The sequence below is a fragment of the Nonomuraea sp. NPDC049607 genome (assembly GCF_040675375.1).
Classification (GTDB): domain Bacteria; phylum Actinomycetota; class Actinomycetes; order Streptosporangiales; family Streptosporangiaceae; genus Nonomuraea.
This window is the reverse complement of record NZ_JBFAOV010000021.1, coordinates 54,586-107,564: the sequence shown is the minus strand read 5'-3', so window position 1 is coordinate 107,564 and position 52,979 is coordinate 54,586. Positions and strand designations below refer to the sequence as shown.

General features: G+C 70.3%; 61 protein-coding genes, 1 tRNA gene and 1 pseudogene (2 of these 63 only partly in view). 35 read left to right on the top strand and 28 right to left on the bottom strand.

Annotated elements, in window-relative coordinates:
• Positions 1 to 336: the end of a hypothetical protein gene (locus AB0J97_RS33330; protein WP_364096072.1), read on the top strand. Its footprint begins 1,614 nt before the window's first position; the window shows 336 of its 1,950 coding nt (coding positions 1,615-1,950); the start codon falls outside the window, past its left edge; its stop codon occupies positions 334 to 336.
• A gap of 74 nt (positions 337 to 410) precedes the next feature.
• Positions 411 to 3,380 (top strand): ATP-binding protein, encoded by a 2,970-nt coding sequence (locus tag AB0J97_RS33325; RefSeq protein ID WP_357706212.1) that lies wholly within the window; start codon positions 411 to 413, stop codon positions 3,378 to 3,380.
• 18 nt (positions 3,381 to 3,398) lie between these two features.
• Here AB0J97_RS33325 and AB0J97_RS33320 read toward each other — a convergent pair whose 3' ends face one another.
• Positions 3,399 to 3,818, bottom strand: a complete 420-nt coding sequence (locus AB0J97_RS33320) for a DUF2992 family protein (protein ID WP_364096069.1) — start codon at positions 3,816 to 3,818, stop codon at positions 3,399 to 3,401.
• Between the two features lie 173 nt (positions 3,819 to 3,991).
• Here AB0J97_RS33320 and AB0J97_RS33315 point away from each other — a divergent pair, with 173 nt between their 5' ends.
• Together AB0J97_RS33315 and AB0J97_RS33310 are read left to right on the top strand one after the other, a co-directional pair.
• The gene (locus tag AB0J97_RS33315) at positions 3,992 to 5,221 is read left to right on the top strand and encodes a MurT ligase domain-containing protein (protein WP_357706214.1); all 1,230 of its coding nucleotides are present in this window, start codon (positions 3,992 to 3,994) and stop codon (positions 5,219 to 5,221) included.
• The gene (locus AB0J97_RS33310) at positions 5,211 to 5,924 is read left to right on the top strand and encodes a glutamine amidotransferase (protein WP_364096065.1); all 714 of its coding nucleotides are present in this window, start codon (positions 5,211 to 5,213) and stop codon (positions 5,922 to 5,924) included. The genes AB0J97_RS33315 and AB0J97_RS33310 overlap by 11 nt, the downstream gene beginning before the upstream one ends.
• A 4-nt stretch (positions 5,925 to 5,928) precedes the next feature.
• On the opposite strand, the gene AB0J97_RS33305 is transcribed toward AB0J97_RS33310, so the two are convergent.
• On the bottom strand, positions 5,929 to 6,291 hold the full coding sequence (locus tag AB0J97_RS33305; protein WP_364096062.1) for a DsrE family protein: 363 nt from the start codon (positions 6,289 to 6,291) through the stop codon (positions 5,929 to 5,931).
• A 9-nt stretch (positions 6,292 to 6,300) separates the two neighbouring features.
• Complete coding sequence (locus AB0J97_RS33300) at positions 6,301 to 7,794, bottom strand: sugar-binding protein (protein WP_364096059.1); 1,494 nt, start codon at positions 7,792 to 7,794, stop codon at positions 6,301 to 6,303.
• Positions 7,795 to 7,862: 68 nt separating this feature from the next.
• On the opposite strand from AB0J97_RS33300, the gene AB0J97_RS33295 reads away from it, so the two are divergent.
• From AB0J97_RS33295 to AB0J97_RS33280, 4 genes are all read left to right on the top strand, one after another.
• Positions 7,863 to 8,351, top strand: coding sequence for an FABP family protein (locus AB0J97_RS33295; protein ID WP_357706218.1), 489 nt, complete (start codon positions 7,863 to 7,865; stop codon positions 8,349 to 8,351).
• A gap of 2 nt (positions 8,352 to 8,353) precedes the next feature.
• Positions 8,354 to 8,650, top strand: a complete 297-nt coding sequence (locus AB0J97_RS33290) for a DUF2470 domain-containing protein (protein WP_364096056.1) — start codon at positions 8,354 to 8,356, stop codon at positions 8,648 to 8,650.
• A gap of 322 nt (positions 8,651 to 8,972) precedes the next feature.
• Positions 8,973 to 9,386 (top strand): Fur family transcriptional regulator, encoded by a 414-nt coding sequence (locus tag AB0J97_RS33285; protein ID WP_352319736.1) that lies wholly within the window; start codon positions 8,973 to 8,975, stop codon positions 9,384 to 9,386.
• A gap of 51 nt (positions 9,387 to 9,437) precedes the next feature.
• Positions 9,438 to 10,376, top strand: a complete 939-nt coding sequence (locus tag AB0J97_RS33280) for a folate-binding protein (protein ID WP_357706220.1) — start codon at positions 9,438 to 9,440, stop codon at positions 10,374 to 10,376.
• 4 nt (positions 10,377 to 10,380) lie between these two features.
• Here AB0J97_RS33280 and dtd read toward each other — a convergent pair whose 3' ends face one another.
• Positions 10,381 to 10,812 (bottom strand): D-aminoacyl-tRNA deacylase, encoded by a 432-nt coding sequence (gene dtd, locus AB0J97_RS33275; protein ID WP_357967172.1) that lies wholly within the window; start codon positions 10,810 to 10,812, stop codon positions 10,381 to 10,383.
• A gap of 60 nt (positions 10,813 to 10,872) precedes the next feature.
• On the opposite strand from dtd, the gene AB0J97_RS33270 reads away from it, so the two are divergent.
• Positions 10,873 to 11,781 carry an asparaginase gene (locus AB0J97_RS33270; RefSeq protein WP_364096052.1) on the top strand — a complete coding sequence of 303 codons (909 nt, stop codon included), beginning with the start codon at positions 10,873 to 10,875 and terminating at the stop codon, positions 11,779 to 11,781.
• Here AB0J97_RS33270 and AB0J97_RS33265 read toward each other — a convergent pair.
• Both AB0J97_RS33265 and AB0J97_RS33260 read right to left on the bottom strand, forming a co-directional pair.
• Positions 11,778 to 13,382 carry a DUF2207 domain-containing protein gene (locus AB0J97_RS33265; protein ID WP_364096049.1) on the bottom strand — a complete coding sequence of 535 codons (1,605 nt, stop codon included), beginning with the start codon at positions 13,380 to 13,382 and terminating at the stop codon, positions 11,778 to 11,780. The two genes, AB0J97_RS33270 and AB0J97_RS33265, sit on opposite strands and share 4 nt — an antisense overlap.
• A 27-nt stretch (positions 13,383 to 13,409) precedes the next feature.
• On the bottom strand, positions 13,410 to 14,498 hold the full coding sequence (locus AB0J97_RS33260) for an FAD-dependent monooxygenase (RefSeq protein ID WP_364096046.1): 1,089 nt from the start codon (positions 14,496 to 14,498) through the stop codon (positions 13,410 to 13,412).
• Positions 14,499 to 14,609: 111 nt separating this feature from the next.
• Here AB0J97_RS33260 and AB0J97_RS33255 point away from each other — a divergent pair, with 111 nt between their 5' ends.
• Positions 14,610 to 15,527 carry a TetR/AcrR family transcriptional regulator C-terminal domain-containing protein gene (locus AB0J97_RS33255; RefSeq protein WP_364096043.1) on the top strand — a complete coding sequence of 306 codons (918 nt, stop codon included), beginning with the start codon at positions 14,610 to 14,612 and terminating at the stop codon, positions 15,525 to 15,527.
• Here AB0J97_RS33255 and AB0J97_RS33250 read toward each other — a convergent pair.
• On the bottom strand, positions 15,524 to 16,258 hold the full coding sequence (locus AB0J97_RS33250; RefSeq protein WP_357706226.1) for an alanyl-tRNA editing protein: 735 nt from the start codon (positions 16,256 to 16,258) through the stop codon (positions 15,524 to 15,526). The genes AB0J97_RS33255 and AB0J97_RS33250 overlap by 4 nt on opposite strands.
• 115 nt (positions 16,259 to 16,373) lie before the next feature.
• Here AB0J97_RS33250 and AB0J97_RS33245 point away from each other — a divergent pair, with 115 nt between their 5' ends.
• The gene (locus AB0J97_RS33245) at positions 16,374 to 16,982 is read left to right on the top strand and encodes an SGNH/GDSL hydrolase family protein (protein WP_357706227.1); all 609 of its coding nucleotides are present in this window, start codon (positions 16,374 to 16,376) and stop codon (positions 16,980 to 16,982) included.
• Position 16,983: 1 nt separating this feature from the next.
• On the opposite strand, the gene AB0J97_RS33240 is transcribed toward AB0J97_RS33245, so the two are convergent.
• From AB0J97_RS33240 to AB0J97_RS33220, 5 genes are all read right to left on the bottom strand, one after another.
• Positions 16,984 to 17,349, bottom strand: coding sequence for a DUF2516 family protein (locus AB0J97_RS33240; RefSeq protein ID WP_364096039.1), 366 nt, complete (start codon positions 17,347 to 17,349; stop codon positions 16,984 to 16,986).
• 118 nt (positions 17,350 to 17,467) lie between these two features.
• Positions 17,468 to 17,878, bottom strand: a complete 411-nt coding sequence (locus AB0J97_RS33235) for a hypothetical protein (protein WP_357706229.1) — start codon at positions 17,876 to 17,878, stop codon at positions 17,468 to 17,470.
• Positions 17,879 to 17,881: 3 nt separating this feature from the next.
• Entirely contained in the window at positions 17,882 to 18,376 is a 495-nt protein-coding gene (locus AB0J97_RS33230) for a helix-turn-helix transcriptional regulator (RefSeq protein WP_357706230.1), read from the bottom strand.
• A gap of 61 nt (positions 18,377 to 18,437) precedes the next feature.
• Positions 18,438 to 19,343 (bottom strand): M56 family metallopeptidase, encoded by a 906-nt coding sequence (locus tag AB0J97_RS33225; protein ID WP_364096035.1) that lies wholly within the window; start codon positions 19,341 to 19,343, stop codon positions 18,438 to 18,440.
• Positions 19,340 to 19,696, bottom strand: coding sequence for a BlaI/MecI/CopY family transcriptional regulator (locus AB0J97_RS33220; RefSeq protein WP_357706232.1), 357 nt, complete (start codon positions 19,694 to 19,696; stop codon positions 19,340 to 19,342). The genes AB0J97_RS33225 and AB0J97_RS33220 overlap by 4 nt, the downstream gene beginning before the upstream one ends.
• Before the next feature lie 88 nt (positions 19,697 to 19,784).
• Here AB0J97_RS33220 and AB0J97_RS33215 point away from each other — a divergent pair, with 88 nt between their 5' ends.
• Positions 19,785 to 20,294, top strand: a complete 510-nt coding sequence (locus tag AB0J97_RS33215) for an O-acetyl-ADP-ribose deacetylase (RefSeq protein WP_364096031.1) — start codon at positions 19,785 to 19,787, stop codon at positions 20,292 to 20,294.
• A gap of 28 nt (positions 20,295 to 20,322) precedes the next feature.
• On the opposite strand, the gene AB0J97_RS33210 is transcribed toward AB0J97_RS33215, so the two are convergent.
• On the bottom strand, positions 20,323 to 21,114 hold the full coding sequence (locus AB0J97_RS33210) for a class I SAM-dependent methyltransferase (RefSeq protein WP_357706234.1): 792 nt from the start codon (positions 21,112 to 21,114) through the stop codon (positions 20,323 to 20,325).
• Positions 21,115 to 21,119: 5 nt separating this feature from the next.
• A complete protein-coding gene (locus AB0J97_RS33205; RefSeq protein ID WP_357706235.1) occupies positions 21,120 to 21,866 on the bottom strand; it encodes an SDR family NAD(P)-dependent oxidoreductase in 747 nt (248 codons plus the stop codon).
• Positions 21,867 to 21,959: 93 nt separating this feature from the next.
• Here AB0J97_RS33205 and mshA point away from each other — a divergent pair, with 93 nt between their 5' ends.
• Genes mshA through AB0J97_RS33190 form a run of 3 tightly spaced genes read left to right on the top strand, consistent with a single transcriptional unit; the run spans position 21,960 to position 24,542 of the window.
• Positions 21,960 to 23,237, top strand: coding sequence for a D-inositol-3-phosphate glycosyltransferase (gene mshA / locus AB0J97_RS33200; protein WP_357706236.1), 1,278 nt, complete (start codon positions 21,960 to 21,962; stop codon positions 23,235 to 23,237).
• A 43-nt stretch (positions 23,238 to 23,280) separates the two neighbouring features.
• On the top strand, positions 23,281 to 23,760 hold the full coding sequence (locus tag AB0J97_RS33195; protein WP_357706237.1) for a YbjN domain-containing protein: 480 nt from the start codon (positions 23,281 to 23,283) through the stop codon (positions 23,758 to 23,760).
• 38 nt (positions 23,761 to 23,798) lie between these two features.
• Positions 23,799 to 24,542, top strand: coding sequence for a phosphoglyceromutase (locus AB0J97_RS33190; protein ID WP_357706238.1), 744 nt, complete (start codon positions 23,799 to 23,801; stop codon positions 24,540 to 24,542).
• A gap of 686 nt (positions 24,543 to 25,228) precedes the next feature.
• Here the strand turns inward: AB0J97_RS33190 and AB0J97_RS33185 are convergent.
• Complete coding sequence (locus tag AB0J97_RS33185) at positions 25,229 to 25,963, bottom strand: class I SAM-dependent methyltransferase (protein ID WP_364096025.1); 735 nt, start codon at positions 25,961 to 25,963, stop codon at positions 25,229 to 25,231.
• Positions 25,964 to 26,154: 191 nt separating this feature from the next.
• Complete coding sequence (phoU, locus tag AB0J97_RS33180; protein ID WP_357706240.1) at positions 26,155 to 26,799, bottom strand: phosphate signaling complex protein PhoU; 645 nt, start codon at positions 26,797 to 26,799, stop codon at positions 26,155 to 26,157.
• A 123-nt stretch (positions 26,800 to 26,922) separates the two neighbouring features.
• On the opposite strand from phoU, the gene AB0J97_RS33175 reads away from it, so the two are divergent.
• Positions 26,923 to 28,104, top strand: coding sequence for an ATP-binding protein (locus AB0J97_RS33175; RefSeq protein ID WP_364096021.1), 1,182 nt, complete (start codon positions 26,923 to 26,925; stop codon positions 28,102 to 28,104).
• Positions 28,101 to 28,793 (top strand): response regulator transcription factor, encoded by a 693-nt coding sequence (locus tag AB0J97_RS33170; protein ID WP_357706242.1) that lies wholly within the window; start codon positions 28,101 to 28,103, stop codon positions 28,791 to 28,793. The genes AB0J97_RS33175 and AB0J97_RS33170 overlap by 4 nt, the downstream gene beginning before the upstream one ends.
• 55 nt (positions 28,794 to 28,848) lie before the next feature.
• Here the strand turns inward: AB0J97_RS33170 and AB0J97_RS33165 are convergent, their stop codons facing one another.
• The gene (locus AB0J97_RS33165; protein ID WP_357706243.1) at positions 28,849 to 29,430 is read right to left on the bottom strand and encodes a copper chaperone PCu(A)C; all 582 of its coding nucleotides are present in this window, start codon (positions 29,428 to 29,430) and stop codon (positions 28,849 to 28,851) included.
• A 250-nt stretch (positions 29,431 to 29,680) separates the two neighbouring features.
• On the opposite strand from AB0J97_RS33165, the gene AB0J97_RS33160 reads away from it, so the two are divergent.
• The 4 genes from AB0J97_RS33160 to AB0J97_RS33145 all read left to right on the top strand — a co-directional run bounded on the left by AB0J97_RS33160 (position 29,681) and on the right by AB0J97_RS33145 (position 31,491).
• Positions 29,681 to 30,163 (top strand): CarD family transcriptional regulator, encoded by a 483-nt coding sequence (locus AB0J97_RS33160; protein ID WP_020544658.1) that lies wholly within the window; start codon positions 29,681 to 29,683, stop codon positions 30,161 to 30,163.
• 17 nt (positions 30,164 to 30,180) lie between these two features.
• Positions 30,181 to 30,651 carry a 2-C-methyl-D-erythritol 2,4-cyclodiphosphate synthase gene (gene ispF / locus AB0J97_RS33155; protein WP_357706244.1) on the top strand — a complete coding sequence of 157 codons (471 nt, stop codon included), beginning with the start codon at positions 30,181 to 30,183 and terminating at the stop codon, positions 30,649 to 30,651.
• A gap of 184 nt (positions 30,652 to 30,835) precedes the next feature.
• Entirely contained in the window at positions 30,836 to 31,123 is a 288-nt protein-coding gene (locus tag AB0J97_RS33150) for a GlsB/YeaQ/YmgE family stress response membrane protein (RefSeq protein WP_364096016.1), read from the top strand.
• A 98-nt stretch (positions 31,124 to 31,221) separates the two neighbouring features.
• Positions 31,222 to 31,491 (top strand): GlsB/YeaQ/YmgE family stress response membrane protein, encoded by a 270-nt coding sequence (locus tag AB0J97_RS33145; protein ID WP_352355438.1) that lies wholly within the window; start codon positions 31,222 to 31,224, stop codon positions 31,489 to 31,491.
• Between the two features lie 101 nt (positions 31,492 to 31,592).
• Here the strand turns inward: AB0J97_RS33145 and AB0J97_RS33140 are convergent, their stop codons facing one another.
• A complete protein-coding gene (locus tag AB0J97_RS33140; protein ID WP_364096013.1) occupies positions 31,593 to 32,573 on the bottom strand; it encodes a DUF2637 domain-containing protein in 981 nt (326 codons plus the stop codon).
• 29 nt (positions 32,574 to 32,602) lie between these two features.
• Between AB0J97_RS33140 and AB0J97_RS33135 the strand changes: the two genes are divergently transcribed.
• Both AB0J97_RS33135 and cysS read left to right on the top strand, forming a co-directional pair.
• Positions 32,603 to 33,019 (top strand): PPOX class F420-dependent oxidoreductase, encoded by a 417-nt coding sequence (locus AB0J97_RS33135; protein WP_364096010.1) that lies wholly within the window; start codon positions 32,603 to 32,605, stop codon positions 33,017 to 33,019.
• 43 nt (positions 33,020 to 33,062) lie between these two features.
• Positions 33,063 to 34,454, top strand: a complete 1,392-nt coding sequence (cysS, locus tag AB0J97_RS33130) for a cysteine--tRNA ligase (protein WP_364096007.1) — start codon at positions 33,063 to 33,065, stop codon at positions 34,452 to 34,454.
• Between the two features lie 57 nt (positions 34,455 to 34,511).
• On the opposite strand, the gene AB0J97_RS33125 is transcribed toward cysS, so the two are convergent.
• Both AB0J97_RS33125 and AB0J97_RS33120 read right to left on the bottom strand, forming a co-directional pair.
• Entirely contained in the window at positions 34,512 to 34,844 is a 333-nt protein-coding gene (locus tag AB0J97_RS33125) for an NIPSNAP family protein (protein ID WP_364096004.1), read from the bottom strand.
• A 115-nt stretch (positions 34,845 to 34,959) separates the two neighbouring features.
• Positions 34,960 to 35,658 carry a class I SAM-dependent methyltransferase gene (locus tag AB0J97_RS33120; protein WP_364096001.1) on the bottom strand — a complete coding sequence of 233 codons (699 nt, stop codon included), beginning with the start codon at positions 35,656 to 35,658 and terminating at the stop codon, positions 34,960 to 34,962.
• Positions 35,659 to 35,808: 150 nt separating this feature from the next.
• Between AB0J97_RS33120 and rlmB the strand changes: the two genes are divergently transcribed.
• From rlmB to AB0J97_RS33105, 3 genes are all read left to right on the top strand, one after another.
• On the top strand, positions 35,809 to 36,777 hold the full coding sequence (gene rlmB / locus AB0J97_RS33115) for a 23S rRNA (guanosine(2251)-2'-O)-methyltransferase RlmB (protein WP_364095998.1): 969 nt from the start codon (positions 35,809 to 35,811) through the stop codon (positions 36,775 to 36,777).
• A 20-nt stretch (positions 36,778 to 36,797) separates the two neighbouring features.
• Positions 36,798 to 36,870: transfer RNA gene (locus tag AB0J97_RS33110), tRNA-Thr, on the top strand.
• Between the two features lie 139 nt (positions 36,871 to 37,009).
• On the top strand, positions 37,010 to 37,627 hold the full coding sequence (locus AB0J97_RS33105) for a DUF6461 domain-containing protein (protein WP_364095995.1): 618 nt from the start codon (positions 37,010 to 37,012) through the stop codon (positions 37,625 to 37,627).
• Positions 37,628 to 37,972: 345 nt separating this feature from the next.
• On the opposite strand, the gene AB0J97_RS33100 is transcribed toward AB0J97_RS33105, so the two are convergent.
• The gene (locus tag AB0J97_RS33100) at positions 37,973 to 38,437 is read right to left on the bottom strand and encodes a hypothetical protein (protein ID WP_364095992.1); all 465 of its coding nucleotides are present in this window, start codon (positions 38,435 to 38,437) and stop codon (positions 37,973 to 37,975) included.
• 232 nt (positions 38,438 to 38,669) lie between these two features.
• Between AB0J97_RS33100 and AB0J97_RS33095 the strand changes: the two genes are divergently transcribed.
• From AB0J97_RS33095 to AB0J97_RS33085, 3 genes and pseudogenes are all read left to right on the top strand, one after another.
• Entirely contained in the window at positions 38,670 to 39,134 is a 465-nt protein-coding gene (locus tag AB0J97_RS33095; protein ID WP_364096209.1) for an RNA polymerase sigma factor, read from the top strand.
• Positions 39,127 to 40,047: a hypothetical protein gene (locus tag AB0J97_RS33090; protein WP_364095989.1), complete on the top strand. Its 921-nt coding sequence runs from the start codon at positions 39,127 to 39,129 to the stop codon at positions 40,045 to 40,047. Before AB0J97_RS33095 ends, AB0J97_RS33090 begins: the two co-directional genes overlap by 8 nt.
• 543 nt (positions 40,048 to 40,590) lie before the next feature.
• A pseudogene (locus tag AB0J97_RS33085) lies at positions 40,591 to 40,797 on the top strand (hypothetical protein); the annotation flags it as partial.
• 128 nt (positions 40,798 to 40,925) lie between these two features.
• On the opposite strand, the gene AB0J97_RS33080 reads toward AB0J97_RS33085, so the two are convergent.
• From AB0J97_RS33080 to AB0J97_RS33070, 3 genes are all read right to left on the bottom strand, one after another.
• On the bottom strand, positions 40,926 to 41,660 hold the full coding sequence (locus AB0J97_RS33080; protein ID WP_364095986.1) for a peptidase E: 735 nt from the start codon (positions 41,658 to 41,660) through the stop codon (positions 40,926 to 40,928).
• A gap of 422 nt (positions 41,661 to 42,082) precedes the next feature.
• Positions 42,083 to 42,904 (bottom strand): hypothetical protein, encoded by an 822-nt coding sequence (locus AB0J97_RS33075; protein ID WP_364095984.1) that lies wholly within the window; start codon positions 42,902 to 42,904, stop codon positions 42,083 to 42,085.
• Positions 42,905 to 43,107: 203 nt separating this feature from the next.
• Complete coding sequence (locus tag AB0J97_RS33070) at positions 43,108 to 43,812, bottom strand: class I SAM-dependent methyltransferase (protein ID WP_364095981.1); 705 nt, start codon at positions 43,810 to 43,812, stop codon at positions 43,108 to 43,110.
• A 55-nt stretch (positions 43,813 to 43,867) separates the two neighbouring features.
• Between AB0J97_RS33070 and AB0J97_RS33065 the strand changes: the two genes are divergently transcribed.
• A complete protein-coding gene (locus AB0J97_RS33065; protein WP_364095978.1) occupies positions 43,868 to 44,710 on the top strand; it encodes a hypothetical protein in 843 nt (280 codons plus the stop codon).
• Between the two features lie 154 nt (positions 44,711 to 44,864).
• Here AB0J97_RS33065 and AB0J97_RS33060 read toward each other — a convergent pair whose 3' ends face one another.
• Both AB0J97_RS33060 and AB0J97_RS33055 read right to left on the bottom strand, forming a co-directional pair.
• Positions 44,865 to 45,635: an arylamine N-acetyltransferase gene (locus AB0J97_RS33060; RefSeq protein WP_364095975.1), complete on the bottom strand. Its 771-nt coding sequence runs from the start codon at positions 45,633 to 45,635 to the stop codon at positions 44,865 to 44,867.
• Between the two features lie 54 nt (positions 45,636 to 45,689).
• Positions 45,690 to 46,439: a class I SAM-dependent methyltransferase gene (locus AB0J97_RS33055; protein WP_364095972.1), complete on the bottom strand. Its 750-nt coding sequence runs from the start codon at positions 46,437 to 46,439 to the stop codon at positions 45,690 to 45,692.
• A gap of 72 nt (positions 46,440 to 46,511) precedes the next feature.
• Between AB0J97_RS33055 and AB0J97_RS33050 the strand changes: the two genes are divergently transcribed.
• On the top strand, positions 46,512 to 47,081 hold the full coding sequence (locus tag AB0J97_RS33050; protein ID WP_364095969.1) for a CGNR zinc finger domain-containing protein: 570 nt from the start codon (positions 46,512 to 46,514) through the stop codon (positions 47,079 to 47,081).
• 27 nt (positions 47,082 to 47,108) lie between these two features.
• Here the strand turns inward: AB0J97_RS33050 and AB0J97_RS33045 are convergent, their stop codons facing one another.
• Positions 47,109 to 48,050, bottom strand: a complete 942-nt coding sequence (locus tag AB0J97_RS33045; protein WP_357708195.1) for a D-2-hydroxyacid dehydrogenase family protein — start codon at positions 48,048 to 48,050, stop codon at positions 47,109 to 47,111.
• 314 nt (positions 48,051 to 48,364) lie between these two features.
• Positions 48,365 to 48,736: a hypothetical protein gene (locus AB0J97_RS33040; RefSeq protein WP_357708196.1), complete on the bottom strand. Its 372-nt coding sequence runs from the start codon at positions 48,734 to 48,736 to the stop codon at positions 48,365 to 48,367.
• Positions 48,737 to 49,028: 292 nt separating this feature from the next.
• Between AB0J97_RS33040 and AB0J97_RS33035 the strand changes: the two genes are divergently transcribed.
• The 4 genes from AB0J97_RS33035 to AB0J97_RS33020 form a co-directional block, all read left to right on the top strand.
• Positions 49,029 to 50,885, top strand: coding sequence for a glycosyltransferase family 2 protein (locus AB0J97_RS33035; protein ID WP_364095965.1), 1,857 nt, complete (start codon positions 49,029 to 49,031; stop codon positions 50,883 to 50,885).
• 74 nt (positions 50,886 to 50,959) lie between these two features.
• Positions 50,960 to 51,973, top strand: coding sequence for an energy-coupling factor ABC transporter permease (locus tag AB0J97_RS33030; protein ID WP_364095962.1), 1,014 nt, complete (start codon positions 50,960 to 50,962; stop codon positions 51,971 to 51,973).
• A 23-nt stretch (positions 51,974 to 51,996) separates the two neighbouring features.
• Positions 51,997 to 52,752 (top strand): cobalt ECF transporter T component CbiQ, encoded by a 756-nt coding sequence (gene cbiQ, locus AB0J97_RS33025; protein WP_357708199.1) that lies wholly within the window; start codon positions 51,997 to 51,999, stop codon positions 52,750 to 52,752.
• Positions 52,749 to 52,979 carry the 5' end (the start) of an ABC transporter ATP-binding protein gene (locus tag AB0J97_RS33020; RefSeq protein ID WP_364096206.1) on the top strand. Its footprint extends 504 nt past the window's final position, so 231 of the gene's 735 nt are visible here — the first part of the coding sequence; its start codon is at positions 52,749 to 52,751; the stop codon falls past the right edge of the window. The genes cbiQ and AB0J97_RS33020 overlap by 4 nt, the downstream gene beginning before the upstream one ends.

Sequence of the window (52,979 nt, the reverse complement as noted above, 5' to 3'; positions counted from 1 at the left end):
GAGTCCACCGAGTGGGGCAGGACCGCGGACAAGATCTCCGAGACCGAGCGCGTGCTGCACCGTTCGCGCGAGTTCCTGGTCGAGCCGCACCAGCTCCAGCAGCTCCCCACGACGTCCGTGATCGTCACCGACGCGACCGCCGAGGGCCGGCGGGTGCGGCTGGCCGACGCCAACCCGGCCATCCTGACCTTCCCCAAGACCACGCTGGGCGATCTGGAGGAGGTGCGCGAGGCCGTGCTGGCCCTTGAGGCGGGCGACGAGGGCGCCGACGGAGAGCCGCCACCCAACCTCGGGCCACCACCGCCACGCCTTGACTGGCGCAAGGGCAGGCAATGACCTGGTCAAGGGCGTGGTGAGGAGCTGACGATCGGCGGGACTTTACTGAGAACCGACTGTGGGGGAATTGAAAGATGCAGCCGAGTGTCTCGCTGAGCGGGCCCTGGTATCGGATCCAGTCGATCGCCGCACCCTCGCGAAGCTCGTCGGCGGAATGGGATTTCGTCACGGTGCTGCCCGCCGTGCTGTCGGCGGCGCAGCGTGACCGGCCGTTCGTCATCGGGTGGCTGTCGCGAGGTTCCGGCGCGCCGCTCGAACTGATCACCAACGCCGGCCCGCTCTCGCCGCCGCGCCAGCCACGCCGGGCGACCGACGTGCCCGGCCTGCCGACCGGGCCGCAGCCACTGCTGTTCCCCGGCGGCGCGCGGGGCATCGAGCTGGACGAGGAGTACCTGGCCGACCTGGCCGACCTGGTCTGGACGCCGTGCCCCGGCCGCCAGGCGCCGCCATTGGGCGGGCGGGGACGCGAGTTCGCCGGGTCCGACCCCGACGAGCTGAGGCGGCCCACGCTGTTCGAGTCGACGCTGGTCACGCTCATGTCGCGGCCGTTCGCCTGGCTGGTCGTGGCCGAGCCGACCGACCTGCTCGACGCCGAGGTGGCGCACCTGCGCACCCAGCTCAACGTCCTGCGGCAGTACGGCGACGCCTCCGAGCGCTCCCGGTTCGACGCCGAACGGGCCGAGCGCCGCATGCAGGAGCTCGACGCCTTCCGCGAGGCCGGCCTGTGGAACGTGCGGGTGCTGGCCGGCGGTGCCACCGCCGAGGAGCTGCGGCAGATCGCGCCCGTGCTCGTCGGGTCCGTCGAGATGAGCCACCACCCGTACCGGCTGCGCAGCGCGCACGGCGCGGTCTACGCGCTGTCGGAGGCCCTGGCCATCACCATGCAGGACCCGGCCGACAGCGCCGCCGCGCCCTTCGCCGCCACCGCGGGCGCGCTCGCCGCGCTGGCCGGGCTGCCCCGGCGCGAGGTCCCCGGCGTACGCGTGCTCGACTCCGGGTTCTTCGACGTGACCTCCGAGGCCGACGGCGGCGAGCTGGAGCTGGGCGAGATCCTCGACGGCCAGGACAGGGGGGTGGGCAGCTTCCGGGTGCCCCTGGCCACGCTCAACAGGCACGCGTTCGTCACCGGCGCGACCGGCTCGGGCAAGTCCCAGACCGTCCGGCACCTGCTGGAGCAGCTCAGCGAGGCGCGCATCCCCTGGCTGGCCATCGAGCCGGCCAAGTCCGAGTACGCGGCCATGGCCGGCCGCATCGCCGACCCGGTGACGGTGATCAATCCCTCGGCGCCCGAGGGCGTGCCGCTCAGCGTCAACCCGCTCGAACCCGAGCCCGGTTATCCCGTCCAGGCGCACATCGACATGATCAGGGCGCTGTTCATGGCGGCGTTCGACGCCGAGGAGCCGTTCCCGCAGATCATGTCGCTGTCCCTGCAACGGGTCTACGAGGCCACCGGCTGGGACGTCGTCACCGGCGGCGCCGTGCCCGGCTCGAACGTCCCGCCCAGCGTGCCGACGCTCGAACAGCTCCAGCAGCACGCCATGGACGTCATCAAGGAGATCGGCTACGGCCGCGAGGTCCAGGCCGACGTCGAGGGCTTCATCTCGCTCAGGCTGCGGTCGTTGCGGGTCGGCTCGGCCGGGCGCTTCTTCGAGGGCGGCCACCCGGCCGACATCGGCGGCCTGCTGGAGCGCAACGTCGTCCTCGCCATCGAGGACGTCGCCAACGACGAGGACAAGGCGTTCCTCATGGGCACGCTGATCATCCGGATCGTCGAGCACCTGCGCATGCGGGCCAGGAAGGAGAAGTCGGCCGGGCTGCGGCACGTCATCGTGATCGAGGAGGCCCACCGGCTGCTGCGCGACCGCGGCCACGGGCGGGCCTCCACCCACGCCGTCGAGCTGCTGGCCGGCCTGCTCGCCGAGATCAGGGCGTACGGCGAGGGCATCGTGGTGGCCGAGCAGATCCCGACCAAACTCGTCTCCGACGTCGTGAAGAACACCGCGCTGAAGGTCGTCCACCGGCTGCCCGCCGAGGACGACAGGAAGCTCGTCGGCGCGGCCATGAACCTCAGCGACGAGCAGTCCAGGCACGTCGTGTCGCTCCAGCCGGGCTCGGCCGCGGTGTTCGCCGACGGCATGGACCGGCCGTTGCGCGTGCGCGTCCCGCTGGGCGAGTCGCGGGAGAAGCCGCTGCCGGGCCCACAGCCGCCCATCCGCGGGCGCAGGTCGGCCGCCTGCGGGGCGCAGTGCCGTACCGGCCAGGCGTGCACCCTGGTGGAGCTGAGGGAGGCCGACGTCCTCGCCGACGGGCCGGACTGGGCGTGGCTGCGCATCTGGTGCGACACGGTCGTGCTCGCCTTCGTCAGCAACCGGCCGCTGCCCGGCGTGCCGCGCGCCCTGTCGGCGTCCTGGGCCGAGCTGCCCGCCCGCCGCCGCGAGTGCCTGCTCGCCACCCTGGTCGAACGTGCCGTCCAGCGGCGGGCCTGGTCGCTGCGGAGCTGGTTCGACCCGGCGCTGCTCACCGAGAAGGCCGCCGAGGTCGCCGCGCGGCTGCTGTCCGGGGCCGAGGCCGGCGGCGACCGTCCCGGGGCGTCGTGGGTGATCCCGCAGGTGCGCTGGCTGCACGAGGTCGACCGGCTCTTCCCGTACGGCCAGCCCGCCCCCAACCTGCGCAGTCCGGCCCCGCCCATGGAGTACGCCCTGTTCCGCGGGGCCAACGGCAACGGCGGCGCCGACCTGGTGCACGCCGAGCTGCTCGGCCACCGCGCCAAGGCCCTGCGCCACCACCCGCTGTCCATGGAGGTGGACCACAACCGGGCCCTGGCCTGGCGGGTGATCCTGGGCGACGACGAGAACGAGAACGTGCAGCGCGACATCACGAACGTGGCGATCGGCATCGAGGCGTCGGCCAGGATCAGGCACGTGGGCCAGACGATGGGCGCGGGCTGGCTGGAGGGCGTGCTGTCGTGGCCGCAGCGGTTCGTCCTGCCGTTCGAGCACGGGGGAGCCCCGGAGATCGCCTTCGTCGAGGCGCCCTCGTCCTGACGCCCCGGGGCGCCACGGCTAGCGGTCGCGGCGGCGTTCGAGGCGTTTGCGCCGGGCCACCTCGCGCTTGTGCTCGGCCAGCTCGCGCCGCCGTTCCCGCCGCCCCTGCGCGGCCTCCCGCCTGCGGCTCTCCAGCTCCAGCCGCATCGCCTCCTGGGAGGCCGTGCTCCGCACGGACACCTGCGCCGCGGCCCGCGCCGCCAGCTTGGCCGCCCGCTTGGGGTTGACCCGCCGCACCCGCTCCCCGGCGGCCACGGCGGGCGCGGCATGGGCCTGCTCCAGCAGGGGGACGCCATGGCGCATCAGGAACGCGTGCAGCTCGGGATCGGTGGGCTCGGACCCGAGGGTGAACCGGGTCGCCCGCAGCCGCCCGCCTTCGTCGACCTCCAGCACCCCGACCCAGAACGGGCCGTCCAGGTAGACCGACAACGTGACCATCTTCTCCGCCCTTCATCCAGGCATGCCGGGAAAACGACCTGGACAGGCCGCTTCCGGCACACCGGACATCCCTGGAAGGGCGGATACGTGAGGCTTCGCCCGGGCTACCAACCGGGCCGCGTTTTCGTGTGCAACTCCAGAGTACGACTCAACGGCGACTAGGATCCATGGGCATGACCCAGCTTCCTCTGCGGGCTCAGCTCGCCAGCGCCCTGGGACGCAGCGCCGCCACGCTCTCGCGGATGACCGGGCGCGGTGACGGCTCGGTGATCGGCGGCAGGGTCGGCCTGCTGCTTGAGCCCGACCTCCTGCGCAAGCTGGCCCGCGACCGCAAGCTGGCCCTGGTCAGCGCCACCAACGGCAAGACCACCACGACCAGGCTGATCACCTCCGCGCTGCTGGAGATGGGCGAGGTGGCCACCAACGCCTTCGGCGCCAACATGCCGGCGGGCCACGTCTCGGCGCTCTCCCAGCAAAAGGGCGCCCCCTACGGCGTGCTGGAGGTCGACGAGAAGTACCTGCCGGAGGTGCTCGACACCACCGGCGCGGGCGTCGTCTGCCTGATGAACCTCAGCCGCGACCAGATGGACCGCGCGGCCGAGATCTGGCTGCTCGCGCAGAAGTGGCGCAGGGCGCTGTCCGGCAGGCCCACCCACGTCATCGCCAACTGCGACGACCCCCTCGTCACCTGGGGGGCCTCCACGGCCGCCAAGGTCACCTGGGTCGCGGGCGGGCAGCGCTGGAAGGAGGACTCCTGGTGCTGCCCCGAGTGCGGCGGCCCCCTCGACCGCAAAGACGCCGACTGGTCCTGCCGTGAGTGCACCTTCCACCGTCCCGAGCCGCAGTGGATGCTCGACGACGACGTCGCCGTCGACCCGCGCGGGCAGCGCTGGCTGCTCGACATCCAGCTTCCCGGCCTGGCCAATCGCTCCAACGCGGTGATGGCGCTGGCCGTGGCCGACGCGTTCGGGCTGCCGGTCGACCGGGCGCTGCCCCGGCTGCGCGAGGTCACGTCGGTGGCCGGCCGCTACACCACGGTCGAGCGCGACGGCCGCCACGCGCGGCTGCTGCTGGCCAAGAACCCGGCGGGCTGGCTGGAGGCGTTCGACGTCGCCGACCCGCAGCTGCCGATCATCCTCTCGGTCAACGCGCAGGGCCCCGACGGCCGCGACACCTCGTGGTTGTGGGACGTCGACTACCGCATTCTGCGCGGCCGTCCGGTCTTCGTCACCGGTGAGCGACGGCTCGACCTGGCGCTCCGGCTCGACGTGGCCGACGTGCCGTTCACGTTGTGCAGCTCGTTCTCCGAGGCGCTGGCCATGCAGCCGCCCGGCCGGGTCGACGTGATCGCCAACTACACCGCCTTCCAGCTGATCCGATCGGAGTTCGGACGTGCCCTCTGACAGCGCCCTCAGCATCGTCTGGATCTACCCCGACCTGCTGAGCACGTACGGCGACCAGGGCAACGTGCTCGTCCTGGAGCAGCGTGCGCAGCGCAGGGGCATCGAGGTCGAGACCGTCTACGTCCGCTCGGCCGACCCCGTGCCGGAGAGCGGCGACATCTACCTCATCGGCGGCGGCGAGGACCGCCCGCAGATCCTGGCCGCCCAGCGCCTGCGCCGCGACGGCGGGCTCCAGCGGGCCATCGCCCGGGGCGCGGCGATGCTGGCGGTGTGCGCCGGCTACCAGATCATGGGCAGCACGTTCGGCGGCGAGGAGGGCCAGCCGGTCGACGGCATCGGCCTGCTCGACATCGCCAGCTCGCGCGGCCCGGCGCGGGCCGTGGGCGAGCTGGTCGCCGAGGTCGACGCCGCGCTCAACCTGCCCACGCTGACCGGCTTCGAGAACCACATGGGCGTCACGCACCTGGGCCAGGGCGTGCGGCCGCTGTCCAAGACGGTCGCCGGGGTGGGCAACGGCGACGGCTTCGAGGGCTGCTACGCGGGCCACGTGGTGGGCACGTACCTGCACGGCCCCGCGCTGGCGCGCAACCCCGCCCTGGCCGACCTGCTGCTGTCGTGGCGCGTGGGCGAGCTGACGCCCCTCGACGACTCCCGCTACGAGGCCCTGCGCCAGGAGCGGCTGAGCACCGTCCTGTCCGGCTGACGGCCTAGTAGACCAGGGCCTGGGCGCCCTCGCTGACCGCCTCCTCCACGAACGCGGGCGCGCCGGCGATGCGCACGCCGTCGATCACGTCGTCGACCGTGATGTCGCGGCGGGCGGCGCACTGCGTGCACAGGGTCACCCGGCCGGCCGCCAGGACGGCTTCCAGCAGGTCCGCCAGCGGCGCCGCGTGGGGCAGGGAGAACTCCTTGGCCCGCCCCGGCAGGGCGAACCACGACGACTCGCCGGTCAGCCAGAGGGAGACCGGCACGCCGCTTGCCAGCGCGGCCGCCGCCACCGTGAATGCCTGGTTGCACCGCTCAGGGGCGTCCGCCCCCGCGGTCACCTTGATCACCAAAGATCGTGCCATGGCGTCACCCTAACCCCGCCGCACCTGACCCCACACGTACGGATCGGCCTGGGCGCTGCCGAACGGCGACCAGGCGAGCCGCGTCTGCCCGGTCCTGTCCTCGGTGTCGGAGTCGTAGACGAGCACGTTCGCTCTCAGCGCGGCGGGCGGGGCGGGCAGCAGCGCGAGCGGGATGCGCACCTCGACGCCGTAGCCGCCGTGGTGGGCCGCCGCGGCCACGCGTACCCGCGGGGCGGGGCCCTGGCGGGCGTCGGCGTCGCGGGCGGCGCACGGCCCGCCCCGGGCGGTGTAGGGCAGGACGCCCAGCTTGAACGTGGTCGAGGTGTCGTCGGAGTCGCCGCGCGGGTCGAGGGCGATCTCGACCGCGTCGGTGCGCCAGTGGCGCTCGCACTCCCCGAGGGCGGCGCCGCGGGCCTCGTCGGTGACCTCGACCTGGACGTAGAGGTCGTCGCCGTGGCGGGCCAGCCGGGCGGTCGCGGCGCAGTCGGCCGCCGCGCAGCGTTCGCCCTCCCAGTGCGCCAGGCGCAGGGCGGGGCCGGCGTACTCGCCGGGGGAGGCGACGCCGTCGAGCACGGGAGCGCGCCCGGCGACCGGCAGCGTGGTGGCGGGCGGCTCGGGATAGTCCGGCTGTGCCCTGTTGGCCAGCCAGGGCAGGCCGACCGCGCGCGCCCAGTCGCGGAACTCGGCGTACAGGGGGCGAAGACCGGCCTGCTCGACGACGGGGGCGGCCACCGGCCGCCCGCCGTCGAAGACGACCGAGAACCAGTCGCACCCGAACGGCCCGGCCACCTTCGCCGGCCGGGAGGCGAACCCCTGCGTGCGGTACGCGCGCTCGGCGTCGCGCTCCCGCTGGGCCCACGTGCCGCGGTGGCGCGGCGACCGGACGCCCTCCCAGACGCCGAGCTGCGGCAGCCCGGTGGCCGGGTCGCGGAGGCCGGCCGTCGCGCAGCCGGGGCCCACGGGGCCGCGCAGCCCCCAGTTCTGGGTCAGCAGCCGGGAGGCCCGCCAGGGCGCGCCCGTCTCCGGGAACGCCGCGGGGTCGGCGGCCAGCCGGAACGCCTCGACGGCCAGCCGGGCGGCGAGCTGGTGCCCGCCGTGCTGGTTGAAGGGCCGCGGGTCCATCGTGACGACGGTCGTGGGCGTGGTGGCCCTGATCGTCTCGACCATGCGCCTGAGGGTGTCCGGCCCCCACGCGCGGGCGGTCAGGGGCGCCGACAGCGTGTACCAGAAGTCCGGTCTGTCCAGGTAGAAGACGTCGCGGATGCCCGCGTGCGCGACCGCCTCGCGCTCCTCGGCCTCCCTGATCCGGCCGAGCGCCGCGCCCTTCTCCGGCCCGGCGGCGTTGCCGCCGCCCTCGCCGCGGGTGACCGTCACGACGCCGGTGGTCAGCCCCAGGCGTTCGCGCCACTGCCCGAACGTGGACAGCGACTGGTACTCGTCGTCCGGATGGGCGCCCACGAACAGCACGTCGACGTGCGGCGGCACGGCCCAGGCATCCAGCATCGCGGCTCCCCCCGACGGAACGTCTCCCCGATCCAGAAGGTTAGCCACCGGCGCTAGGCTTGGTGAGCATGGAAGAACCTGAGGTGCATCCCGCTCTGGAGCAGATCGCGTTCCTGCTCGGCCGCTGGGAGGGCGCCGGCGTGGGCGGCTACCCGACGATCGAGAGCTTCAACTTCGGCCAGGAGATCGAGTTCGGCCACAACGGCAAGCCGTTCCTGACGTACGTCAGCCGCACCTGGCTGCTCGACAACGACGGCAACCGGGTCAGGCCGCTGGCCACCGAGTCCGGCTACTGGCGGGCGCAGCCCGACCGGCAGATCGAGGTGGTGCTCGCGCACCCGACCGGCATCGTCGAGATCTACATCGGCGAGGTCGTCTTCCACAAGATCGAGCTGCGTACCGACGTCGTGGCCCGCACCTCCACGTCCAAGGAGTACACCGCGGGCCACCGCCTCTACGGCCTGGTCAACGGCAACCTGATGTGGGCCTACGAGATGGCGGCCATGGGCCACCCGCTCACCGACCACATGTCGGCCGAGCTGAAGAAGGTGTCCTGAGCATGACCTCGCCCTTTCCCCCCGAGGCCGTCGAGGCGATCAAGCGCCACATGAACGACGACCACACCGGCGACGCCCTGGTCATCGTCCGCGGGCTCGGCGGCCGGCCGGGGGCCACCTCGGCGGTGACCAGCGACGTCGACGCCGAGGCGATGGAGTTCACGGTCGACGGCGGCGAGCGGGTGCGCGTGCCGTGGGGCGAGACGCTGACCGAGCGCGCCCAGGTGCGCAAGGCGGTGGTGCGCCTCTACCGGGCGGCCTGCGCCGAGCTGGGCATCGAGCCGCACGGCGAACACTGAGGGAAGAATCGATCGGAGAAACAAAGAGGGCCCCGGGCAACACTCCGCCTGCCTAGCAGACGGGCCGGATGGACCATGGCCGGGATGCGTCATCCCGCCCTCCGGCTGCCAGGGGCCCCGGTGGTTGCCTCGGATTCGCTTGCGACACGAGACAACAGTCCGCAGCGCTAGCGGACAACCACCTCGCTAGCCCGACTATGACTATCCATTATTCGGACCACCTCCTTTCCGCGTACTCATGAAGCTATGCGGTCGCGCGCGCCGGGGGCAAGTAATTATCGGACGGCCGCGAACAGGCGATCGTGCGCTTTACACTCGGGGCATGACCGAGACGCAGTGGCACGAGGAACTCCGCGCCAAGGGCTACCGGGTCACCCCGCAGCGGCAGCTCGTGCTCGAAGCGGTCAAGGATCTGGAGCACGCGACGCCCGAGGAGATCTGCACCAAGGTCCGCGAGACGGCGCGCGGGGTCAACATCTCGACCGTCTACCGCACGCTGGAGCTGCTCGAAGAGCTCGGCATGGTCACCCACACCCATCTCGGCCACGGCGCGCCGACCTACCACCTGGCGGCCGAGGCCGACCACGTCCATCTGGTGTGCCGGGGGTGCGACGAGGTCTTCGAGGTGCGTCCCGAGCTGGCCGAGGGGCTGGTGAAGGGGCTCGACGAGGAGCTGGGGTTCGCGGCCGACGTCCATCACCTCACGGTGTTCGGCCGGTGCAGCAACTGCCGCTGACCCGCGGCACCGGCGTCGGGCGCCGTCGCGCGGGCGGATAGCCTTGAGGGCATGCGTAGCCCTCTGCTCGATCTCCCCGGCGCCGTCGCGGCCGACGGGCCGGACGCCGACGTAGCCGCGCACTATGGCGACCTGTTCGCCGAACAGCGCGCGCTGGCCAAGGGTGAGGCGGTCGTCGACCGCAGCAACCGCGAGGTGGTCCGCATCTCCGGCGTCGACCGGCTGAAATGGCTCAACGACCTGACCTCGCAGAAGCTCGACGCGCTGCCGCCCGGCCAGTGGACGCAGACGCTCGACCTCGACCTCCAGGGCCGCGTGCTGCACCACCTCACGCTGGTCGACGACGGCGAGAGCGTGCTGGCGCACGTCGAGCCCGGCACGGCCCAGAGCCTGATCGACTACCTCGACCGCATGCGGTTCATGCTGCGCGTGGAGGTGTCGCGGGCCGACGACCTGGCGGTGCTCTCCACGGCCACCGAAGACTTCCTGGTGCCGCGCGCGGAGCTGGCCGACCATCTGGGCCGGCCCCTGGCGGGACTGTGGGCGTACGAGGCGCTGCGCATCGAGGCGCACCGGCCGCGGCTCGGCTTCGAGACCGACCACAAGACGATCCCCCACGAGGTCGACTGGATCGGCTCGGCGGTCCACCTGAGCAAGGGCTGCTACCGGGGCCAGGAGACGGTCGCCCGCGTCCACAACCTGGGCCACCCGCCGCGCCGCCTGGTGTTCCTGCACCTCGACGGCAGCGTCGACACCCTGCCGGTGCACGGCGACCCGGTGATCTTCGAGAGCCAGGAGGTCGGCGTCGTCGGCTCGGCCGCCCGCCACCACGAGCTGGGCCCGATCGCGCTGGCCGTGGTCAAGCGCACGGTCCCGGTCGACGCGCCGCTGCTGGCCGGTGGCGTGGCCGCCGCCCAGGAAGTCGTCGTGCCCCCCGACGCCGGCCGCAACGTCGCCATCGACCCCTCGCTGCGCCGCCGCATCCGCTGACCCGTCAGGCGTCGATGTCGAGGACGAGCGTGATCGGCCCGTCGTTGACCAGCGAGACCTTCATGTCGGCGCCGAAGCGGCCGGTCTCCACATGGGCGCCGAGCGCCCTCAGCTCCTCGACCACGGCCTCCACCAGCGGCTCGGCGACCGGTCCAGGGGCCGCGGCCTGCCAGGTGGGGCGCCTGCCCTTGCGCGCGTCGCCGTAGAGGGTGAACTGGCTGATCACCAGGAGCGGGGCGGAGACGTCGGAGCACGACTTCTCGCCGTGCAGGACGCGCAGGCCCCACAGCTTGGCGGCGAGCTTGGCGGCCTCGGCGCGGGTGTCGGTGTGCGTCACGCCGACCAGGACCAGCAGCCCAGGCTCGTCGACCGCGCCGACCGTCTGCCCCTCGACCTCGACGGAGGCCGAGCTCACTCGTTGTACGACTGCTCGCATGGCATCCCATTCTGGCGCAGAAAGAACTGTTCGTAGACTCGTGCCGAAAGGGGGCGCGTTATGTCGCTGATTGTCGAGGTTGTCCGGTCGGGGTTCGTGGAGTCCACGCATCAGGCCCGCATGTTGACCGTGGACGCGCGGGGCGTGCCCGTGGAGACGCGGGGAGCGGTGCACGTGCCGGCCTCGCCGCGATCGTCGATGAAGCCGCTGCAGGCGCTCGGCATGATGCGCAACGGCCTCCAGCTGGAGGGGGAGCTGCTGGCGCTGGCCTGCGCCTCGCACTCCGGTGAGGCGTTCCACGTGGACGGCGTGCGGAACATCCTGGCCGGAGCGGGCCTGGATGAGTCCGCCCTGCTGTGTCCGGAGGACCACCCGTTCGAGCGCACCTCGACCGAGTTCGGCAGGGTCTACATGAACTGCTCCGGCAAGCACGCCGCCATGCTGGCCACCTGTGTGCTCAACGACTGGCCGCTCACGACGTATCTGGAGCCCGCGCACCCGCTCCAGCGTGCGATCCGGGCGACGGTCGAGGACCTGACCGGCGAGCGCGTGGCCGCCTCCGGCGTGGACGGCTGCGGCGCGCCGCTGTTCTTCGTGTCGATGCTCGGCGTCACCAAGGCGTTCAGGGCGTTCCCGCTGGCGGCGGAGGGCTCGCACGAGCGGCGGATCTTCGACGCCATGCGGACCTACCCCGAGTGGACGTCCGGCACCGACCGGCCCGAGGCCAAAATCATGCGGGCGATCCCCGGGCTGATGCTGAAGGCGGGCGCGGAGGCGTTCGACGCGTTCGCGTTCGAGGACGGCCGGGCCGGCACGATCAAGGTCGAGGACGGCTCCACGCGGGCCCGCGTGCCCGTCACCGTGGCGGCCCTGCGCTCGCTCGGCCTGGACGCCCCCGAGCTGGCCGAGCTGGCCCGGCCGGCGCTGCTGGGCGGCGGCCGGCCGGTGGGCGAGCTGCGGATCCGCTAGAGGCTGCGGAACTGGCGGCTGGCGGAGATGGCCCCCGAGGTCGTCGTGGTGAACGTGCGCATCGACCCGGCGAACTTGGACAGGTCCCACTCCGCCGGCCCGTGGTACCAGTAGAGGTTGTCGGCCTGGTGGCCGTTGCCGGTCACCGAGGCCACCACCCGCGCCCAGTGCTCGACCCCGTCGAAGATCACCGCGTACGGCAGGTAGCGCGAGAACAGCTCCACCCGGTGCTGCTCGGGCACCTCGCCCAGGTCGCCGGAGAACAGGTACTCGCGGAAGCCCATCGTGTGCGCGAGCGCGGCCGAGCCCTTGGCGGTCTTGGCCGGCATGTACTGGCCGCCGACGGCCAGCGCGCCGCCCGCGATGACCAGGGCCAGTCCCAGCAGCCCGTACGTGGTGAACCAGGCCAGCCCGACCGTGGCCAGCAGGCCCAGCCCGATCAGCACGACGCCGATCGTCGTCCACCGGGTGCGCTCGGTGTCGGGACGGCGGGCGAACCAGCCCTGCGCGACCACGTCGGTGTAGAGCGCGTCGCGCACCTTGCCCAGATGGCCGGTGAACGAGCCGGACAGCTGTGACAGCAGCACCGTGTCGCGCCCGTCGAAGACGGCGTCGTACAGGGCCCGCTCGTACGGCAGCAGCGCGTTGACCGGCGCGTTCGGCAGCCTGACCAGCATCCAGTCGGGAGCGTCGTAGGCCTGGCGGGGCTGCTCGTCGATCCGCAGGTAGCCGCGGACGGCCAGGTCGACGATGGTGGCGGTGACGTCGACCACGTCGGCCTGCTCGTCCACCAGCGTGCCGATCTGGCCGGGACGCACGCCGTCCGGCGGGGTGAAGTGCCCGTTCTGGATGGGATCGACCGTGCCCTTCTCATGGCCCGCGACCCGGGCGTCCCGGCCGCGGGTCCAGTAGAGTAGGCCGACGCCGCCGAGCAGCAGCACCAGCAGGCCGGCCAGGGCGCCGCCGGTGACCAGGTCGAGGGTGAACGCCGAGGCCAGCGAGAAGCGCCTCTCCAGGATGGGCGCCCCGGAGCTGGAGCCCTTGGGGTAGCCGACGACCACCGTCAGGGCCTGGCCCGGCGCGAGGTTCTCCTGCTCGAAGTCGGCCTGCGTGCCGGTGTGGTCCATCGTGGCCGCGGTGCAGCCGATGGCCGAGGTCAGGTCGCCGGCGAAGCACGACAGGTTCTGCACCTGGCCGGGCCCGTGGACCTGGACGGTCGCCTTGGCCACGGCGACGTTCCAGCCGCTGACGGCGAACCAGCGCAGCTCCTCGACGCCGCCGGAGGTGGTCACCGCGCCCTTGACGTCGTACTCGACGGTCTGGCCCGTCACCGTCAGGACGTCGCCGTCGAGCTTGCCGCCCTTGACGTTGGCGACCTGGTAGACGCGGTCGTTGCCGTCGTCGTAGCGGGTCCTGGTGAGGAGGGTGCGCTTGAGGCCGCCGGACGCTCCGGTGATCTTCTCGACCACGTGGAGCGTGCCGTCCTTGGCGAGCGTCATCGTCACCTGGTCCGTGATCCCGGCCTCCGCCAGGGCGGGGGTGGCCAGCAACGTCAGCGCGGTGGCTCCCAGGGCGGCCAACGTGAGTCTGAAACCCGTCATGGCGGGACATCGTAGCGGTTGCGGGTGTCAATCCAGGGTGATGCCGTCGGCCGCCCGGCGTACGCTCTCGGGCGAGGCGGCCATGCCGGGGTTCTCCAGGGCGAGAGCCTGGTTGAGGGCGACGTAGGGCCGCATGCGCCGCTCGTACCGGTCGAACGCCCCCTCGGGGGCCCGGCCCAGCTCCTCGGCCAGCACGTACGCCCCCACCAGGGCCAGACTGGTGCCCTGCCCCGACAGCGGCGAGGGGCAGTAGCCGGCGTCGCCGATCAGCGCCACCCTGCCCTTCGACCAGCGGTCCATCTCGACCTGGGCCATGGCGTCGAAGTAGAAGTCGTCGGCCCGCCACATGGCCTCCAGCAGCTTGGGCGCCTGCCAGCGCAGCCCCGAGCAGTGCTCCTGGACCAGGCGCTTCTGCTGCTCGACGTCGCGGTGGTCGTAGCCGAGCGGGCCCGCGGCGAAGCCCATGTTGACCTTCATCACCGCCGTGTCCCGGTCGCTGAACAGGCCGAACCCGGCCTCACCCTCCCGGTGCCAGACCTGCCAGTGGTCCAGGCCGAGGAAGTTGTCGGCGGTGTAGATGGAGACGTACATGCCGAGGTGCTTGAGGAAGGGCTGCTCCGGGCCGAAGGTCAGCTTCCTGACGTTGGAGTGCAGGCCGTCGGCGCCGATCACGTAGTCGTAGCGTTCCCGGACGCCGCTGTCGAAGGTCACGTCCACGCCTTCGTCGTCCTGGGTGAGGGTGGCGACGGAGTCGCCGTACCGGCAGGGGGCGTCGGTGACGGCGTCGAGGATGGCGGTGAGGTCGTCGCGGGCGATCTCGACGTCCGGGCTGTCGAGCCGGCCGCCGCTGACGGTCTCCTCGGTGCTGCGCATGATCTCGTTGCCGTCGCCGTCGTGCATGGACATGCCGCGCATGGTCGTCCGGGCCGCCCTGACCTGCTCCAGGATGCCCATGCGGTCGGCCACGACCAGGGCGGCGCCCCGGAGGTCGACGGCCTGGCCGCCCTTGCGCGGGCGCGGGGCGCGCTCGACGAGCGTGACCTCGAAGCCGCGCCGCCGCAGCCAGTGGGCCAGGGCGGGACCCCCGACGCTCGCCCCCGAGACGAGAACCTTCATGGTGCGCTCCTTGCTGTTGACGTTGTACGCGGAACTGAATGTACGACGTACATACAGCAGTTCACAAGGCTGCGCTGATAAGATCTGTACTAGTACAGAGAGAGGGACGAGATGACCGCTCCGCCTTACGCGCGCATCGTCGAGGACATCAGGCGGCGCATCGCCGACGGCCGCCTGCGGCCCGGCGACCGGGTGCCCTCCACCAGGCAGCTCGCCCGCGACTGGGAGGTCGCGCTCGCCACGGCGGCCAAGGCGCTGACGGTGCTGGCCCAGCAGGGCGTGGTGGTGGCCGAGCCGCGCGTCGGCACGGTCGTGGCCGAGATCCGCGGCGGCGGGGCGCGGCGGGCCCCCGTCCCGTCCGGCGACGACCTGACCCGCGACCGCATCGTGGCCGCCGCCGTCGAGATCGCCGACGCCGACGGGCTCGCCGAGCTGACCATGCGCGGCGTGGCGGGCCGGCTCGGCGTGGCCACCATGTCCCTCTACCGGCACGTCGGCGGCAAGGACGACCTGGTCATGCTCATGATCGACCAGGTGATCCGCGAGTTCCCGCTGCCCGACCCGCCGCCCGACGGATGGCGGGCCAGGCTGGAGACCGCCGCCCGGGTGCAGTGGGCGGGCTACCGCACCCACCCGTGGATGGCCAGGGTCACGTCACTGACCAGGCCGCTGCCCTCGGCCAGCCTGATCGCCCACACCGAGTGGGTCATGCGCACGCTGGAGGGCTCGCCCCTCGACCCCATGAGCAAGATGCACGTGCACACCCTGCTGTTCAGCTTCGTCCAGGGCCTGGCCGCCAACATCGAGATGGAGCAGCAGGCCCAGGCCGCGACCGGGCTGACCGCCGACGAATGGATGACCAGCAGGGAAGGGGAGCTCCAGGCGCTGGCGGAGTCGGGGCGGCTGACCGCCTTCACTGGCGTCGTCGAGGAGCTGGGCGGCGAGTTCGACCTCGACCTCGACCGGCTCTTCGCCTTCGGCCTCGACGCGCTGCTCGACGGGCTCGCCGGGCTGGTCGAAGGGCGCTAGTCGGAGATCGCGATGCGCAGCCGGCGGAAGCCGCGCCCCTTGCTCTCGATCTTGGCCACCTTGATGCGGCCGATCTGCTTGGTCGAGGCCACGTGGGTACCGCCGTCGGCCTGCGTGTCGAGGCCCACGATGTCGACGATGCGCACGTCCTGGACGGCCTCGGGCACCAGGTTCGTGGCCGTGCGGATGATGTCGGGGATCTCGAACGCCTCCCGCCTGGGCAGCACGCGCACGTCGATGCGCCGGTCGGCGACGATCTCGGCGTTGCAGGCGTCCTCGACGGCCTCCTTGAAGCCGGGCGGCACCTCGGGCAGGTTGAAGTCCATGCGGGCGCTCAGCTCGTCCATGTTGCCGCCGGTGACCAGGCAGCCGTAGTCCCTGAACACCACGCCGCACAGCACGTGGAGCCCCGAGTGCGTACGCATGAGCGCCGACCGGCGGGCGTCGGCCACGGCCGCCTCCACCACCGTGCCGGCGGGCGGGATCGGGTCGCCCTCGGCGGGGATCAGGAAGAGGTCGTCGCCTTTGCGCACCCCGACGATGCGCGTCTCCACACCCTGCCAGACCAGAACTCCGTGATCGGCCGGCTGGCCGCCCCCGCCTGGATAGAATGCCGACCTGCTCAGCACGATCCCCTCAGGCGTCGCGTCCAGCACGACGGCTTCGAAGTCCCGCAGGCTCTGGTCGGACAGTTCGAGCCGCTGCGTGCGTCCGTGGAGGTCGGCGGTCATATCGGCAGCCTAGTGCCCCGGGGTGATAATGCGTGGCCTGATGCTTCGAGGAAGAATCGCCCCGGTCGTCGCGATAATGGGGATTTTTGCTGGAGTTTCGGCATGTAGTAGTGCAGTGGCCGGTACGCCGCCGCAGCGGGCGCCCGAGGCCGTCCCTCCGGCCCGCCCGGCGGTCCCGGTGATGATGTTCGTGGGTGACAGCTTCACGGTCGGCTCAGGGCCCGTGCCGCCCTGGCGGACCTACGCCTCGGAGTCGGCGCGCCTGCTCGGCTGGCAGCCGGTGATCGCCGGCGCCGGTGGCACCGGCTACCTCAACGAGGGCAAGGTGGGCCGCACGTTCCGGCGGTCGTTCGAGGAGGAACTGGCCTGGCGGCCGGCCCCCGACGTGCTGGTCATCTCCGGCGGCCACAACGACCAGCGCTGGAGCACCGGGCAGGTGCGCGAGGCGGCCACCGGCCTGCTCGCCGAGGTGCGCCGCCGCTGGCCGGTCACCAAGGTCGTCATGGTCGGGCCGATCTGGCTGGAGGACACCCCGGCCAAGGCCTATCGCGTGCGCGACGCCCTGGCGGAGGTGGCGGACGCCGCGGGGGTGCCGTTCCTCGACCCGATGCGCCGCAAATGGGTGACCGGCAGGCCGTCGGAGACGGTGTTGCCCGACGGCGTGCATCCCACGTTCGCCGGGCACGAGCGCATCGCCGCGTGGCTGGCGGGCGAGCTGGCCTGATCTACCAGGGGCCGTAGGGGCCGCTGTTGCCGCGGCCCATGCCCTTGACGGCGGGCTTCACGTCGACGATGTAGATGGTGGCGGCGATGACGGCCAGGATGGAGAACAGGCCGATGCCGTTGAGCCCGATGAACCTGAAGCCGCCGACCAGCATGAAGTCGTTGAAGTAACCCAGCGCACCGCCGCCGGAGAGCAATGTCGCCAGCGCGAGGATGAGCAGCCAGATCTTCTTCTGCAGCTTGCCCGCCGAGACGAACGCGTTGGTCGGCACCCGCGCCGCGTGGACCAGCGCGTAGACCGACATGCCGAAGATGACGGCGGCGAGCACCAAGAAGAGGAAGTTGAAAAGGCCGTTGATCATATTCATGTTGCTGGCTCCACCCAACGCCGCGAAGAAATCGGCCCCAGCCTAATAGGCGTCCCCGACAAGCGGGCACCGGAAGAGAAAAGGGCCCGCCTCCGGGGAGGCGGGCCCTTTCGCTCGGTCAGGCCTTGGCCCGAGGGGCGCGGGTCGTCTTCTTGACGGGCTCGGCGACGGGCGGCTCGGCGGCCTCCGACACCTCCTCCAGCTCAAGGGCGGCCTCACCGGTCGTCTTGCTGACGACCTTGCGGCCACGGCTGGCGAAGTCCTCGTAGACCTCGGTGGCCTTGTTGCTCAGCTGGTCGGCGTACTCGCGGGCCTTTTCGGGGAACTCGCGGACGAAGCCCTCGGCCTTGTCGGCGTACGCGCGGGTCTTCTCCGGCAGGTCCTTGGCCAGCTCCGAGCGGCGGGACTGGAGCTGGCGGAGCTGCTCGGGCAGCTCGCGCAGCTTCTCCACGGCGAAGTCGCCGGCGCCCGCGAACGCGTAGAAGGGCTTGGAGTCGGTGAGCTTCTTGACCTCGGTGGCGAGCGTCATGGGTTAACCTTCCTTGGTTTCCTGGGTGACGGTCCCGTTGCCGGGGGAGGCCGCGTAGGGCTCAAGCGCGGCGAGATACTCCTCGGGCAGCGGCGGCTCGTCGTCCGCGGTGGAGTCGTGCTGAGGGCGGGCGTTCTGGGAGGTCTGCTCGCCCTCGGTGCGGTTCTCCTTGCGGAACGATTCATAGATGTCGATCAGCACCTGGCGCTGGCGCTCGGTGAGCAAGGTGTCGGCGTTGATCGCGGTGATCACGTCGCTCGGCGGCTCCCGGTCCTCGATGAGGCCGGCCTGCACGTAGAGCGCCTGCGAGGAGATCCGCAGACCCTTGGCGATCTGGTTGAGGATCTCCGCGCTCGGCTTGCGCAGCCCGCGCTCGATCTGGCTGAGGTAGGGGTTGGAGACCCCTGCCGCCTGCGCGAGCTGGCGCAGCGAGATCTTCGCCTGTTGCCGTTGCTCGCGGATGTATTCGCCGATCGAGCCGACCTTCGGTAGTGCCATACCGACAGTCTGCCGTCCCGTGCTTGCAATTGCAAACGGAATGGCTAACACCAGCAAGCAGTCAGAGCTGGTAGACCCACAGGAAGGGTGTGGCGGTGAGCAAGCTCACAGAGAGGGCGAGGTAGCCGTACCGGACAGATGCTGACAATTCCGGCGCCGGCTTGATCAGGCGGTCCACCCGGGCCATGACGTGGTGCGCGTGCACGCCGAGCATGCCCTGCGGGGTCGGCATGGCGCCGGCCGTACCGAACCTGAGCAGCGCCGTGGCCAGCCTGCGCGGCGAGCAGTAGCGGCGGGCACGGTCGTCGGCAGCCATCTCGATCAGCAGCTCCACCTGAGCCTGCGCGTCGGCCACCACCTTCGACCAGGGCAGCGCACGGCGCAGCGCGGCGAACGGCAGCAGCACCAGATCGTGCCGCTCGCGCACGTGGGCGGCCTCGTGCGCCAGCACGGCCGCCATCTCGTCGGGCGACAGCAGCTCCAGCGCGCCCGCGCTGACCACGACCTGCGAGCGCAACCCCGGCACGCAGTACGCCGCCGCACTCGGATGGTCGAGCACCCGCACCCCGGGAACGCCGGGATCGTCGCGGGAGATGAGCGCGAGCAGCACACGATGCCGCCGCCGCGCGCGCAACGCCTGCACGCCGGCCGTCAGCAGCACCACGACCAGCACCGCCAGCGAGGTGAGACCGGCGATCATGGCCAGCACGTGCAGCGGGTCCCACGCCTCGGACGGCGTCTCCCCACGCGCGAAGGCGATCAGCCCCGGCAGCACGCCCACGTCGTAGGGCGTGACCGCGTAGGCCAGCATGGCGCCGGTGGTGGCCAGGCCCCAGGCCACGCCCAGGGACTGCCAGACGATGATGGCGAGTTTCGGGGCGCGGGAGGTCCACCGGGCCGTCGTGAAACGCCAGGAGCCGAGCGCGCACGCCGTGGCGAGCGCCGCTAGCACCGCTGCCGTGATCACTCTTCCTCCAGCTCCGTGAGAGCTCTCCGCAGGATCTCCGCCTCCGGGCCCGACACGGCCTGGGCGAAGCGGGTCAGGGCGGCCGAGCGGTCGCCCGTCAGGTCCAACGCCTCAAGCATAAGCTCGGCGATGTAGGCGTCACGGCTCGCGGCCGGTTCGTAACGCCACGCGCGGCCGTCCCTGGTCCGATCCAGGAAGCCCTTGCGCGTGAGGCGGTCGAGTACGGTCATCACCGTCGTGGGGGCGAGGTCGCGATCGGCAATGAGCCTGCCGACCTCGCGGGCGGTCAACGCGCTGTGCTCCGCCCAGAGGATGTCCATGATGCTGCGCTCAAGCTCGCCAAGACCCTTCACGCCCTTCAGGGTAGCTCTACAAAGCGTCGAGCTGGCATCCGGGAGCGGCAAGTGGCGACGCGGAACCGCGGCTGGCAGGCTGGGTGAGATGAATGTCACGTTGGTGCAGGGAGACATCACCGAGCAGCGGACCGACGCGATCGTGAACGCGGCCAACTCCTCCCTGCTCGGCGGCGGAGGCGTCGACGGCGCCATCCACCGGCGCGGCGGGCCGGAGATCCTGGCGGAGTGCAGGCAGTTGCGCGCCGGGCACCTCGGCGGGGGCCTGCCGACCGGCCAGGCCGTCGCCACCACCGCCGGGCTGCTGCCGGCCCACTGGGTGATCCACACGGTGGGGCCGGTCTACTCCAGGTCGCAGGACCGCTCCGAGCTGCTGGCCGCCTGCCACCGCGAGTCGCTGCGGGTGGCGGACGCGCTGGGCGCCAGGACGGTGGCCTTCCCCGCGATCTCCACCGGCATCTACGGCTGGCCGCTCGACGACGCCGCGCGCATCGCCGTGACCGCCGTGCGCGCGGCCGGGACGTCGGTCGAGGAGGTCAGGTTCGTGCTGTTCGACGCCGCGGCCTACGAGGTGTTCCGCGGGCAGCTCTCCTCATAGCCGAGGTGTCCCGCGGGCAGCCCTCCTCCTAGCGCGGGTCCACCGCCGACCAGGGCAGGGTGAGCTCGCCGAGCCGCCACCTCGCCGGGCCGCCGAGCGGCGGGCGCACCGCCACCGGCCACTGCCCGGCAAGCAGCCGTACGGACGCCAGCCAGCGCTGCCGCAGCCCGTGCACCCCATAAGGGGCGCTGACCGCCCACGCGTGGTCGAAGTCGCGCAGGAACGCATGGATACGCTCACCCGGCACGTTCCGGTGGATGAGCGTCTTCGGCAGGCGGTCGGCCAGGTCCGAAGGCCGCTCGAAGGCGTCGAAACGGGCGGAGAACGTCAGTGTGTGCGGGCCGTCGGGGGACAGGCCCACCCAGATCGCCCGCCGTCCGGTCTCGGAGGAGGTGCCCTCGACCAGGACGCCGCCGGGGGCCAGCCTGCCGCAGAGCACGTCCCAGTAGTGCCACGCCTCCGCCTCGCCGTACTGGCGCAGCACGTTGAAGGCGCGTACCAGCGTCGGCGGGCGGGGGACGGGCAGCTCGAAGCCGCCGAGCGCGAAGCTCAGCCCCTCCCGCTCGTACGGCTTGGCCAGGGCCACCCTGGCCGGGTCGATCTCGATGCCGACCACCTCGACGTCGGGCGCGACCGCGCGCAGCCGGGTGAACAGCTCAAGCGTGGTCGTGTGCGAGGCGCCGTAGCCGAGGTCGACGACGAGCGGGCGGACGGCGGCGCGCAGGGCCGGGCCGTGCACGGCGGCCGTCCAGCGGTCGACCCGGCGCAGCCGGTTGTGCCACGTCGTGCCGCGCGTGATCGCGCCGACCGGTCTGGCCATCCGGCTCAGCCACCGCTGACGCGGTGCACCTTGTGCTGGGCGGCCTGGGCGCGCGGCCTGATCACCAGGCGGTCGATGTTGACGTGGGACGGGCGCGTCACGCACCAGGCGATGGCGTCGGCCACGTCCTCGGAGGTCAGCGGGCCGGGGACGCCCTCGTACACGCGGGCGGCGGCCGTCTCGTCGCCGCGGAAGCGGGTGACCGCGAAGCCCTCGCTCCTCACCATGCCCGGCGCGATCTCGACCACCCGGACCGGCTGCCCGACCAGCTCAAGGCGGAGCGTCTCGGCCATCGCGGACTGGGCGTGCTTGGCCGCGACGTAGCCGCCGCCGCCCTCGTACGAGACCAGGGCCGCGGTCGAGGTCAGCATCACCAGGACGCCGTCGCCGGACGCCACGAGTTTGGGGATCAGTGCCTGGGTCATGCGTAGGGAGCCGAGTACGTTCGTGTCGTACATCTGCTGCCAGTCGTCGAGAAGGCCGTCCGTGACCGATTCCATGCCGAGCGCGCCACCGGCGTTGTTGACCAGCACGTCGCAGCGGTCGAGCGAGCCGACCAGCGCGTCAACCGACTCCTGAGAGGTCACGTCAAGCGTCACCGGCCTGATCGAGGGCACCTCCGCGGCCAGCTTGTCCAGCCGGTCGCGGCGCCGTGCGCCCGCCACCACCGCATAGCCTTCAGCGGCGAGCCGCCGCGCGGTCGCCTCGCCGATCCCGCCGCTCGCCCCGGTCACCACTGCCGTTCTCTGCATGCCCTCATCCTGCCAGGGCGAACGCGGTGCGAACCGCGGCAGGGAATGTCGAAAAAATCTGGATAGTTGTATTCCGCTTGGAGGTGATGTCGAGTGAGGCGACGACGGGTCAGCCGGGTCGCGACCATCAGCATGCACACATCGCCATTGGACCAGCCCGGCACGGGCGACGCCGGTGGCATGAACGTGTACATCGTCGAGTCGGCCAGGAGACTGGCGCAACTCGGCGTGGAGGTGGAGATCTTCACCAGGGCCACCGCCCGCGACCAGCCGCCCGTGGCCGAACTCGCCCCCGGCGTGCTGGTGCGCCACCTGACGGCCGGGCCGTACGAGGAGATGGACCGCGCCGACCTGCCCGGGCAGCTCTGCGCGTTCCTGTCCGAGGTGCTGCGCACCGAGGCCATGTACGACCCGGGCCGCTACGACGTCATCCACTCCCACTACTGGCTGTCCGGGCAGGTCGGCTGGCTGGCCAAGGAGCGCTGGGGCGTGCCGCTCGTGCACACCATGCACACCATGGCCAAGGTCAAGAACCTGCTGCTCGCCCAGGACGACAAGCCGGAGCCCCAGGCCCGCGTGGTGGGCGAGGAACAGGTCGTCGAGATCGCCGACCGCCTCGTGGCCAACACCGCCGACGAGGCCCGCGAGCTCATGGACCTGTACGGCGCCTCCAAGCAGCGCGTGGCCGTCGTGAACCCCGGCGTCAACCTCACCGTCTTCCAGCCCGCCTCACAGGGCGCCGCCCGGCAGCGGCTGGACCTGCCGCAGGACGCCCGCGTCCTGCTGTTCGTGGGCCGCATCCAGCCGCTCAAGGCCCCCGACGTGCTGCTGCGCGCGGCCTCGCGCATGCTCATCGACGACCCCTCGCTGCGCGGCCGCCTGGTCGTGGCGTGCGTCGGCGGGCCGTCCGGCAACGGGCTCGCCCGGCCGTCCATCCTCACGGAACTGGCCGGTGAGCTGGGCATCTCCGACGTCGTCCGGCTCGTGCCGCCGGCTCCGCAGGAGGAACTGGCCGACTGGTACCGGGCGGCGGACGTGACCGTGGTGCCGTCGTACAGCGAGTCGTTCGGGCTGGTGGCCCTGGAGTCGCAGGCGTGCGGGACGCCGGTCGCCGCGGCGGCGGTGGGCGGACTGCGCACCGCGGTGGACGACGGTGTCTCCGGGGTGCTGGTGGACGGGCACGATCCGGACGAATGGGCCCGTGTCCTGCATCGTCTGGTCACCACGCCGGAATGGCGTGAGCAGTTGTCGCGGGGGGCCCGTACGCACGCGGCCGCCTTCGGCTGGCAGGCGACGGCGGGACGGCTCATGGAGGTGTACGCGGGCGCCGTCGCGAATCTGCACAAGGTGCCCGTGGCGCTCAACTTCTAGCGGGCCTCATGGCCGTACGGCGCGCGCTCCTAAGCTGTATCCCATGCGCGATGTCGTCGAAGCCGCGCTCAAGGCCGCGGACGTCTCCTACGACGAGCCGCGGCCTGGGGCGTTCCTGGTCAAACTGCCCGGACAGCACAAGCTCGCCACTATGACCTGGCTGATCGTCGGCGAGCGGGTGCTGCACGTCGAGGCGTTCTTCTGCCGCCAGCCGGACGAGAACCACGAGGAGTTCTACCGCTGGCTCCTCGGCAAGAACGGCGGCATGTACGGCGTGCACTTCTCCCTCGACCCCGTCGGCGACGTCTACCTCGTCGGCCGGGTGCCGCTGGCCGCCGTCAGCGAGGAGGAGGTCGACCGGCTGCTCGGCTGCGTGCTGACGTACTCCGACGACTGGTTCGACCGGGCTCTGGAGCTGGGTTTCGCCTCGTCCATCAGGCGGGAGTGGGAGTGGCGCGCCAAACGCGGCGAATCCCTGGCCAACCTGCAGGCCTTCGCCCGTTTCGCCGACCCCGGACGGTGACCTCCTGCCGCTCGGCACGGCGGCCATAGGATTGCCGCATGGCGACTTTGGTGCTGCTACGGCATGGTGAGAGCGACTGGAACGCGAAGGGCCTGTTCACCGGTTGGGTGGACGTCAGCCTGTCGGCCAAGGGCGAGGACGAGGCCCGGCGCGGCGGCCGGCTCCTGCAGGAGGCCGGTCTGCGGCCGGACGTCCTGCACACCAGCCTCATGACCCGGGCCATCCAGACGGCCCAGCTCGCCCTCGGCGAGGCCGACCTGCTCTGGCTCCCGGTCAAGCGCAGCTGGCGGCTGAACGAACGCCACTACGGGGCCCTGCAGGGCAAGAACAAGGCCCAGACGCGCGAGGAGTTCGGCGACGAGCAGTTCATGCTCTGGCGCCGCTCGTACGACGTGCCGCCGCCGCCCATCGCGGACGACGACGAATACTCCCAGGTCGGCGACCCCCGCTACGCCCTCCTTCCGCCGGAGCTCATGCCGCGCACGGAGTGCCTGAAGGACGTCGTCGACCGCATGCTCCCGTACTGGTACGACGAGATCGTGCCCGATCTGGCGGCCGGGCGCACCGTGCTGGTGGCCGCGCACGGCAACTCCCTCAGGGCGCTGGTCAAGCACCTCGACGGCATCGGCGACGAGGAGATCGCGGGGCTCAACATCCCTACGGGGATTCCGCTGGCGTACGAGCTGGACGCCGACTTCCGGCCGAAGGTGCGGGGCGGCCGCTACCTCGACCCGGAGGCCGCCAAGTCCGCCATCGAAGCAGTCGCCAACCAAGGCCGCTGACACGTCCCGAGGGCAAGCCCCCGGCCCTCAAGCCAGGGGCTTCGCCCTGGGGCGCTGCGCGGCACTCTTCTACGGGGGCAAGCCCCGCACCCCCGTGCGAGGGGACTCCCGTCCCCTCGCGCTCCCCGGCGTTGGCCTGGGTGCGCCCGACGGCCGGTTCAGGACGGATCAGGCTGCCACGGCCGGCTTGACGTGCCCGGACGTCCGATCCAGGGCAGGGCTCGAAGCTGTGGGCGAGTGGGCCGTCGGAGCGGGAAGCTATGTCACTGATGCCGGACAGTGAAATGTGTGGGCCGTTCTGCGCCAAGGTGCCTATGCTTTCGGGGATGTGAGCACCTCTGCCAGAGCTGAGCGCTCCTGCCCTCTTCCTTCCCCCGGTGAAGCCGGCGTTCCAGGTGGGACGGTCTGACCGTGCCCATGTGGGAGCCCCACGTCTCGCGCGGACTCGTACGCGTGGTCGAAGCGTCCTGTTGTGAGGAGTACGTCCTGTGCTTCGAAGCGGCGCAGTTCTTCGTACGGCGGGTCGCCGAGCGAGGGGATTACGAGGAGACCGCCAGGGGGCCGTACGCCCGGGCCGCCGCGGTTTGGGGTGAACTGGCGCGGCGGCATGTGTGCAGGAGCCGGGCAGGCGGTCTCGTGACGTGATCAGAGCGAGACGCTCGTCAACCAGAACGTCGGACGCGGGATCAGAACGTCGGGCGCAGGACCAGGCTGACGAACCCGAAGACGTCCCGGTAGACGCGCAGCCATTCGGCGCGGTGCGTGTTGGCCGTCGTGATCGCCTCGCACCGGTCTGGATGGTCGGGATTGTCCAGAGCCCATGAAGCCAGCGACCCCGTCCAGGCCCATTCGTAGTCGTCGAGCTCCTGGCGCGTGCTGATGTGGCCGTGCACCGGCATCCAGCCATCGGCGGTGACGCGGTCCATCAGGGTCGGCAGGTCGGTGAGCTCGCCCAGCATCTCCACCGCCTCGGGCGAGGGCTCACGGGCCCAGAAACCCTCCCCGACCAGGACGCGTCCGCCGGGAGCCAGGTGCTCGCGCGCCGCCGCGAGCGTGGGCAGCAGGCCGCCGAACGCGTGCGTCGCCCCGACGCTGATCACCAGGTCGAACGCGTGCGGGGAGCTGAACTCGGCGGCGTCCTCACGATGGAGGACGAGACGGTCCCGGACGCCGAGCGCCTCCGCGCTCTCCGCGGCGTGGGCCAGCGCGCCCTCGGCGACGTCCACGCCCTCCGCCTGCAGTTTGGGGTACGCCCCCAGTGCGCGCAGCAGCCACTCGCCGCCGCCGCAGCCGAGGTCGAGCACGCGTGAGTCGCCCTGGGGGAGGGCGCGGTCCAGAAGGCGGCGCACCGAGTCGTCGTCGAGCGGAGCCGCGATCGGATGATCCGCATGGGCGAGTCGGGAGATCTGTTCACGATTCACCGGCGGAGCCTGCCACAGGCGGAGACCACGCCGCACCCGCTTTTCCCCAGGACGCGGGGCGTTTCACAGGTATCTGAGCGCGCTCGCCGCTGTTTGTCCAGCCGGATCGCGCGTCCCGTGACTCCCACGCCGAAGGGCAGGCGAAGCCGGGCGGCACCCCCCGGATGGTGCCGCCCGGCTTCGGGAAGCGGCTAGCTGGGACGGGCGCCGGTGACCATGTAGACGACGTCCCCCGCCACGCGCACCGCGTGGTCGGCGTACCGCTCGTAGTACCGGCCGATCAGCGTGATGTCGATCGCGGGCTCCACCCCGTGCTGCCAGTCCTTGGCCAGGATGTTGCGGAACAGCCGCCGGTGCAGCCGGTCCATCGCGTCGTCGTCCTGCTCCAGCTCAAGGGCCGACTCGACGTCCCTGGACGCCACGCAGCTGCCGGCCTTGGTGACCAGGTTCTCGGCGATCTGCCCCATTTCCACGATGGTCGAGCGCGTCTCGGGCGGAATCGCCGAGTCGGGGTGCCGCAGCCGGGCCACCTTGGCCACATGGACGGCGAGGTCGCCCATGCGTTCGAGGTCGGTGCCCATGCGCAGCGCCGTGATGACCATTCGCAGGTCCACCGCTACCGGCTGCTGCCTGGCCATCAGCTCGAAGATCGACGTCTCGATGTCGGCGAAGATGGCGTTCACCTCCTGGTCGCGGGAGATGACGCTCTCGGCGAGCTGGAGGTCGGCGTCGAGGAGGGCCGTGGTGGCACGGGAGATGGCCGAGCGGACCAGCCTCGTCATCTCGACCAGCTTGCCCGTCAGGAGATCAAGTTCTTCATGGTACGCGTCGCGCATGTCGTCACCGTACGTGGCGCTTGATGAACGAACCTCTACTGCGAGATGAACTTTCCAGGAAAGGGCCGTTCATCCGCAGGTGAGAGGTCTGTCCCTTGGACTTCGCCACCTACCATCGGAGGCATGAGTGAGATGGCCATGAGCTTCGCGGCCCTGGCCGGGTTCGTCGTGGGAGCCCTGGCGGTCCTGTTCTACAGGAACCAGATCGAGGCTCCGAAGAGGACCGATTCAGCCGACGGCGTCGAGACCGGAGCGGCGCTGCCGCAGGGCGTGGCCTCCGTGCTCGCCGTGCTCCCCTCGTCCGCCGTCGTGCTCGACGCGCACGACCGCGTGCTGCGCGCCAGCTCGGCCGCGCGCGCGTTCGGGCTGGTCAAGGGCGACAGGCTGATGGCCGCGGAGCTGCTCGCACTGGCGAGACAGGTACGCCGCGACGGCGAGATCCGCGAGAGCGAGATCGACGTCGCCGGTCACAAGTTCGGCCAGGAGACGACGAACTTCGCCGTCCGCGTCGCCCCCCTCGGCTCCTACGGCCAGGTGCTGGTGCTGGCCGAGGACCAGACCGAACGGCGCAGGGTCGAGGCCGTGCGCCGCGACTTCGTCGCCAACGTCAGCCACGAGCTGAAGACGCCCGTGGGCGCGCTGAGCCTGCTGGCCGAGACCATCCAGGACGCCGCCGACGACCCCGAGGCGGTCACCCGCTTCGCCGGGCGCATGCAGCACGAGGCCGCCCGGCTCACCTACCTGGTCCAGGACCTGATCACGCTGAGCAGGATCCAGGGCGCCGAACCCATCCCCACCCCGGGCCAGGTCGCCATCGACGAGGCCATCCACGACGCCATAGACCACTGCAACACCAAGGCGGTGGCCAAGGACATCACGCTGGTCACCGGCGGCACCGAGGGGCTGCGCATCTGGGGGGACGACGAGCTGCTCGTCACCGCCCTGCGCAACCTCATCGACAACGCCGTCGCCTACAGTCCCGAGCACACGCGGGTCGTGGTCAGCGTCCGTCCGGCCGGCGACTCCGTCGAGATCAGCGTCAGCGACCAGGGCATCGGCATCCCCGAGGAGTCTCTGGAGCGCATCTTCGAGCGCTTCTTCCGCGTAGACGCGGCCAGATCACGGGCGACCGGCGGCACCGGGCTCGGCCTGGCCATCGTCAAGCACGTCGCCGCGGCCCACGCGGGCGAGGTGTCCGTCTGGAGCAAGGAAGGCTCCGGCTCCACCTTCACCCTCCGTCTGCCCGCCTTCGGCGGCACGGCGGTGGCAGTACCACCCTCGATTCCCCTGGAGGCCGCAAAATGACCAGAGTCCTAGTGGTTGAGGATGAGGAGTCCTTCTCCGACGCCTTGTCCTACATGCTGCGCAAGGAGGGCTTCGAGGTGTCGGTCGCGGCGACCGGGCCCGAGGCGCTCGACACCTTCGACCGTAACGGCGCCGACCTCGTCCTGCTCGACCTGATGCTGCCCGGCCTGCCGGGCACCGAGGTGTGCCGTTCGCTGCGGCAGCGCTCGAAGGTGCCGGTCATCATGCTGACCGCCAAGGACAGCGAGATCGACAAGGTCGTGGGCCTGGAGCTGGGTGCCGACGACTACGTCACGAAGCCGTTCTCCTCGCGGGAGCTGGTGGCGCGCATCCGCGCGGTGCTGCGCCGTCAGGGCGACGTGGTGGAGGAGCTGGAGACCGCCGTCCTGGCCGTCGGCCCGGTGCGCATGGACGTCGACCGGCACGTCGTCGCGGTCCGCGGCGAGCAGGTGCAGCTGCCGCTGAAGGAGTTCGAGCTGCTGGAGGTGCTGCTGCGCAACGCCGGCCGGGTGCTCACCCGCGGCCAGCTCATCGACCGCGTCTGGGGCGCCGACTACGTGGGCGACACCAAGACCCTCGACGTCCACGTCAAGCGCCTGCGCGCCAAGATCGAGGCGGACCCGTCCAACCCGCGCTGCATCCTCACCGTGCGCGGCCTGGGCTACAAGTTCGACGCCGCCGAGGAATGAACGACCCTTGTTCTGGTACGTGGGTTCGTACCAGAACAAGGGTTTTTTCATGCCGTCAGTGGGCCTCTTCGGTGGCCTCGGGAGTGGCGGACGCCGAGGGCGTCGGAGCCGGGGTGGCGTTGGGGGCGGCGGGGTAGTCCTTGAACTCACGGCTGCGCGTGACCACAGGGACGGTCAGGGACACTGTCCCGGCGTTGGCGAACTGGAGGTCCAGGCGGATGCTCTCGCCGCCTCTGAGGCTCGTGGAGATGCCCTCCAGCATCAGCTGCGGCTGCGGCTTGCCGGTGTTGACGAGCTGGTTCGGGGGAAGCTGGATCGGCGTGGCGACCTTCACGGCCCCGACCGAGCCCGCGGAGACGGCCTGGAGGGTGTCGGCGGCGTTCGCGGTGTTGAGGATGTTCAGGTAGATCGGGGCCGAACCACGCCAGGCGAGCTGGGCGCCGGAGTCGGGGCCGAGGATGAACGCCTGCGGGATGTGAATGCCGCGCGTGCCATAAGCACCCTGGTCGATGAGTGCGACCGCCTCGTTAGGGGCGTACGGCTTGTTGGTGTTGGCGTCGAATCCTGCCCCGCAGCCCGCGAGCACGGGGGCTGCCAAGAACGCGGCGGCTACGACAATCCAGCGACGGCTGGTCACGTGCGGGTTCTCCTTGGTCTTGCGCGGTAAGGCGCATGCGTGTTGGGCAGCGCCTACCATATCCACCTGAATCCATGGTCATATCCGCACCCCTGCAGGTCATTCGCTATGTCCGGAAATGCGATTCATACAGTCGAGGACTTGTCAAGCCCCAATATGCGGCTTTGACCTGCAGTTATGAGGATTTCACTGTTCCGGGAGCCTGTGGACGCGTGGTACCCTGGAGTACAGCGGAAGGGGTACTTGTCACATGACTTTCCAGGTCGGCGACACTGTCGTCTACCCCCACCATGGGGCTGCTCGGATCGAAGCAATCACGACGCGATCCATCAAGGGTGAGGAAAAGACCTACCTGGTGCTCAAGGTCGACAAGGGCGACCTTACCGTCCAGGTGCCAGCAGAAAACGCGGAACTCGTCGGTGTGCGCGACGTCGTCGGCCAGGAAGGCCTTGAGCGGGTTTTCGATGTTCTTCGGATGCCGCACACGGAAGAGCCGACCAACTGGTCGCGCCGTTACAAGGCGAACCTGGAGAAGCTCGCGTCCGGCGATGTGAACAAGGTTGCGGAGGTGGTTCGCGACCTGTGGCGTCGCGACCGCGAGCGCGGCCTGTCAGCGGGTGAGAAGCGCATGCTCGCGAAGGCTCGTCAGATTCTGGTCAGCGAGCTCGCGCTCGCCGAGAAGACCAACGAGGACAAGGCTGAGGCCCTGCTCGACGAGGTTCTCAACTCCTGAACACGAATCTTCCACGGGTGGGCGTCGGAGTCGACGTCCACCCGTTCGCTTCTGCCGACTCGGGGCGTGAGCTCAGCCTCGCCGGCCTTCACTGGCCGACGGAGATCGGGCTCGACGGCCATTCCGACGGCGACGTCGCCGCGCATGCCGCCTGCGACGCGCTGCTGTCCGCGGCCGGCCTGGGCGACCTGGGCGGGCTGTTCGGCACGTCCGACCCTCGCTGGGCGGGGGCTTCAGGGGTCACGCTGCTGGAGGAGACCGCCCGCCAGGTGCGCGCGGCGGGCTTCGAGATCGGCAACGTGGCCGTCCAGGTGATCGGCAACCGTCCCAAGATGGCTCCTCGGCGTACCGAGGCCGAGCTGGCGCTCAGCGGCGCCGTGGGGGCGCCTGTGAGCGTCTCGGCCACCACTACCGACGGGCTCGGGCTCACCGGGCGCGGCGAGGGGATCGCCGCCATCGCGACGGCTGTCGTGGCCAACCTTTCCTAGGCGTTCCGCGTCATATGTGTGGGATACGTGAGGGTGTCCCGGCGGGTCGTCGCCGAACCCGCCAACTGTGGGGGCGGCGGTTCGTCACTGGCGCGGTACGGACCGCCGCCTTCCGGGGGTAGTTTTCCCAGGTGTCGGGTATGTCCACCTCTAAGACATGTGAACGTCTCGGGGGGAGCTACACATGATCGGCGCGATCGTTTCCGCAGTAGTCATCGGCGCAATCGTCGGTGCGCTGGCCCGGCTGATAGTGCCCGGCAGGCAGAACATGTCCATCGGCCTGACGCTCATTGTCGGTATCGTGGCCGCGCTGATCGGCACGCTGATCGCACAGGCGTTCGGCTGGGCCGACACCAAAGGCATCGACTGGCTCGAACACATACTCCAGCTCGTGCTGGCGGTGGTCGGCGTACTCCTGGTGACGCGGCTGGGCGCCGGACGCGGCGGACGCAGCGGGCGAACCACGACCTGACCTGGTCATTCGTAAAGCCGGCGCATAATCGCCGGCGATCGGGTAGCGAAGCACCCCGTGAGAGTGAACGGCTCACCCTCACGGGGAGGTTTCGTGTCATGACCATTCAGTCCATCCTTGGCGCCATCGTGATTGGCGCCGTCATCGGCGCAATCGGTCGCCTGCTGCTTCCCGGCAGGCAGGCCATCGGGTGGATCCTCACCATCGTCGTCGGCATCGTCGCCGCCCTGCTGGGCACGCTCATCGCCCAGGTCCTCGGCGTCGAGACGACCCCCGGCATCGACTGGATCGAGCTGGTGATGCAGGTCGTCCTGGCGGTCGTCGGTGTCGGCCTGGTCGCCGGACTGCGGCGCGGCTCCAGGGTCTAGCGCAGGCGCGGGGCAGACGAGATAGACGTACACGAAACGGCCCGTCCGGGATGATCCCGGACGGGCCTCTCAGTTTTCGGGGCGTCGGTCGGCGCCCTGGCTCATTCCTCGGGGTCCGGCGGGCGCGGAGTGCTGCGCAGGCGGCCGGACGGGGCCCGGGTGTCCTCGTGGACCACCGGGTGCGGCGCGGTGTCCTCAGAGTCGCTGTGGCGCGTCTGGGGCCCGTCGTCGGCCGGACGGTCGCCGAGGTCGTCCTCGATCACGGGGACGGGCTGGGTGTCGACGTCACGGGTGTCGACGTCGCGCGTGCCGGTGCGCGGGTGGACCAGGACGTCGGTCGGCTTGACCCGGTCGCCCCACCGGACCGGCCGCTTCAGCGGCTCGGGTTCGGGTTCGGGCTCGGGCGCGGGTTCGGGCTCCGGCTCCGGCTCCGGCTCGGGCTCGGGCTCCGGCTCCGGCTCCGGCTCCGGTTCTTGCGGTAAGGCCCGCCACTCGGACACCTGGGCCGGGACCGGCGGCGTCTCCGGCGCGGCCGTGGGCCCGACCAGCGGCGTGGGCTCCAGCACGGGCGGAGGCGCCTCCGTCACGAGCGGCGGCGGTGTGTCGGCCGCCCGGCCCGGATGGAAGGGCACGAGGTCGTCCTCGTCCTCCTCGCGCGCCGCACCCCGGTGCGCCTGGACGTGCTTGATCAGCAGCAGCCAGAGCCACAGGGCCAGGGCCAGCATGACCCAGGGGGCCAGGGCCACGCCCACGGCCACCTGGCGCGCGTCGAAGGTGAACCGCAGCGCGGTCGCCACGTTGGCCGCCGCGGCGGCCACGATGAGCAGGACCAGCACGGTGGCGGCCTGCGCCCGCACCAGCGGCCGGGCGGGCCGCAGCAGCAGCACGCCGAGCAGCGCGACCACGAGCAGCGCGTCGAAGGCGGCCGGGTAGAGGAAGGCGAGGTCCTGCCGCGCCTCGCCGGTGATGGCCAGCGCACGCAGATCGTCGAAGGACAGCGCGCAGGCGGCTCCGGTAAGAGCGGCCACCGCGAGCCCCGCCAGGGCGATGCCCAGGCGACGGAGCGTAGAGGGGGGAGTCACGTCCATGGCGCCTTCGAGACTACAGAAGAATGGGGATCAAGACCGATCGAGGGAGACACATGCCCGAGCTGCCGGAAGAAGCGCGCGAACTCCTTGATGCCCCGAACCATGCGACGGTGACCAGTATCAACCCCGACGGCGGGCCGCAGTCGACCGTGGTGTGGGTGCGCACGGACGGCGACGAGGTGCTGTTCTCGACCGTCCGGGGGCGGGTGAAGCCGCGCAACTTCGAGCGCGACCCGCGTACGAGCCTGCTGGTCATCGACCCCGGCAACCCCTACCGCTACCTGGAGGTGCGCGGCCGGGTGACGATCGAGGAGGACCCCGAGGGCGCGCTGATCCAGGAGCTGGCCCAGAAGTACACAGGCGGCCCCTGGACGGACAAGCCGGGCACCGAGCGGCTGATCATCCGGATCCGTCCGGACAAGGTCACGCTGCGAGGCTGAGTAATCGGCCTACAAGGGCCTCCGAGGCGTTAGCCTTTCTTTTGTGAGCCTGCACATCTACGACACCAGCACGCGCGCCATCCGTGAATTCGTTCCGGTCGAAGCCGGCCGGGCGTCGATTTACCTGTGTGGGGCGACCGTGCAGGCTCCTCCGCACATCGGGCACATCCGCTCGGGCGTGAACTTCGACGTGCTCAGGCGCTGGCTCACCCGCTCCGGATACGACGTCACGTTCTGCCGCAACGTCACCGACATCGATGACAAGATCATCAGGGTGTCGGCTTCGGAGTCCGTGCCCTGGTTCGTGGTCGCCGAGCGCAACCAGCGGGCTTTCACCTGGGCCTACGACACGCTCGGCTGCCTGCCGCCCACCGTCGAGCCGCGGGCGACCGGCCACGTGCCCGAGATGATCACGCTGATGGAGCGGCTGATCGAGCGCGGCCACGCCTACGCCTCGGGCGGCGACGTCTACTTCAGCGTCCAGTCCTACGCCGACCACTACGGCAAGCTCTCCAACCAGAAGCTGGAGAACATGCGGGCCGCGGCCGACACCGACGACGAGACGTGCAAGCGCGACCCGCGCGACTTCGCCCTGTGGAAGGGCGCCAAGCCGGGCGAGCCGACCTGGCCCACGCCGTGGGGGCTCGGGCGTCCCGGCTGGCACCTGGAGTGCTCGGCGATGGCCACCAAGTACCTCGGGCCGACGTTCGACATCCACGGCGGCGGCATCGACCTGATCTTCCCGCACCACGAGAACGAGATCGCCCAGTCGCAGGCGGCCGGCGACGGCTTCGCCCGCTACTGGATGCACAACGGCATGCTCAAGATCGGCGCCGAGAAGATGAGCAAGTCGCTCGGCAACTCGCTGCTGATCCCCGAGATGGTGCAGAAGGTGCGTCCGGTGGAGCTGCGCTACTACCTGGCCGCGCCGCACTACCGTTCCTCGATCGAGTACTCCGAGGAGGCGTTGCTGGAGGCCGCGGCGGCGTACCAGCGGATCGAGGGCTTCGTCACCCGCGCCGCCGAGGTGATCCACGACGTCGACGCCGACGCGCCCCTTCCGCAGGCGTTCGCCGACGCGCTCGACGACGACCTCGGCACGCCGCAGGCGCTCGCCGTGGTGCACGAGGTGGTGCGCGAGGGCAACGTGGCGCTGGCGCGGGGCGACAAGGAAGCCATCGCCCGGCTCCTCGCCGAGACCCAGAACATGCTCGACGTGCTCGGCCTCGACCCTCGCTCGCCGCAGTGGCGCGGGGCCGGCTCCGACCTGTCGCCGGTGGTCGACGCGCTGGTCGCGGTGGCCCTGGAGCAGCGCAAGGCCGCGCGGGCCCGTAAGGACTACGCGGCTGCCGACGCGATCCGCGACCAGCTCACCGACGCGGGCATCACGGTCGAGGACACGCCGCACGGGGCCCGCTGGGAGCTGGCCCGCTGACCTTCCGCCGGTTCTCGACGGCGGGCTCCTTCGGCGCCCGCCGTCGATCCGGAGCCGTCAGCGGCGCAGGGCCGTGACGGCGGCGTCGGTCGCCTCCATCACGATCGTGTGATAGCCGTCGATGCGCGAGACGATGCCCTCACGCGGGCCCTGATGCCATTCGGCGCTGCCGTAGAAGGCGTCCTCCTGCTCGTCGCGGGCCTCTTTCGTGGGGAACGTGCGGATCAGGTACGCCTCCTCGTGGCCGTCCTCGTCCACGAGGGAGGCGCCGTGGGCCACCACGTCGATACCGGCCTTCGCCAGGAGCGGGAGCGCTTCGTCGCGCATGACCCGGAGGAATTCTTCGCCTGTGCCGGGCTTGAGGCGGTAGGTGCGGATCTCCAGGATCATGTCTGCGTTCCTTCGAGGGCGACGGTCGGTATGCATGCGGGAGGACGGCTGGCACGCTACCTGCGGTCGCTGACACCCTCTGTCAGTGTTCGACGGCGTGGGCGAAGGTCTTCCGCTAGGAGCGGGGGTCGGAGGCTTCGGGCTTGTGGGCCGGGGAGTTCTCAGGCTTGTGGGCCAGGAAGAAGGCCTGCCGGCCTGAGCGGGGCTTCTCGCTGTCGTCGGGTTCGCGGATGAGCTGGGCGTACAGCGACAGTCCGGCCTTGGCGAGGAGGTCGGCGACGAGCTCGGGGGGCGTCCAGTAGACGTCCAGCGACAGCTCGTGCCCGTAGCCCCGGCTGAGGTGGCGGCGCTCGTCGCCGACCTTGAACGCGATCAGTAGATGGCCGCCCGGGACCAGGACCCGGTGGATCTCGGCGAACACCGTCGGCAGCAGCTCCGGCGGGGTGTGGACGGTCGAGTACCAGGCGACGGCGCCGGCCGAGGACGCGTCCGCCAGGTCCAGCGCGGTCATGGAACCCACGTCGAAGCGCAGGCCGGGGTGGCTCCGGCGGGCGACGTCGATCATCCTCGGGGACAGGTCGATGCCGAAGGCGTTCACCCCGAGGGAATGGAGGTGGGCGGTGACGCGGCCCGGACCGCAGCCGAGGTCCGCCACCTCTCCGGCGTCCGGTCCCTGCACGTGCTCGGCGAACGCCGCCAGCATGGCCCGGTCGAGGGGCTTGCCGTCAAGTTCGTTCCTGAGCAGTTCGGCGTATTCGGGGGCGACGGTGTCATAGGCCGTCCGGGTGGTGTGGAGGTAGGCGGACTCAGTCATGGCCAAGGACGATAACTCGCGTTCGGGGCGGGTGGTGGTGCTTGCGGGGGTCATGGTGATTCGTGGCGGTTCGCGTCAGGAAGCGCGTCGGATCGGGCGGGCCATGGTCGGCGGGATCGGGTGGGCCGGCGGGCCGATACCCTTGATGGCATGGCAGCAGGCGGTAGGGGATCGGGCAGGCCCGCGAAGAAGAAAGGCCCGTCCAAGGGCACCGGGGGCCAGAAGCGCCGGTCGCTCGAGGGCAGGGGTGCGACGCCGCCTGCCGAGGCGCGCCACTGGTTCAAGGACAAGGCCAGGGCCGAGCGCATCGCCAGGGAAGAGCGCGGCGACACGCGCCGTCCGGGCAGCGGCCCGGTCCGGCAGAAGCGTTCCGAGGACGCCCCCGAATACGTCGGCGGCCGCAACCCGGTGCTGGAGGCGCTGCAGGCCGGCGTGCCCGCCAACGCCCTCTACGTCGCCCAGCGCGTCGAGAACGACGACCGCGTCCGCGACTCCATCAAGATCGCGGCGGAGCGCGGCATCGCGCTGCTCGAAGTTTCCCGCGACAAGCTCGACCGGCTGACCGAGGGCGCCGTCCACCAGGGCATCGCGCTCCAGATCCCGGCCTACGACTACGCCCACCCGTCCGAGCTGGTCGAACTCGCCCAGGACGCGGCCGAGGTCCCGCTGATCGTGGCGCTCGACTCGGTCACCGACCCGCGCAACCTGGGCGCCATCGCCCGCTCCGCGACCGCTTTCGGCGCGCATGGCCTGCTCATCCCGTCCCGCCGCTCGGCCGGTGTGACGGGTGGCGCCTGGAAGACCTCAGCCGGCACCCTCGCCACGCTCCGCGTCGCCCGCGCCTCCAACCTGACGGCCGCCCTCCGCGAATACCGCGAAGCCGGGCTCTTCATCGTCGGCCTCGACGGCGCCGGAAAGATCGACATCGGCGACGCCGACCTCCTCGCCGAGCCGCTCGTGGTCGTGGTGGGCTCCGAGGGCAAGGGCCTCGGGCGGCTGGTACGAGAGCAGTGCGACGTGGTCGTCCGCATCCCGATGCAGGCCGCGGCTGAATCCCTCAACGCGGGAGTCGCCGCCGGTGTGGCACTGTACGAGGTCGCTCGTCACAGGCGCCGCTAGCGTCTACACTGGTAGGCCGTGCCGACGTAGCTCAATCGGCAGAGCATCTGTCTTGTAAACAGAAGGTCAGGGGTTCGATTCCCCTCGTCGGCTCTGCAGCTCAAAGGCCCTTCGGGATGATCCCGGAGGGCCTTTGTGATCTCCGTACAGCAGCTTCGTACAGCAACCTCTCCGACTTCTGTCGGTCCTTCCTGCGACGATCTTCCCTTCGCCATGGTCGATGGAGGTCAGCGTGGTTGATGATGAGGTTGCGCGCGAGGCATACCTGCATTACAGGCGGTTGCTCGATGGCAGCTGGATGGGAGAAGCCATCTGCTGGACGGTGTTCGTGCCCCACGACGGATCTGCGTTGAGTCTTGCGGAGATCGGTGAACGGGTGAGCGGAACGGGACAGTACGAGATCCACGAGACGAACACCTTCGAGCATGAGGAGGTGTTCATCAATCTGTCCGATGACGCGCCCTGGGGGATGCTCGTCGATCGTTCGGATCGGCACGTCGCGCTTTTCGAGTGCAACGGATATCAGAGTGTCTTTCCGCCGGTTCTCCCCCGGCTGAGCACGAATGGACGAGCCTACAGCGCCTACTGGAACGTCAACGCCACCAATTCGATCGGCTTCGCCGTTGACGGCGAGATGGTGTTCTCCTTTGACGCCATGTACGCCGAGGGAGCAACAGGGCGGCCAGGTTGGGATCGGTGGCCGGAGGTGCAGGCCATCCTTCGCTACTTCGATTGGGAGAAGGGGGAAAGCTGGCGGGCGGCTGCTCTGACCGCCATCGAACTCGCCACAGGAGCGAGGCTGAGCGAGGAGTGGGTTAGCGAGGCGCCGTCCTTCCTGAGGGGCCGATAGGCGAGCAGGACCCTCATGCGGGGAGGGTCCTGCTGGTGGTGTCATGAGCTGGGCTGGCCGGTATTGAGGCTTGCGTCCTACGTGCAGCAGTCCAGCCCTCCTGCTGAGAACGTCGATGGGTGATGGTTGCTGTACAGCAACCCGTACAGCAACGCCGACTTACCTGATCACATGAAGACGGACTGAACCTGCTGCTCGGGGATCTCCGGGCGTGATCCACCAGGCGCTTGCCCTGCCCTTGTAAACAGAAGGTCAGGGGTTCGATTCCCCTCGTCGGCTCTGCACGTAGAAGGCCCTTTCCCGCGATCGGGAGAGGGCCTTTTCGATCTCGTACAGCAACCGTCTCTAGCCGAAGATGTCCTGCCCGTCGCGGCCTGAGGGGTCCATGGTGAGCAGGCTCTCATGAAGACCTTGTACGGCCCTGCCCGTGAGTTCGCCTGACGGTGTGGTTTCCATGAGACGCCAGCCAGGGGTGTCGGTGGGTGCGTCGTCGTCGCGGCCGTGGGCGGTGAGGCTGTGAAGGAGACCGAACGCTGTTTCGTAGGCGGCCGCCTGGGCGACCCGTGCAAGGTCGGTGGGGTCCGCGCCGTCGGCGAGCAGTCGGGCAGCCGCGGGAATGCCTTCCAGCGCTCCCGGCGCAGCCCAGCCGTTGATCAGGTCTGGCCATATGCGCCGCAGCGCCAAGAAGCCGGCCAGCTGAGGTACGTCCTCTGAGATCTCTGAGGCAGCCCGCTCCTGAGGCTCATCTGCGCCCAGCGTCGCGAAGAGATTCTGCAAGGCGAGCACCGCAGCGCGATCGGCTTCATTCATTCCGCCATCTCAGCATGGCACGCGATGAGAAAGGGCCCTGGAATCCGCTCACAGCATGTCCGTTCACCTGATGCACCGTTGACGGCGCTCATGCCGGCACTCGGTCGAGGGCGCGGCCCTGGTTCTGCTGCGATGTCATGCTTCCGGCACATTGATCGGCAACCCGTGTGACCATCCTCGCCGCGGTGGCGTCTGTATGTGACGTGACAATCGAAACCGTTCGGGGGGCGACATCATCGAGGAGCTGTATCGCGAGCACTGGCCGCTCGTGTGCGGGTTCCTCTTGCGCAGGACCCGCGATCCGCATCTCGCCGAGGACCTGGCGCAGGAGACGTTCGTCAAGGCGACCAGAGCGCTGCTCGGTTGGCGGGGTGATAACGCGGCGGCGTGGCTGCTTACGATCGCGCGCAACGTCCTGGTCGATCACGTACGTAGGAGCCGCCGCGAGATGGCCCTACCGAACCCTGACGAGTTGGGTGTGCCGCCGCTGCACGTGGAGTCGCTGGACGTGCGCGACGCGCTTGAGCGGTTGCCCGAGCAGCAACGCCGGCTGCTCACGCTGGTCTACTTCGAGGGCTTCTCGATGGTGGAGGTGGCCGCGATGACCGGTAGGTCGCACAACTCGATCAAGACCGCGGTGTGGCGGGCGAGGGCCGCCTTCGCCGACCTTTACGAGGAGAGCAATGGACATGCCTGAAATGCCGGACCTACCGGACTTCGACCCAAAGCGCACCCGGCGCGCGGTCCGGCGGGGGTTGTTCAGGACGGTCGCCCTCGTCCTGGCCGTGCTGGCGCTGCTCGCGGTGGCCGCGACCGAGGGCTCGTCCCTGGTGCAGACCCGCGGCGACCGGGAACGCCGTATGCAGGCCGTGCTCGGCACCGCGTTCAAGATCTACAACCCGGCGTACACGGTGACGGTCGGCTCCTGTTGCCAGACCACGCCCCTCTCGATGTCGTTCGAGGTGGCCGCGCGTCCCATCGCGCCGACCGGAGACTGGCCGGCCGGGAGCGAGCCGTACGCGATCAGTCAGGACTTCTTCGGCCGCGTGGGCCGCCTGCCGTTGGGCCACACCGCCAACACCCGGCTTTCCCAGTCTCTGTTCGACATCGGCACCACGCTGGCGCCCAAGGACGACGTGCGCGCGGTGCTCGCCCGGCTGCCCGCCGACCTCAGCTCGCTGGCGGTTGTGGAGTTCGAGCAGCCGCTCGGCGAGGCCGAGATGAAGTCGGTCGTGAAGCAGTACGGCACCTGCGCCGAACGGATCGTGTACGAGCGCAGACCCGGCTCCCTCCCTGTCACCTGGGGCTTCGACTACTGGAACGACGCGATGGACCTCGGCAAGAGCGGCGACAAGACCGAGGACATGTGCGGTGGCAACCTGCCGCAGTTCCGCGACTGGGTCGCCCTGCTGCGTGACCACGACAACGCCAACCTGCGATCCTTCGACCTGTCCTTGGATCGGCTGCGCAAGGCAGCCGAGGCCGGGCTCGCCTACGGCTATGTGGACCAGCTCAGCTCGGTCCGCGAGCTGCGGGAGCTGCTGAAGGACCCGAGGGTGCGGACGATCCGCCTGGCCGGTGTGGCGTTCGACCTGGACCGGCTCCGCTGAGGGCCATCGCCGTCGACCACGTCCTGGCCCGGTCGGACTTCTGGCGGCTTCGCCGGACGCGTGCCCTGACCGGCCACCACGGGTCCTCTGTCGAGTAGCGCACTTGCGCGTTCCACCTCTGCCTGATCATCCCGTCTGCCATCGTCCCGCCCGAAAGAAACGGGCCAAGGCCACGGGGACGGGGTGATCAGGCTTCCCCCTACAACGAGTGTGCGGCCGGCCATTGGGTCGAGGCGGAAGGCGCCCCGGACCGCAGCTCGCGCGGGCTGCGACGGCACAGCCACCGCTTTGATCACGAAGGACGTCTACGGCCACCTGCTGGAGGGGCGGCCACGGAAGCCATCTCCAGCGCTCTCCTGGGCGGACAGGGCCCCGGTGGCTCCCAAAGGCGCCGAAGACACCGGTTGAAGGTCGGAATTCAGCAGGCCCCTGACGGCGTCACGCCTGCTCAGAGCCATTTTGCTTGCAGAGCCGACGAGGGGAATCGAACCCCTGACCTTCTGTTGACAGGGGCAGGGCGAGCGCCTGGCGGATCACACTCTGATGATCTCCCAGAGGCGTGCTGGGCCGCTCTCGCGTGGCGCCGCTCATCCGTATGTGGCGCGGGACGGACGACCGCGACGAGGTGGTCGTGAAGTGGCTTGCGCCGGTCCCCGTAGCACTCGTATCGTCCTGGTCCACCTCGAAGTGATCGAGGATTTCGGGCGGCGAGTGGTCACAGCCGTGGAAGAGCGGATCACCGAGCTTGAGCGAATGGGGGCGCCGGCTGGCGTCGAGCTGGACTTCGGAGAGTTGCGCATCGAGCACGTGTGTGATGCCGGCAGCTCGGATGGGTCACGGGTTGGGGCCGCGGGGGCGGAGCTGCAGCGCAGTTCCTCTCAAGGGACCCAATGGCGGGCGGGAAGGGCCTGCTCGCTGTGCCCGCCCTCGCCGTCCGCCTCGACGAACCATGCGTTCCGGTCCGGAAGGACGCTCACGACCTCGTGCAGTTCGGTGCCGACGTAGTGCAGGGCGACGCCGTCTTCGGTGGCGTACCCCGAAGGCAGCGTCTCTCTGCCCACGAGTTCGCGGAACCGTGCCCGCCGGGGCTGATCGCGTAAGTCGTCATGGACGCCGTTGCTGAACGGCAGGAATCCCAATCCGTCATCCAGGGGATCAAGTTCGTCGCCGAAGGAGTCGGTGACGCCGCCCGTGTGCCAGCACAGGCTGCCCGCGCTCTGTCCGGCAAGTACGACACCCTTCTCCCAGCACTCCCGCAAGATCTCATCGAGGCGGTGCGCACGCCAGACCGCCAGCAGGTTCACCACGCTGCCCCCGGATACGAAGATCACATCCTGGGCAAGGAGATGCGCCCGCACGTCGGCCACGTTCGGCTGGGTGAACAGCTGGAGATGGGAGAGGTGCGTGTCGCCGAAGGACGCGGCCCGCGCGGACCAGCCGTCGATGTGCTCTCGCGAGTCACCCACCGCCGTCGCGATGAGGCACATGCGCGGCTTGCGCACAGCGGCCAACTGTCTCGCCTGCCATATCTGAACGCCGACGTGCCTGAATCCCTCAGGCGGATACAGCACACCGGAGCAGGCCAGGATCTGGGACTCTCTGATCACGATCACGCATTTTCCGCCTGAGAAGGGTCACGTGCAATGAGCCCTTCGTCGCCCTCACCGGCTTCATGCCTCCATCGGGGCCTCGGTTCCGGGTGAGGACGGGAGCGCCTGGTTCCGGACAGTGCCGACGACGTCGGAGAGGGGAATCGGATTCCGCGTCTCACGCCTCACACAAGGCGTGGTCCACGTGATTCCGAAGCGATCATTGAGTGGTGAGGGCACGAGTAGGAGCGTTCCGCTGGGTCGATCTTGAGGCTGGGAGGATCGACGATCCCGCCCATGCCTGCGAGCTTCCGGAAATGCATGTCGGTCCTCAAGGTGAGGTGGGTGAGGAGCAATTTCAGCTCACCGTCGACCGGGGTGAGGGCTGGGGGCTGCTGTACGGCGGGGCCGTACAGCAGTGGTGCCTGGCGGGAGTGTGGTGGGGGTCAGAAGGGGCCGAATTCGGGGTAGCCGGCCTTGATGACGGCCTGGCGGGTCTTCGCGTTGAGCTTCTTCTCGCTGATGACCTTGGTGGCCGCCGGTGCGGTGATCTTCGTCTTGACGCCCCACCCTGAGAACTTGGTGTCGGTGTGGAAGGCCATCTGCTCGTAGGCGTCGCTGTCCGAAGTGGATGTGCTGTCGACGACGGCGCGGGTGAGCAGGTTGTTCTTGTCGAAGTACAGGTGGAATTCGACGTCGCCGTCACCGGCGGCCTTGTTGTGGCGGTAGGCGGCGAGGGTGGAGGTGCCCTGGTATTCGCCGGTCGCCACTTCGGAGGAGTTGGCCAGCATGAACGTCAGGTCGGCCGGCGTGATGCCGGTGTCGAGGATGGAGTTCTCGTGGTCGCCGGTCCTCGCGCCGATCCAGGGACGACCGGCGGGCAGCGCCTTGGCGATTCCGGCGTTCGTCACGTACGCGTTTCTGCCTTCGGCGATGACCCGGTAGGGCGGCTTGGCGGCCTTCTGACGGGAGGACATGCGGACGCGGAGGTCGGCGGCCGCCACGTTGCCCTTGCCGAACGCCAGAGTGCCGTCGGTGCGGGTGTTCACCTGTACCTGCATGGCCTGGTCGTTGGCGGTGAAATCGAGGGTGATGCTGCTTAATTCGGTGATCTTCACACCCTTGCCCGGGAGCAGTTGGGCCTTCAGGGCTTTCACCGGGTCCGCGGGGGCGGCCTGCACGGTTGCCAGGGATGCGGCCTGAGCGGGTACGGCTGCCGCGCACACGACTGCGGCCGTGGTCGCGAGGCTTGCGAAGAAGAGCTTCATCAGGGTCCTTGATCGGGTGAGATATAGCAGAGGAAAGAGTAAGAGAATGGTGTTGGGGAGATGCGGGATATCTCGTAACGATCCTGTGCCGAGTGGTAATTCTGAGTTTCAGTGGTGGTGCGGGATATTGAGGGAGCCGTCGATTTGCCCGGACGTCGAGAGGCGATGGCGGTCGGTGTGGCAGCCCGGTGTTCGAGGATGGTTCAGGGGCGTCGCCAGGCCAGGAGGCCGTCGGGGGCGTCGGCCTGGACGAAGCCTGCGCTCGCGAGCTCTTCCCGGAGGGTTTCCCAGGCAGGACGGTAGGCGTGGCCGACGAGTTCTTCCTCGCTGAGCAGTTTGTCGCCCTGAGTTATCCGGTAGAGGTAGCGGCACGTGGCGCCTTCGTCGTCCGACTCCGTGATCTCGGACGAGACCGTGTACGTGTGGCGGCCCACCTGGCGGGAGTCGAGTTGCCGCATGGGACGGGGTTTCGGCGGGCCGCCGTCGTGCCAGGTGAAGATCAGAAGACCGCCGGGCTCCAACTGGCCGGCCAGGACGGGCCAGAGCCGCTTGCGGTAGCCGGGTTCCAGGGCGTACATCACGTTGATCATCACCATGGCTTCGAGCGGGTCGTCGAGGTCGAGGCTCAGGGCGTCGTGGGGGAGTACGGTGATCCGTTCGAGCAGGTCCGGGCGTTCGGCCAGGCGGGACAGTAGGACCGCGCGCATCGCGGCCGAGGGTTCCAGGGCGAAGATCTCGGCTGGTGTCCATTCGGCCACGGATGTGGTGATCAGGCCGGTTCCGGCGCCTATCTCCAGGATGCTGCGGTGAACTCCGGTCAGGAGGGGCGGCAACTTCTTGCGGACGTCCGGTATGTGGCTGTTCACTGCGAGCAAGTCGTAGAAGACGGGGGAGATGTAGTCGGCCATGGTCGGTCACCGTAGTTCAGGTGGTTCACGAGCGCGGGTGAGCGTGGGGCTCTTCATGGCACTGCTCATCGGGCTGGTGTGCGGCGGGGATGATTCCGGGCGACGGGGGACGTTCCAAGGGCGGGCCCGTGAGGTGGCTGCGCGGTGGCAGGAGTCGGCGGACGATCGTGCCTGGCGCGACGGGTTCGTGGCGTTGGAGGTGCTGAATCCGCAGGGATGGGCGCGGGTGGGCGACATTCCGGCCTGGGTGAACAGGAGCGCGCACAACGGTGTGTGGCGGCTGGACGTCGAACTGCCCACGGACACACCGCCCAGCGCGGACGTGCGATGGCCGGACGGGAAGGTCTCGCGTGTGCCGCTCGTGTCGGCGTCCAGGGCGTACGCGGAGTTCGGCAGGCCGGCCCCCTTCATCGAGGACGAGTGCCCGGCCGAGGGTTGCCGTCCGCTTCGGGTGGTCGGTGTGCGGCTGGGCCGGGTGCCGGTGGAGACCAGCCGGGGGACGGTCCGGGTCCCCGCGTGGGTGTTCAGCGTTGAGGGGGTCGAGCAGAAGAAGGTGCATGTGGCGGTCGATCCGTCGGCTGTGACCGCTCGTCCCGAGCGGGTGCCGGGGAAGGTCGAGGAGGTGCTGGCGTACGACCTCGTCGCGGGCGAGTCGCAGGGGCTGCTGCTCCGGTACGGGTACGGCGCCTGTGAGACCGTGCACGGGGTTCGGGTCTACGAGACGGACCAGGTGGTGGTGGTCGATGTGGACGAGGGAAGTGCCAGGGTTGTCCAGGTGTGTCCGGCCATGCTGAAGACGGCCACGACCACCGTCACGCTCGCGCGGCCGCTGGGGAACCGGCTCGTGCTCGACTCCGAGGCGGGGCTGCCGGTGTTGCGCGAGCCGATCAGGCGCTGACGACGCCTCGGCACCGCCGCTCAGAAAGAGCCGAAAGGGCCCGAGAGCCAGGAAGAGCCAAGGGGGCCCGCGAGCCAGGAAGAGCCGCAAGGGCCCGGGAGAGCCAGGAAGATCCCCAAAGGGCCCGAAAGAGCCCGGAGAGGGGCAGGGGGAGTCAGGCGCCGGCTGCCGGTGCCCGGTCCAGCAGCACGCCGAAGTGCTCCTGGTACGCCGGAAGCAGCTCGTTCTCGTTCAGGATGCGTTCGGCCCGTTCCCCCTGCCGGGTGACGATCAGCTTGCGCCCGCTGACCGTGGTACGCCCCTCCGCCGTACGGATCGAGCAGACCGGCGACCTGGTGAAGTGCGAGTCCGGCGAGGTCGCCTGCCACCAGCAGGTCGGTACGAAGTCGGCCAGCTCGTAGGCCCGCCCCGTGAGCCGGTAGGCGAGCTCACCGTTGTGCGACACGTCGAGATCGCCGTGCTCCCCGGGAGCGGGGACGATCCGGAACGTCCCGGCCGGGTCCTTCTGCTCGCCGCGCTCGTCCAGCCGCAGCGGCTCGTCGGCGAAGTCGCCGAAGCCGACGTCCACCAGCCACGACTCGTCGAGGTCGACGCGGAGCGCGAGGTGGTCGAACAACGGCCCGGGCCGGCCGCCCCCGAACACCCGCGCCGCGAGCATGGTCACCCGATAGCCGAGTGTGGTGAGCAGCGCGGCGAACAGGCCGTTCTGCTCGTAACAGAATCCGCCGCGGCGGCGGGTGACCAGCTTGTCGAACAGGGCGTCCGTGGCGAGCGAGATGGGTTCGCCGAGGTGGATGCTCAGGTTCTCGAACGGCACCGCCCTCAGGTGCGCGAGCTGCAGGGCTCGCAGGCCGTGGACGTCCGGGGGCACCGGCCGGGACGCTCCGAATCTGTCCAAGTAGCGGGTGACTTGCGACTCGTCCATGACGTACAGGAAACCACGTCTCGCCTGCTCGTGCCCGCCGGATGGCGTCGGGGCTCAGCTCCGTACGGCGCACAGCAGACGGTTGTTACCCCGCTGCCACAACGTGCCGATCTCGCCGAACCCGGCCTTGGTCAGCGCGTTGACGTGGTGCTCGACCAAGTGGGACTCGGAGCCGTCGTGGGAGGCGCCGGCCGTGCTGCGCTCCTGGTTGAGGTCGGCGAACGCGGGGTCGGCTGAGATGGCGTCCCACCAGGAGCGCCAGTCCTCGGGGAGGCGGTCGCCGAAGATCCGGTCGGTCTCGCGCTGGTGCACCGCGCGCTCCAGCCGGGCCAGGGTGGGGGAGGAGGAGTCCATGTGGTCGCCGTTGAGCAGGACCCCGCCGGGTCGCAGCACGCCGGCCAGCTCGGCGTACGTCTCCTGGAGCTCCTCCGGCGAGATCCAGTGGAGCGCGGTGGTGCTGACGGCGGCGTCGGCGGGACGGTCGAGGCCGAGCGCCGCGGTCCACCCACCGGTGCGCAGGTCGGCGGAGACGAACCGAAGCCCCGGGTAGGCGGCCCGGCCGAGACCGAGGAGCAGCGGGTCGGCGTCGACGGCGATCACGGTGGCTTGGGGAAGGCGTTCGAGCAGCCGGGCGGACAGCGACCCCGGCCCGCAGCCCAGGTCGATGACCACGGGATCGGGTCGTCCCAGGGCCTCGACCGCGTCGATCAGCGCGGTGAAGCGGGCCTCCCGGTCGGGCAGGTAGCCCTCCTGCTGGCGGTCCCAACGCTCGATCCAGTGCAGTGCGACTTCGTGGGTGAGCATCACAATCTCCCTGTAACCGTCGTCTAAGATTTGGGCAGTCACAACTTAGAGCGCGAAGGTGTAACTGGTCAAGTGGATTACAACAGTCACACGGATACGATCATCCGGGTCGCGGTGGCGCTGGTCAACGGGCTGACCCCGGGCGAGCAGCGAGGGCGTGAGTTCCCCGTCCCCGGCGACCTCGTCGCGGCGGCCTCCGAGGCGCTGGACAGCGTCTATCCCGGCCACCGCGAGCTCGGCGCGGCCGACGCCGCCGAGCTGGCCGAGGTCGCGGCCCGGTTGCGCGAGGTGTTCCGCGCGGTGGCGGACGGCGACGCCGACACCGCCGCCCTGGCCACCAACGCGCTGCTGGAGGAGAGCAGGGCCAGGCCGATGCTCGAACGCCACGACGGCGAGCCGTGGCACCTGCACTTCCACGGCCCCGGCGGCTCGCTGGCGGGCGACTGGGCCGCGAGCTGCGCGACCGGGCTCGCGATCGTGCTCGGCAGCGAGTTCAGTGACCGCCTCGGCGTCTGCACCGCCCCCCACTGCGACCGCGTCTACGTGGACGTCTCCCGCAACGGCACCCGCCGCTTCTGCTCCACCGCCTGCCAGAACCGGGTCAAGACCGCGGCCTTCCGCGCCAGGACACGGACCGAGTGAACCGGCCAGGAGGTGAACCGGGCCGGGTCAGCTGAGGACGCGGATCGGCGTGCCGTCCAGGAACGCGTCGATGTCCTGCACGGCGTCGCGGAAGAAGGTCTCGTAGTTGCCGCCGGTGACGTATCCCAGATGCGGGGTGGCCAGCACGTTGGGCAGTCTGCGCAGCTCGTGCCCGGCGGGCAGGGGCTCGGTCTCGAAGACGTCCAGCCCGGCCCCCGCGATCAGCCCCTCGCGCAGCGCCGACGCCAGGGCGGCCTGGTCGACGATGGCCGCCCGCGAGGTGTTGACCAGGTAGGCGCTGGGCCGCATCAACGACAGCTCGCGCTCGCCGACCAGCCCGCGGGTGCGCTCGCTCAGCACCAGATGGACGGAGACGACGTCCGACTCGGCGAACAGCTCCTCCTTGGTCACCGCCCGCACGCCCAGCTCGCCGGCGCGCGCCGCGGTCAGGTTCTGGCTCCAGGCGATGACGTCCATGCCGAACGCCTGCCCGATCCGGGCCATCTGCGCCCCGATCTTGCCGAGGCCGACCAGCCCGAGGGTGCTGCCGTGCAGATCCATGCCGACGGTGCTCTGCCACGGGCCGTCGGAGCGCATGGCCGTGGCCTCGGGCACCAGGTGCCGGGCCAGGCCGAGGATCAGCGCCCAGGTCAGCTCGGCCGGCGGGGTGGAGGCGCCGCCCGTGCCGCACACCGTGACGCCGCGGGCGCGGGCGGCGTCGAGGTCGACGGAGGCGTTGCGCATGCCCGTGGTGATCAGCAGGCGCAGCCGGGGCAGCCGCTCGAACACCTCCGCGGTGAACGGCGTGCGCTCCCGCATGATGACCACGATCTCGACGTCGGCGAGGGCCGCGACCAGCTCGTCGTGGCTGGTGAAGTGGGCCCGGAAGCTCGTGGCCCGGACCCGCGACCAGTCGGCCAGGCCGAGGGCCACGCCCTGGTAGTCGTCGAGGACGGCGCAGCGCAGCATGACCTGTGATCCTACGCCGCGGCCCCCTGCTCCAGCTCCCCGGCGGGGCCGGGGAGCTGGAGCCCGTTCAGTCGGCGGCCAGCCTTTCCGCCTCTTCGTGCAGCGCCGCGACCAGGATCAGCTCCAGGTTGAGCTCCTCCAGGTCCGGCGTCGCCAGACCGTCAAGGACGCGCATGGTGGGCCTCCCTGCACAAATGACGTCTCAGGTGTCACATAGGTTCACATCTATCTGAGACGTTCTCAGGGGAGGCGCGGACCGGGGGGCCGGTGGGGTCATTCCCGCGCGGGTTGCGGCAATTGTCCAGGGCAAATCATCAGGCCACTCCTGGCAGGCCGGAATCGCGGTTCAACTCCATCTCCATCTGCATCGCCAGAATCTCCTGCCGCTCCTCGTTGATCCTGCGGCAGAGCGTCACATATGCGGTGAGAACCTTGGAGTAGGAGGCTCGCGCCTGCTCCAGTTGGGTGCGCAGCCGTTCGATGCGGTCGGGGTCGGCGAGCTCCTCGGCCTCCGCCTCGGCCAGCAGCGCGCGGGCCTCGTCGACGATCTCCTCGGCCCGCATCCGCGTACGTCGCAGCATCGCCGAGCACTGGAAGAGCTCGGTCAGACGCGCTGAGGAACGAGCGAAGTCGGACTTGCTCATCGTCATGCCGCCCGCCCGATGCCAGCGAAGATTCGATGCCATTCCCGCCACCTTCCCGGTCAAGGTTGCCTAACTGTAGACGTCTGTACCCCGCCGGAGGATGACGCGCGAGCCCGAGGAGTAGGTCCATGCTCCCGGCGGAGAGTTTCTTCCTCTCACAGGTCGAAGATTTTCCCCTGAAACTCATTCGGTCACCGCTGAATGTGCTGATTAGAGCCGTGTCTGGGGTCTTTTCCGAGGAATGCAACGAATCGCCGTGCTGGGCAAATTAGGTGGCTCGAAGACGGTCGATCGGCCCCCGCGGCGACGGGCGTTCGTCACATACTGAAACGACATGGCAGCGCAACGTGACTCTGAGGTGGCGGTAGTGGTGGCGATGTCGGCGGCGGGGAACAACGACGAGACGGTCGACGTCAGCGTCGTCATCCCGGTGCACAACTGCCGTCCCTATCTGGACAGGTGTCTCACCTCGGCGCTCGTGCAGCGGGTGAAGAAGGAGATCATCGTCGTCGACGACGGCTCCACCGACGGCGGCGCCGAGCTCCTCGACCTCTACGCGACCTACCACCAGACCAGCGTGAAGGTCGTGCACATCGAGGGCTCGGGCGGCGCGGGCCGGCCGCGCAACGTCGGCCTCGGCCACGCCACCGGCCGGTACGTCTTCTTCTGCGACGCCGACGACCACCTCGGCCCCGAGGCGCTCGAACGCATGGTCGCCATGGCCGACAGGAACGGCTCCGACATCGTGCTCGGCAAGATCGTGGGCCACGGCAGGCGGGCCCCCGCCTCGATGTTCCAGCAGAACGCCGAGCGCCTGACCCTCGCCGACAGCAACGTCTACAACAGCCTGAGCTGCTTCAAGCTGTTCAGGCGGGAGATGGTCGAGCGGCACGGCATCCGCTTCGCCGAGGACATGCTGGTCGGCGAGGACATCATGTTCACCGTGCACGCCTACTGCCACGCCGGCGTGATCTCGGTGGTCGCCGACCACGACTGCTACCACCTGGTCTCCAGATCCGACGGCACCAGCATCATGCAGCGGGCGGGCAGCAGGGACCCGGTCGCCTGGCTGTCCATGATCCGGCGGCCCATCCGGCTCATGGCCCGGCACGTCGAGCCCGGCCCGCTGCGCGACCACCTGCTGCGCCGGCACTTCAGGCTCGACGCCTTCGCCCAGCTCGGCGCGGTGTTCCTGGAGAGCGACGACGTACGCCGCAAGGAGATCGCGCAGGAGGTCGCGGCGCTGTGCGACGAGTGGTTCACCCCCGGCGTGCACGCCCGGCTCAACAGCATCGACAAGCAGCGCGTGGCCGCGCTCGGCGACGTCGACCGCCTGGTGCGGCTGGCCCGCATCGAGAGCGCCACCGTGCGGCGGCGGCTGACCGGGCTGCGCTGGGAGGGCGACCACCTGGTGGTCACCGGCACGGCCGGCCTGGACGGCATCAGCCAGGACGACGGCGTGGCCCTGGTGCTGCGCGCCCGCAACGACCCGCACGGCGAGCTCGTCGTCCCGGCCGAGCGGGGGGGCGCCGAGTTCACCGCCCGGGTGGACGTCGCCGCGCTCTCCTCCGGCGTCTGGGACCTGCGGGTGGCGGTCGAGCTGGAGGGGGTGGTGCGCCACGGCAGGCTGGGCGCCGACCGCGACAACGGCGTCACCCGGCCGCCGGCCCACCTGATCGGCGGGGTGGTGACCCTGCCGTACTTCACCCGGGACAACGGCAACCTGAGCATCGACGTCGGCGGGCACGTCGTCGCCGTGCCCGGCACGGTCCGGCTGCACAGGACGCGGTGGGCGCTGGGCCACCGGCTCGTCGTGCACGGCGAGGTCAGCGTGGCCGGGACGGTCCCCGAGTGCACGGCGGTCAGGCAGATCGTCTGGCGGGAGCGGCGTACCGGCCGCGAGCGCGCCGAGCGCGTGACGGCGCTGCCCGGGGGCGGGTTCGCGGCCAGGCCGGCGGTGGGCCGGCTCCCGCCCGGCACCTGGGACGCCTACCTGGAGCTCGACCTGGGCGGGCCGCCCGCGCGGTTCAGGGTCGAGACCGACGCCGAGACGGTCGCCGGTCCGCGCAGGTGGTGGGGCGCGGCGTTGCTGCGCAGCGTGCGGCCGTACGCGACCTCGGGGAAGGGGCGGCTGAGCACGGTCGTGCACCGGCTGACGCCACGAACGATCCTCAGGAGGATCCTTCAGTAATTGCCACCTATGTGCAGGTGCAAGGCAATGCTCTAAAGTGAGAAGGATTTGTTCGTCCTTCTGGAGGCGTTGCCGTGCACGTACCCGATGGCTTCTTCAACGCAGCTACTTCCGTCTCCGCCGGAGCGGTGGCGGCCGCCGGGGTGGCGGTCTGCCTGCGGGGCGCACGCCGGGAACTTGACGACCGGACCGCGCCCATGGCGGGGCTCGTGGCGGCCTTCATCTTCGCGGTCCAGATGCTGAACTTCCCCGTCGCGGCGGGCACCAGCGGCCACCTGCTGGGCGGCGCATTGGCGGCGATACTCGTGGGGCCCTACACAGGGGTGCTCTGCATGGCCGTGGTGCTCCTGGTGCAGGCAGTGTTCTTCGCCGACGGCGGGCTGACCGCGCTGGGCGTCAACATCACGATCATGGGCATCGTCACCGTGTTGGTCGGCTGGGGCGTGTTCCGGCTGGTCACCGGGTTGTCCAGGGGCAGGGGCAGGGGCGGGGTGACGCTCGGGGCGTTCCTCGGTGCGCTGATCTCGGTGCCGGCCTCGGCGCTGGTGTTCTCGCTGCTGTTCTGGATCGGCGGGACCGCGCCCATCGAGGTGTCGGCCGTGGCCGCGGCCATGGGCGGCGTGCACGTGCTGATCGGCATCGGCGAGGCCCTGATCACCGCCACCACCGTCGCCGCCGTGCTGGCCGTACGGCCCGACCTGGTCTACGGCGCCCGCGGGCTGGCCAAGCCGCTGGTGCTCAAGGGCGCCGAGGGCACGACCACGACCGTGGGCGAGGAGGCGCCGGCGGCCCGGCCGGGCGCGCTCAGGCCGTTCCTGCTGGGCGGGATCGGGCTGACCCTGGTGCTGGCCGGCGTGGTCTCCTTCTTCGCCGCCTCCGACCCCGACGGGCTGGAGGCCGTGGCCGAGAACAAGGGCTTCAGCGGCCAGGCGGTCGACCACGCGTTCGGGTCGTGGGCGCTGGCCGACTACGGTGAGGTGGGCGGCATCCCGGTCGGCGTGGCCGGGATCGTCGGCGTCGGGCTCGTGCTGCTCATCGCCGGTGGCGTGGCGTTCGCCGCGCGGAGCCGTACGAACGTGGGGGTCTGATCTGTGAGAGACGGTGAGTGACGGTGGGCGCGGGGCATCGGCACGATCTCTATCTGCCGGGTGACTCACCGGTCCACCGGTTGCCGCCGCAGTGCAAGCTGCTCGCCGTCTTCGCCTTCGCCGTCGTCGTGGTGGCCACGCCGCGGGAGCGCTTCTGGGCGTTCGCGGTCTACGCGGTGCTGCTCGGGGGCGTCGCGCTGGCCGCGCGGGTGCCGTTCGGGCACGTGCTGCGGCGGATGGTGATCGAGGTGCCGTTCGTGCTGTTCGCGTTCCTGATCCCGGTGATCGGGATGGGGGAGCGCACGACGGTGCTCGGGGTCTCGCTGAGCGTGCAGGGGTTGTGGGCGGCCTGGAACATCCTGGTCAAGGCCACGCTCGGGGTGATCGCCTCGATCCTGCTCGCGGCCACCACCGAGCCGCGGGTCATCCTCGTCGGGGCCCAGCGGCTGCGGCTGCCGAGCCTGCTGGTGCAGATCGCCATGTTCATGCTCAGGTACATGGACGTGATCGTGGAGGAGATGCGGAGGATGCGGGTGGCGCGGGAGTCGCGCGGGTTCGAGGCGCGCAACTTCCGGCAGATCCCGGTGATCGCGCGCTCGGCCGGGGCGCTGTTCATCCGTTCGTACGAGCGGGGTGAGCGGGTGCATCTGGCGATGCTGAGCCGCGGCTACTCCGGACGGATGCCGATAATTCAAGATATTTCGGCATCCATCGGGCAGTGGGGGGCGGCGCTCGCCCTGCCCGTCACGGCACTCGCGGTTCTGGGGCTCTCATGGTGAACTCTTTGGAGGTCAGTGACCTGGCCTACGCCTACCCCGACGGCACTCAGGCGCTGTTCGGCGTGAACCTGGCGATCGGCCGCGGCGAGCGGGTGGCGCTGCTCGGCCCCAACGGCGCCGGCAAGACGACCCTCGTCATGCATCTCAACGGCATTCTCACCGCCGGGCACGGCAATGTGGCCGTGGGCGGCGTCCCGGTGCGCAAGGACACGCTCAAGGAGATCAGG

Excerpts from the sequence above, each read along its gene's own strand:
- AB0J97_RS33065 (WP_364095978.1), top strand. The coding sequence starts at position 43,868 with ATGGCACTGCTCATCGGGCTGGTGTGCGGCGGGGATGATTCCGGGCGA.
- AB0J97_RS33120 (WP_364096001.1), bottom strand. The coding sequence starts at position 35,658 with ATGACTGAGTCCGCCTACCTCCACACCACCCGGACGGCCTATGACACC.
- AB0J97_RS33145 (WP_352355438.1), top strand. The coding sequence starts at position 31,222 with ATGACCATTCAGTCCATCCTTGGCGCCATCGTGATTGGCGCCGTCATC.
- AB0J97_RS33150 (WP_364096016.1), top strand. The coding sequence starts at position 30,836 with ATGATCGGCGCGATCGTTTCCGCAGTAGTCATCGGCGCAATCGTCGGT.
- AB0J97_RS33125 (WP_364096004.1), bottom strand. The coding sequence starts at position 34,844 with ATGATCCTGGAGATCCGCACCTACCGCCTCAAGCCCGGCACAGGCGAA.
- AB0J97_RS33240 (WP_364096039.1), bottom strand. The coding sequence starts at position 17,349 with ATGAATATGATCAACGGCCTTTTCAACTTCCTCTTCTTGGTGCTCGCC.
- AB0J97_RS33190 (WP_357706238.1), top strand. The coding sequence starts at position 23,799 with ATGGCGACTTTGGTGCTGCTACGGCATGGTGAGAGCGACTGGAACGCG.
- AB0J97_RS33175 (WP_364096021.1), top strand. The coding sequence starts at position 26,923 with ATGAGTGAGATGGCCATGAGCTTCGCGGCCCTGGCCGGGTTCGTCGTG.
- AB0J97_RS33135 (WP_364096010.1), top strand. The coding sequence starts at position 32,603 with ATGGGGATCAAGACCGATCGAGGGAGACACATGCCCGAGCTGCCGGAA.
- AB0J97_RS33075 (WP_364095984.1), bottom strand. The coding sequence starts at position 42,904 with ATGAAGCTCTTCTTCGCAAGCCTCGCGACCACGGCCGCAGTCGTGTGC.
- AB0J97_RS33035 (WP_364095965.1), top strand. The coding sequence starts at position 49,029 with ATGGCAGCGCAACGTGACTCTGAGGTGGCGGTAGTGGTGGCGATGTCG.
- AB0J97_RS33045 (WP_357708195.1), bottom strand. The coding sequence starts at position 48,050 with ATGCTGCGCTGCGCCGTCCTCGACGACTACCAGGGCGTGGCCCTCGGC.
- AB0J97_RS33250 (WP_357706226.1), bottom strand. The coding sequence starts at position 16,258 with ATGACCGCCGACCTCCACGGACGCACGCAGCGGCTCGAACTGTCCGAC.
- AB0J97_RS33325 (WP_357706212.1), top strand. The coding sequence starts at position 411 with ATGCAGCCGAGTGTCTCGCTGAGCGGGCCCTGGTATCGGATCCAGTCG.
- AB0J97_RS33295 (WP_357706218.1), top strand. The coding sequence starts at position 7,863 with ATGGAAGAACCTGAGGTGCATCCCGCTCTGGAGCAGATCGCGTTCCTG.
- AB0J97_RS33170 (WP_357706242.1), top strand. The coding sequence starts at position 28,101 with ATGACCAGAGTCCTAGTGGTTGAGGATGAGGAGTCCTTCTCCGACGCC.
- AB0J97_RS33160 (WP_020544658.1), top strand. The coding sequence starts at position 29,681 with ATGACTTTCCAGGTCGGCGACACTGTCGTCTACCCCCACCATGGGGCT.
- AB0J97_RS33235 (WP_357706229.1), bottom strand. The coding sequence starts at position 17,878 with ATGACGCTCGCCACCGAGGTCAAGAAGCTCACCGACTCCAAGCCCTTC.
- AB0J97_RS33305 (WP_364096062.1), bottom strand. The coding sequence starts at position 6,291 with ATGGCACGATCTTTGGTGATCAAGGTGACCGCGGGGGCGGACGCCCCT.
- AB0J97_RS33265 (WP_364096049.1), bottom strand. The coding sequence starts at position 13,382 with ATGACGGGTTTCAGACTCACGTTGGCCGCCCTGGGAGCCACCGCGCTG.
- AB0J97_RS33285 (WP_352319736.1), top strand. The coding sequence starts at position 8,973 with ATGACCGAGACGCAGTGGCACGAGGAACTCCGCGCCAAGGGCTACCGG.
- AB0J97_RS33210 (WP_357706234.1), bottom strand. The coding sequence starts at position 21,114 with ATGGCCAGACCGGTCGGCGCGATCACGCGCGGCACGACGTGGCACAAC.
- AB0J97_RS33060 (WP_364095975.1), bottom strand. The coding sequence starts at position 45,635 with ATGGACGAGTCGCAAGTCACCCGCTACTTGGACAGATTCGGAGCGTCC.
- AB0J97_RS33215 (WP_364096031.1), top strand. The coding sequence starts at position 19,785 with ATGAATGTCACGTTGGTGCAGGGAGACATCACCGAGCAGCGGACCGAC.
- AB0J97_RS33205 (WP_357706235.1), bottom strand. The coding sequence starts at position 21,866 with ATGCAGAGAACGGCAGTGGTGACCGGGGCGAGCGGCGGGATCGGCGAG.
- AB0J97_RS33195 (WP_357706237.1), top strand. The coding sequence starts at position 23,281 with ATGCGCGATGTCGTCGAAGCCGCGCTCAAGGCCGCGGACGTCTCCTAC.
- AB0J97_RS33270 (WP_364096052.1), top strand. The coding sequence starts at position 10,873 with ATGTCGCTGATTGTCGAGGTTGTCCGGTCGGGGTTCGTGGAGTCCACG.
- AB0J97_RS33070 (WP_364095981.1), bottom strand. The coding sequence starts at position 43,812 with ATGGCCGACTACATCTCCCCCGTCTTCTACGACTTGCTCGCAGTGAAC.
- rlmB (WP_364095998.1), top strand. The coding sequence starts at position 35,809 with ATGGCAGCAGGCGGTAGGGGATCGGGCAGGCCCGCGAAGAAGAAAGGC.
- AB0J97_RS33055 (WP_364095972.1), bottom strand. The coding sequence starts at position 46,439 with ATGCTCACCCACGAAGTCGCACTGCACTGGATCGAGCGTTGGGACCGC.
- AB0J97_RS33300 (WP_364096059.1), bottom strand. The coding sequence starts at position 7,794 with ATGCTGGATGCCTGGGCCGTGCCGCCGCACGTCGACGTGCTGTTCGTG.
- AB0J97_RS33230 (WP_357706230.1), bottom strand. The coding sequence starts at position 18,376 with ATGGCACTACCGAAGGTCGGCTCGATCGGCGAATACATCCGCGAGCAA.
- dtd (WP_357967172.1), bottom strand. The coding sequence starts at position 10,812 with ATGCGAGCAGTCGTACAACGAGTGAGCTCGGCCTCCGTCGAGGTCGAG.
- AB0J97_RS33315 (WP_357706214.1), top strand. The coding sequence starts at position 3,992 with ATGACCCAGCTTCCTCTGCGGGCTCAGCTCGCCAGCGCCCTGGGACGC.
- AB0J97_RS33100 (WP_364095992.1), bottom strand. The coding sequence starts at position 38,437 with ATGAATGAAGCCGATCGCGCTGCGGTGCTCGCCTTGCAGAATCTCTTC.
- AB0J97_RS33280 (WP_357706220.1), top strand. The coding sequence starts at position 9,438 with ATGCGTAGCCCTCTGCTCGATCTCCCCGGCGCCGTCGCGGCCGACGGG.
- AB0J97_RS33290 (WP_364096056.1), top strand. The coding sequence starts at position 8,354 with ATGACCTCGCCCTTTCCCCCCGAGGCCGTCGAGGCGATCAAGCGCCAC.
- AB0J97_RS33320 (WP_364096069.1), bottom strand. The coding sequence starts at position 3,818 with ATGGTCACGTTGTCGGTCTACCTGGACGGCCCGTTCTGGGTCGGGGTG.
- AB0J97_RS33260 (WP_364096046.1), bottom strand. The coding sequence starts at position 14,498 with ATGAAGGTTCTCGTCTCGGGGGCGAGCGTCGGGGGTCCCGCCCTGGCC.
- phoU (WP_357706240.1), bottom strand. The coding sequence starts at position 26,799 with ATGCGCGACGCGTACCATGAAGAACTTGATCTCCTGACGGGCAAGCTG.
- AB0J97_RS33090 (WP_364095989.1), top strand. The coding sequence starts at position 39,127 with ATGCCTGAAATGCCGGACCTACCGGACTTCGACCCAAAGCGCACCCGG.
- AB0J97_RS33040 (WP_357708196.1), bottom strand. The coding sequence starts at position 48,736 with ATGGCATCGAATCTTCGCTGGCATCGGGCGGGCGGCATGACGATGAGC.
- AB0J97_RS33255 (WP_364096043.1), top strand. The coding sequence starts at position 14,610 with ATGACCGCTCCGCCTTACGCGCGCATCGTCGAGGACATCAGGCGGCGC.